At 69.9% G+C, this 56,381-nt stretch carries 43 protein-coding genes, 2 tRNA genes and 1 pseudogene; 8 read left to right on the top strand and 38 right to left on the bottom strand.

The features are described 5' to 3' along the window. Positions 1–198 precede the first annotated feature (198 nt). Both CLM62_RS04760 and CLM62_RS04765 read left to right on the top strand, forming a co-directional pair. Entirely contained in the window at positions 199–4,323 is a 4,125-nt protein-coding gene (locus CLM62_RS04760; RefSeq protein ID WP_179381941.1) for a HAMP domain-containing protein, read from the top strand. Then, positions 4,320–4,853, top strand: a complete 534-nt coding sequence (locus tag CLM62_RS04765) for a two-component system response regulator (protein WP_095748606.1) — start codon at positions 4,320–4,322, stop codon at positions 4,851–4,853. The genes CLM62_RS04760 and CLM62_RS04765 overlap by 4 nt, the downstream gene beginning before the upstream one ends. Positions 4,854–4,876: 23 nt before the next feature. Here CLM62_RS04765 and CLM62_RS04770 read toward each other — a convergent pair whose 3' ends face one another. Both CLM62_RS04770 and lepA read right to left on the bottom strand, forming a co-directional pair. Then, positions 4,877–6,751 carry a long-chain fatty acid--CoA ligase gene (locus tag CLM62_RS04770; RefSeq protein WP_095748607.1) on the bottom strand — a complete coding sequence of 625 codons (1,875 nt, stop codon included), beginning with the start codon at positions 6,749–6,751 and terminating at the stop codon, positions 4,877–4,879. 293 nt (positions 6,752–7,044) lie between these two features. Further along, entirely contained in the window at positions 7,045–8,913 is a 1,869-nt protein-coding gene (lepA, locus tag CLM62_RS04775) for a translation elongation factor 4 (RefSeq protein WP_095748608.1), read from the bottom strand. Between the two features lie 230 nt (positions 8,914–9,143). Here lepA and rpsT point away from each other — a divergent pair, with 230 nt between their 5' ends. Then, positions 9,144–9,410 carry a 30S ribosomal protein S20 gene (rpsT, locus tag CLM62_RS04785; RefSeq protein WP_095748610.1) on the top strand — a complete coding sequence of 89 codons (267 nt, stop codon included), beginning with the start codon at positions 9,144–9,146 and terminating at the stop codon, positions 9,408–9,410. A gap of 192 nt (positions 9,411–9,602) precedes the next feature. Here rpsT and CLM62_RS04790 read toward each other — a convergent pair whose 3' ends face one another. From CLM62_RS04790 to leuS, 8 genes are all read right to left on the bottom strand, one after another. Further along, positions 9,603–9,998 carry a nuclear transport factor 2 family protein gene (locus CLM62_RS04790; protein WP_095748611.1) on the bottom strand — a complete coding sequence of 132 codons (396 nt, stop codon included), beginning with the start codon at positions 9,996–9,998 and terminating at the stop codon, positions 9,603–9,605. Between the two features lie 100 nt (positions 9,999–10,098). Further along, positions 10,099–11,088 carry a DNA polymerase III subunit delta gene (holA, locus tag CLM62_RS04795; protein WP_179381942.1) on the bottom strand — a complete coding sequence of 330 codons (990 nt, stop codon included), beginning with the start codon at positions 11,086–11,088 and terminating at the stop codon, positions 10,099–10,101. A 625-nt stretch (positions 11,089–11,713) separates the two neighbouring features. Continuing rightward, positions 11,714–12,562: an arylamine N-acetyltransferase gene (locus CLM62_RS04805; RefSeq protein ID WP_095748613.1), complete on the bottom strand. Its 849-nt coding sequence runs from the start codon at positions 12,560–12,562 to the stop codon at positions 11,714–11,716. A gap of 4 nt (positions 12,563–12,566) precedes the next feature. After that, positions 12,567–15,272 (bottom strand): ComEC/Rec2 family competence protein, encoded by a 2,706-nt coding sequence (locus tag CLM62_RS04810; RefSeq protein WP_095748614.1) that lies wholly within the window; start codon positions 15,270–15,272, stop codon positions 12,567–12,569. Beyond that, complete coding sequence (locus tag CLM62_RS04815) at positions 15,269–16,099, bottom strand: ComEA family DNA-binding protein (protein ID WP_095748642.1); 831 nt, start codon at positions 16,097–16,099, stop codon at positions 15,269–15,271. The genes CLM62_RS04810 and CLM62_RS04815 overlap by 4 nt, the downstream gene beginning before the upstream one ends. A 664-nt stretch (positions 16,100–16,763) precedes the next feature. Continuing rightward, positions 16,764–17,609, bottom strand: coding sequence for a DegV family protein (locus CLM62_RS04825; protein ID WP_095748615.1), 846 nt, complete (start codon positions 17,607–17,609; stop codon positions 16,764–16,766). A gap of 71 nt (positions 17,610–17,680) precedes the next feature. Next, positions 17,681–18,430 carry a hypothetical protein gene (locus CLM62_RS04830; protein ID WP_179381943.1) on the bottom strand — a complete coding sequence of 250 codons (750 nt, stop codon included), beginning with the start codon at positions 18,428–18,430 and terminating at the stop codon, positions 17,681–17,683. A 120-nt stretch (positions 18,431–18,550) separates the two neighbouring features. Next, positions 18,551–21,433, bottom strand: coding sequence for a leucine--tRNA ligase (gene leuS, locus CLM62_RS04835; RefSeq protein ID WP_095748617.1), 2,883 nt, complete (start codon positions 21,431–21,433; stop codon positions 18,551–18,553). Positions 21,434–21,881: 448 nt separating this feature from the next. On the opposite strand from leuS, the gene CLM62_RS04840 reads away from it, so the two are divergent. Both CLM62_RS04840 and CLM62_RS04845 read left to right on the top strand, forming a co-directional pair. Further along, entirely contained in the window at positions 21,882–23,201 is a 1,320-nt protein-coding gene (locus CLM62_RS04840; protein WP_179381944.1) for a cytochrome b/b6 domain-containing protein, read from the top strand. Next, positions 23,198–24,811 (top strand): NADH-quinone oxidoreductase subunit NuoF family protein, encoded by a 1,614-nt coding sequence (locus tag CLM62_RS04845; protein WP_179381945.1) that lies wholly within the window; start codon positions 23,198–23,200, stop codon positions 24,809–24,811. Before CLM62_RS04840 ends, CLM62_RS04845 begins: the two co-directional genes overlap by 4 nt. A 63-nt stretch (positions 24,812–24,874) precedes the next feature. Here the strand turns inward: CLM62_RS04845 and CLM62_RS04850 are convergent. From CLM62_RS04850 to CLM62_RS49765, 10 genes are all read right to left on the bottom strand, one after another. Continuing rightward, positions 24,875–24,947, bottom strand: a tRNA-Ala gene (locus tag CLM62_RS04850). A 126-nt stretch (positions 24,948–25,073) separates the two neighbouring features. Beyond that, a complete protein-coding gene (locus CLM62_RS04855; RefSeq protein WP_003976229.1) occupies positions 25,074–25,307 on the bottom strand; it encodes a hypothetical protein in 234 nt (77 codons plus the stop codon). 3 nt (positions 25,308–25,310) lie between these two features. Further along, positions 25,311–25,484 (bottom strand): hypothetical protein, encoded by a 174-nt coding sequence (locus tag CLM62_RS48540; protein ID WP_107483759.1) that lies wholly within the window; start codon positions 25,482–25,484, stop codon positions 25,311–25,313. Between the two features lie 244 nt (positions 25,485–25,728). Beyond that, positions 25,729–25,801, bottom strand: a tRNA-Ala gene (locus tag CLM62_RS04860). 97 nt (positions 25,802–25,898) lie between these two features. Beyond that, positions 25,899–26,573 carry a histidine phosphatase family protein gene (locus CLM62_RS04865; protein ID WP_095748619.1) on the bottom strand — a complete coding sequence of 225 codons (675 nt, stop codon included), beginning with the start codon at positions 26,571–26,573 and terminating at the stop codon, positions 25,899–25,901. Beyond that, positions 26,570–27,013 carry a ribosome silencing factor gene (gene rsfS / locus CLM62_RS04870; RefSeq protein WP_095748620.1) on the bottom strand — a complete coding sequence of 148 codons (444 nt, stop codon included), beginning with the start codon at positions 27,011–27,013 and terminating at the stop codon, positions 26,570–26,572. The genes CLM62_RS04865 and rsfS overlap by 4 nt, the downstream gene beginning before the upstream one ends. Before the next feature lie 110 nt (positions 27,014–27,123). After that, positions 27,124–28,857: an LCP family protein gene (locus CLM62_RS04875; protein ID WP_095748621.1), complete on the bottom strand. Its 1,734-nt coding sequence runs from the start codon at positions 28,855–28,857 to the stop codon at positions 27,124–27,126. Positions 28,858–28,873: 16 nt separating this feature from the next. Further along, a complete protein-coding gene (nadD, locus tag CLM62_RS04880; RefSeq protein WP_095748622.1) occupies positions 28,874–29,536 on the bottom strand; it encodes a nicotinate-nucleotide adenylyltransferase in 663 nt (220 codons plus the stop codon). Positions 29,537–29,627: 91 nt separating this feature from the next. Continuing rightward, positions 29,628–29,792, bottom strand: coding sequence for a hypothetical protein (locus tag CLM62_RS49760; RefSeq protein ID WP_095748623.1), 165 nt, complete (start codon positions 29,790–29,792; stop codon positions 29,628–29,630). 122 nt (positions 29,793–29,914) lie between these two features. After that, the gene (locus tag CLM62_RS49765) at positions 29,915–30,076 is read right to left on the bottom strand and encodes a hypothetical protein (protein WP_095748624.1); all 162 of its coding nucleotides are present in this window, start codon (positions 30,074–30,076) and stop codon (positions 29,915–29,917) included. Between the two features lie 113 nt (positions 30,077–30,189). Here CLM62_RS49765 and CLM62_RS04895 point away from each other — a divergent pair, with 113 nt between their 5' ends. Beyond that, positions 30,190–31,296 (top strand): M48 family metallopeptidase, encoded by a 1,107-nt coding sequence (locus tag CLM62_RS04895; RefSeq protein WP_373559107.1) that lies wholly within the window; start codon positions 30,190–30,192, stop codon positions 31,294–31,296. A 79-nt stretch (positions 31,297–31,375) separates the two neighbouring features. Here the strand turns inward: CLM62_RS04895 and CLM62_RS04900 are convergent, their stop codons facing one another. The 5 genes from CLM62_RS04900 to proB all read right to left on the bottom strand — a co-directional run bounded on the left by CLM62_RS04900 (position 31,376) and on the right by proB (position 36,387). Further along, on the bottom strand, positions 31,376–32,446 hold the full coding sequence (locus CLM62_RS04900) for a hypothetical protein (protein ID WP_095748625.1): 1,071 nt from the start codon (positions 32,444–32,446) through the stop codon (positions 31,376–31,378). 120 nt (positions 32,447–32,566) lie between these two features. Beyond that, complete coding sequence (locus CLM62_RS04905) at positions 32,567–33,133, bottom strand: hypothetical protein (protein ID WP_095748626.1); 567 nt, start codon at positions 33,131–33,133, stop codon at positions 32,567–32,569. Positions 33,134–33,267: 134 nt separating this feature from the next. Next, positions 33,268–34,554: a glutamate-5-semialdehyde dehydrogenase gene (locus tag CLM62_RS04910; RefSeq protein ID WP_095748627.1), complete on the bottom strand. Its 1,287-nt coding sequence runs from the start codon at positions 34,552–34,554 to the stop codon at positions 33,268–33,270. A gap of 61 nt (positions 34,555–34,615) precedes the next feature. Next, on the bottom strand, positions 34,616–35,074 hold the full coding sequence (locus CLM62_RS04915) for a hypothetical protein (protein ID WP_095748628.1): 459 nt from the start codon (positions 35,072–35,074) through the stop codon (positions 34,616–34,618). A gap of 206 nt (positions 35,075–35,280) precedes the next feature. Continuing rightward, the gene (gene proB, locus CLM62_RS04920; protein WP_095748629.1) at positions 35,281–36,387 is read right to left on the bottom strand and encodes a glutamate 5-kinase; all 1,107 of its coding nucleotides are present in this window, start codon (positions 36,385–36,387) and stop codon (positions 35,281–35,283) included. A gap of 212 nt (positions 36,388–36,599) precedes the next feature. On the opposite strand from proB, the gene CLM62_RS04925 reads away from it, so the two are divergent. Continuing rightward, complete coding sequence (locus CLM62_RS04925; RefSeq protein ID WP_095748630.1) at positions 36,600–38,009, top strand: polysaccharide pyruvyl transferase family protein; 1,410 nt, start codon at positions 36,600–36,602, stop codon at positions 38,007–38,009. 241 nt (positions 38,010–38,250) lie between these two features. Further along, positions 38,251–40,218 (top strand): hypothetical protein, encoded by a 1,968-nt coding sequence (locus CLM62_RS04930; protein WP_373559108.1) that lies wholly within the window; start codon positions 38,251–38,253, stop codon positions 40,216–40,218. A 5-nt stretch (positions 40,219–40,223) separates the two neighbouring features. On the opposite strand, the gene CLM62_RS04935 is transcribed toward CLM62_RS04930, so the two are convergent. The 13 genes and pseudogenes from CLM62_RS04935 to CLM62_RS49770 all read right to left on the bottom strand — a co-directional run. After that, positions 40,224–41,432 (bottom strand): glycosyltransferase family 2 protein, encoded by a 1,209-nt coding sequence (locus tag CLM62_RS04935; protein ID WP_095748632.1) that lies wholly within the window; start codon positions 41,430–41,432, stop codon positions 40,224–40,226. 234 nt (positions 41,433–41,666) lie between these two features. Further along, a complete protein-coding gene (locus CLM62_RS04940; RefSeq protein ID WP_095748633.1) occupies positions 41,667–43,781 on the bottom strand; it encodes a hypothetical protein in 2,115 nt (704 codons plus the stop codon). A 188-nt stretch (positions 43,782–43,969) separates the two neighbouring features. Further along, positions 43,970–45,469 (bottom strand): bifunctional cytidylyltransferase/SDR family oxidoreductase, encoded by a 1,500-nt coding sequence (locus tag CLM62_RS04945; protein ID WP_095748634.1) that lies wholly within the window; start codon positions 45,467–45,469, stop codon positions 43,970–43,972. 364 nt (positions 45,470–45,833) lie between these two features. Beyond that, positions 45,834–47,384 carry an alkaline phosphatase gene (locus CLM62_RS04950; RefSeq protein WP_095748635.1) on the bottom strand — a complete coding sequence of 517 codons (1,551 nt, stop codon included), beginning with the start codon at positions 47,382–47,384 and terminating at the stop codon, positions 45,834–45,836. 236 nt (positions 47,385–47,620) lie between these two features. Next, the gene (gene obgE, locus CLM62_RS04955) at positions 47,621–49,057 is read right to left on the bottom strand and encodes a GTPase ObgE (RefSeq protein WP_095748636.1); all 1,437 of its coding nucleotides are present in this window, start codon (positions 49,055–49,057) and stop codon (positions 47,621–47,623) included. A 112-nt stretch (positions 49,058–49,169) separates the two neighbouring features. Continuing rightward, positions 49,170–49,424 (bottom strand): 50S ribosomal protein L27, encoded by a 255-nt coding sequence (gene rpmA / locus CLM62_RS04960; RefSeq protein ID WP_030051735.1) that lies wholly within the window; start codon positions 49,422–49,424, stop codon positions 49,170–49,172. A 14-nt stretch (positions 49,425–49,438) separates the two neighbouring features. Next, complete coding sequence (rplU, locus tag CLM62_RS04965; protein ID WP_007449531.1) at positions 49,439–49,759, bottom strand: 50S ribosomal protein L21; 321 nt, start codon at positions 49,757–49,759, stop codon at positions 49,439–49,441. 202 nt (positions 49,760–49,961) lie between these two features. Next, positions 49,962–50,555 (bottom strand): dTDP-4-dehydrorhamnose 3,5-epimerase, encoded by a 594-nt coding sequence (rfbC, locus tag CLM62_RS04970; protein ID WP_095748637.1) that lies wholly within the window; start codon positions 50,553–50,555, stop codon positions 49,962–49,964. Positions 50,556–50,565: 10 nt separating this feature from the next. After that, entirely contained in the window at positions 50,566–52,560 is a 1,995-nt protein-coding gene (locus CLM62_RS04975; RefSeq protein WP_095748638.1) for a glycosyltransferase, read from the bottom strand. After that, positions 52,557–53,480 carry a dTDP-4-dehydrorhamnose reductase gene (gene rfbD, locus CLM62_RS04980; protein WP_095748639.1) on the bottom strand — a complete coding sequence of 308 codons (924 nt, stop codon included), beginning with the start codon at positions 53,478–53,480 and terminating at the stop codon, positions 52,557–52,559. The genes CLM62_RS04975 and rfbD overlap by 4 nt, the downstream gene beginning before the upstream one ends. A gap of 143 nt (positions 53,481–53,623) precedes the next feature. Beyond that, positions 53,624–54,637, bottom strand: coding sequence for a dTDP-glucose 4,6-dehydratase (gene rfbB / locus CLM62_RS04985; RefSeq protein WP_095748640.1), 1,014 nt, complete (start codon positions 54,635–54,637; stop codon positions 53,624–53,626). Next, complete coding sequence (locus tag CLM62_RS04990; protein WP_095748641.1) at positions 54,634–55,701, bottom strand: glucose-1-phosphate thymidylyltransferase; 1,068 nt, start codon at positions 55,699–55,701, stop codon at positions 54,634–54,636. The genes rfbB and CLM62_RS04990 overlap by 4 nt, the downstream gene beginning before the upstream one ends. Positions 55,702–55,946: 245 nt before the next feature. Beyond that, positions 55,947–56,381 (bottom strand): annotated as a pseudogene (locus tag CLM62_RS49770) (ribonuclease E/G); the annotation flags it as partial.

The raw sequence follows: 56,381 nt of genomic DNA on the forward strand, positions 1-56,381 counted from the left end.
CTCTTGCTGCGCCTCGGCGGGCGGGCGCGCGCCCCCGGGCCCAGGCGCATCAGAGGCACGGGAAACGGTCTCCCGTTGCGTCGGAATGGGCCCCATGGACAGCTCCCCGAGCGGTTCGTACGAATACGCCTCAGTCGATGCCGACAGAGTGACAGACTGGCCACGCCCATAAGCGCCGAGTTACCGAAGTGGGCCGCCATGAGTGAGAACAGTGCTACGCGTGTGCTCGAAGACGGACAAAAAGACGGTCAGATTCGAGCATCCGATCTGCGTCCCCTGCTCGCCGCGATGACCGCCGCCCGGGACGGTGACTTCTCGAAGGTGCCGGAGACGGGTCACGGCATGGTGGCCGAACTGACCGCCGTCTTCAACCAGATCATGGACCGCAGCACCCACTTCAACACCGAGGTACAGCGCGTCAAACGGGAGTTGGTACGGCACGGCCGCCTCGACGAACGGCTCTCGGCGAGCCCGGGCCAGGGCGCGTGGACGTCCCGCGTCAACGATGTGAACCAGGTGCTCGACGCCCTGGTGGCCCCGGCGGCCAACGCGACCCGCGTGCTGGACGCGGTGGCCGGCGGCGATCTGACCCAGCGGGTCGATCTGCACGACGGCAGCAGGCAGTTACGCGGCGACCTGCGGCGTCTCGGCCGGGCCGTGAACAAGATGGTGGACCAGCTGTCCCTGTTCACGGGCGAGGTGACGCGGGTCGCCCGCGAGGTCGGCACCGAGGGACGGCTCGGCGGTCGGGCCAAGGTGCAGGGCCTGTCGGGCAGCTGGCGGGACGTGACCGAGGCGGTCAACACGATGGCGTCCCGGCTCACGGCCCAGGTACGCGACATCGCCCTGGTGACCACGGCGGTGGCCCGCGGCGACCTGACCCGCACGGTCACGGTCGAGGCGACCGGCGAGCTGCTGGAACTGAAGCTGACGGTCAACACGATGGTGGACCAGCTGTCCGCCTTCGCCGACGAGGTCACCCGGGTGGCCCGCGAGGTCGGTACGGAGGGCCAGTTGGGCGGGCGGGCCCAGGTGAGAGGCGTCTCCGGCGTCTGGAAGGACCTCACCGACAACGTCAACTTCATGGCCTCGAACCTGACCTCGCAGGTCCGCAACATCGCCCAGGTGACGACGGCCGTCGCCAACGGCGACCTGAGCCAGAAGATCACGGTCGACGCCCAGGGCGAGATCCTGGAGCTGAAGTCCACCATCAACACCATGGTCGACCAGCTCTCCGCGTTCGCCGACGAGGTCACCCGCGTCGCCCGCGAAGTCGGCACCGAAGGCAACCTCGGCGGCCGGGCCCAGGTGCGGGGTGTGTCAGGTGTCTGGAAGGACCTCACCGACAACGTCAACTTCATGGCGGACAACCTGACCTCGCAGGTCCGCAACATCGCCCTCGTCTCCACCGCCGTCGCCCAGGGCGACCTCGGCAAGAAGATCACGGTGGAGGCGAAGGGAGAGATCCTGGAGCTGAAGTCGACGATCAACACCATGGTCGACCAGCTCTCCGCCTTCGCCGACGAGGTCACCCGCGTCGCCCGCGAAGTCGGCACCGAAGGCAACCTCGGCGGTCAGGCGCAGGTGCGCGGCGTCTCCGGCGTCTGGAAGGACTTGACCGACAACGTCAACTTCATGGCGCTGAACCTCACTTCTCAGGTACGGAACATCGCTCAGGTGACGACCGCCGTCGCCAACGGCGATTTGTCCAAGAAGATCACGGTTGACGCCCGTGGCGAGATCCTCGAACTCAAGGACACCGTCAACACGATGGTCGAGCAACTGCGCGCCTTCGCCGACGAGGTGACACGCGTGGCCCGCGAGGTCGGCACCGACGGCCGGCTCGGTGGCCGGGCCCAGGTGCTGGGGGTCTCCGGCGTCTGGAAAGACCTCACCGACAACGTCAACTCCATGGCCGACAACCTGACCTCACAGGTGCGGAACATCGCCCAGGTCACCACGGCCGTTGCCAACGGCGACCTCTCGAAGAAGATCGACGTGGACGCCCGCGGCGAGATCCTGGAGCTGAAGACCGCCATCAACACGATGGTGGACACGCTCTCGTCGTTCTCCTCCGAGGTCACCCGGGTGGCCCGCGAGGTGGGCTCCGAGGGCCGGCTCGGCGGCCAGGCACGGGTCGAGGGCGTGTACGGCACCTGGAAGCGCCTGACGACCAACGTGAACGAGCTCGCCTCCAACCTCACCACCCAGGTCCGCGCGATCGCCGAGGTCGCCTCCGCGGTGGCCCAGGGCGACATGTCCCGCTCCATCACGGTGGAGACGCAGGGCGAGGTCGCCGAGCTGAAGGACAACATCAACCTGATGGTGGCCAACCTCCGCGAGACGACCCGCGCGAAGGACTGGCTGGAGTCGAACCTCGCCCGTCTGGCCGCCCTGATGCAGGGCCACCGCGACCTCATGGAGGTCGCCGACCTGATCCTGCGCGAGCTGACGCCCCTGGTGAACGCCCAGTACGGCGCGTTCTTCCTGGCCGACCCGGACGAGGACGGCGCGGCCCTGCACACCCCCGCTCCCGCGAAGGGACTCGCGTTCATCGCGGGCTACGGCTCCGCGCAGGGCGCGACCGTGGAGACCGGCGGCCTCCCGGTGCACGGCCTGGTCCGCCAGGCGGCCCGCGAGAAGAAGCGGATTCTCGTCGAGGAGGCCCCGCCGGACTACATCAAGATCAACAGCGGTCTGGGTGAGGCGGCGCCCACCAGCGTGGTCATCATCCCGATCCTCTTCGAGGACAAGCTCCTCGGCGTGATCGAGCTGGCGTCCTTCTCCCGCTTCTCCGACGTCCACCTGGCCTTCTTCGACCAGTTCGTGAACACCATCGGCGTCGCCATCAACACCATCATCGCCAACTCCCGTACGGAGTCCCTGCTCGGCGAGTCCCAGCGCCTGGCCATGCAGCTCCAGGAACGCTCGGACGAACTCCAGAAGCAGCAGGCGGAGCTGCAGCGCTCGAACGCGGAACTGGAGGAGAAGGCGGCGCTCCTCGCGACGTCGTCGCAGTACAAGTCGGAGTTCCTGGCGAACATGTCGCACGAGCTGCGTACGCCTTTGAATTCCCTGCTGATCCTGGCGAGGCTGCTCTCGGACAACCCGGACGGCCGCCTCTCCGACCAGGAAGTCCAGTTCGCGACGACGATCCACCGCTCGGGCTCGGACCTCCTCCAGCTGATCAACGACATCCTCGACCTGTCGAAGATCGAGGCGGGCCGGATGGACGTACGCCCGAAGAGGCTGCCGTTGATCAAGTTGCTGGACTACGTCCACGCCACCTTCCGCCCGCTCACCCTCGACCGGGGGCTCGCCTTCGAGGTCGCGGTCGGCGAGGACGTACCGCGTGAGATGTACTCCGACGAGCAGCGCCTCCAGCAGATCCTGCGCAACCTCCTGTCCAACGCGATCAAGTTCACCGCGACGGGCCGGGTCGAACTGCGCGTGAACCGCGTGAAGGACCCCGAGCACCACTACGTCCAGGGCAGCGACGAGGTGATCGCCTTCGCGGTCTCCGACACCGGCATCGGCATCGCCCCCGAGAAACTCCCGGTGATCTTCGAGGCGTTCCAGCAGGCCGACGGCACGACGAACCGCAAGTACGGCGGCACAGGGCTGGGACTGTCCATCAGCCGCGAGATCGCGGGCCTGCTGGGCGGCCGTATCGTCGCCGAGAGCGAGCCCGGCAAGGGCTCCACGTTCACGCTGTACGTCCCTGTCGTCAGCCCCGGCCACACAGCGACCGGCCCGGCCCCCGAGGAACGCCCCCTGCCGGTGCCGGACGTCCTGTCGGCCGAGCCCTTCCCGACCAGCCACGACAGCTACGACAGCCACGACACCCATGACACGGACGACACCTGGCCGGCGCCGACGAAGCTGGAGGCGTGGAAGGCGGGCCGGGCGGGCCAGGTCCTCCCCGGGCGCCGGGTGCTGATCGTGGACGACGACATCCGCAACGTCTTCGCCCTCACCCATGTCCTGGGGCGCGTCGGCATGCCCGTCCTCTACGCGGAGAACGGCCGCGAGGGCATCGAGACGCTGGAACGCAACCCGGACGTCGAACTCGTCCTGATGGACATCATGATGCCGGAGATGGACGGCTACGAGACCATCGCCGCCATCCGCCGCACCCCGCGCTGGACGGGCCTGCCCATCGTCGCGCTGACCGCGAAGGCGATGCCGGGAGACCGCGAGAAGTCCATCGCGCGGGGCGCCAACGACTACGTACCGAAGCCGGTGGACGTCGACCGGCTCCTGACGGTCGTGTGCGACCTGCTGGACCCGGAGGACACCGCGGAAGAGGCGCAGCAGTCATGAGCACTGAGGGCATACCCGACGAACGCGCCGCCATCCTCCTGGTCGACGACATGGAGGACAACCTGATCGCCCTCGAGGCCGTCCTGGGTTCCCTCAACGAACGGCTCGTCCGCGCACGTTCGGGCGAGGAAGCGATGAAGGCACTGCTGCGGCAGCAGTTCGCCCTCGTCCTGCTCGACGTGCGCATGCCGGGCATGGACGGTTTCGAGACCGCGGCGAACATCAAACGGCTCGACCAGACCAAGGACGTCCCGATCATCTTCCTGACCGGAGCGGACGACGACTCCGGCTACGCGTTCCGGGGCTACGCGACGGGGGCGGCCGACTACCTGACGAAGCCGTTCGATCCGTGGGTGCTGAGGGCGAAGGTGAGCGTGTTCCTGGACCTGCACCGCAAGAGCCGGCAACTGGAGCGGCTGCTGGCATTTCTCGAGGACCAGCTGACCGGGGACGCCCCTCCTGACATACCGGCCCTGCGCACACGGGTCAGGGAGATACGTCAGCTGGTGAACAGGGGGCGAGGTGTCTAAGCCCCCCGCCACCCCCAACCCCCCTACGCCTCGCGCGAACCGGCGTACATCTCATCAATCAGATGCTTGTACTCCCGCTCCACAACCGGCCGCTTCAACTTCAGACTCGGCGTGATCTCCCCGTGCTCCACATCGAGATCCCGAGGAAGCAGCCGGAACTTCTTGATCGTCTGCCACCGCTGCAAGCCCTCGTTGAGCTGCTTCACATACCCGTCGACCATCTCGACCGTGGCCGGCGCGGCCACGATCTCGGCGTACGACTTCCCCTCGAGCCCGTTCTCCTTCGCCCAGGCCTGGATCGACGCCTCGTCGAGGGCGATCAGCGCCGTACAGAAGTTCCGGTCGGCCCCGTGCACAAGAATGTTGGACACATACGGGCACACCGCCTTGAACTGCCCCTCGACCTCGGCCGGCGCGATGTACTTGCCGCCCGACGTCTTGATGAGGTCCTTCTTCCGGTCGGTGATCCGCAGATACCCGTCGGGCGACAGCTCCCCGATGTCCCCGGTGTGGAACCAGCCGTCCGGCTCCAGAACCTCGGCCGTCTTCTCGGGCAGCTTGTGGTACCCCTCCATGATCCCGGGCCCACGCAGCAGGATCTCCCCGTCGTCCGCGATGCGGACCTCCGTACCGGGCAGCGGCTTGCCGACCGTCCCGGTCCGGTACGCCTCACCGGGGTTCACGAACGAAGCCGCCGACGACTCGGTCAGCCCGTACCCCTCCAGGATGTGAATCCCGGCGCCGGAGAAGAAGTACCCGATCTCAGGCGCGAGCGCGGCCGAGCCCGAGACACAGGCCCGCAGATTCCCGCCGAACGCCTCCCGGATCTTCGCGTACACCAGCGCATCGGCGACCTTGTGCTTCGCCCCCAGCCCGAAGGGAACCGACGCCGTCCCGGTCCGCCGGAAGTTGTCCTGCGCGACCTTGGCGTACTCGCGGGCGACCTCAGCGGCCCACTGGAAGATCTTGTACTTGGCGCCGCCGCCCGCACGGGCCTTCGCGGCGACCCCGTTGTAGACCTTCTCGAAGATGCGCGGCACGGCCGCCATGTACGTCGGCTGTACGACCGGCAGATTCTCGATGATCTTGTCGACGCGGCCGTCGACGGCCGTGACGTGCCCCACCTCGATCTGCCCGGAGGTGAGCACCTTGCCGAAGACGTGCGCGAGCGGCAGCCACAGGTACTGCACGTCCTCGCCGCTGATCAGGCCGGTCGCGGCGATCGCCTTGGCCATGTACGCCCAGTTGTCGTGCGGGAGCCGCACACCCTTGGGCCGACCGGTCGTGCCGGAGGTGTAGATCAGCGTCGCGAGCTGGTCCTTGGTGATCGCACCGACCCGCTCCTTGATCAGGTCGGGGTCCTTCTCCAGCCGGGCGGCGCCGCGGGCCTCCAGCTCGGCGAGGGTGAGGACCCAGTCACCGGTCTCCACGCCGGCCGGGTCGATCACCACGACATGGGTGAGGTCGGGCAGCTCGGCACGCTTCTCCCGCGCCTTGGCCAGCTGCTCGGCGTTCTCCGCGATGAGCACCTTGCTCTCGGAGTCCGACAGGATGAACGCGGACTCGTCCGCTTTGGTCTGCGGGTAGACCGTGGTCGTGGCGGCACCGGCGCACAGGATGCCCAGGTCGGCGAGGATCCATTCGACCCGGGTGGAGGAGGACAGGGCGACCCGCTGCTCGGACTGTACGCCGAGCTCGATCAGGCCGGCCGCGATGGCGTAGACCCGCTCGGCGGCCTGCGCCCAGCTCAGCGACTTCCAGTCGTCCGGCCCCTGGCCGGCGGCCGGGGGTACGGGATAGCGGTATGCCTCGGCGTCCGGTGTGGCCGCCACGCGCTCCAGGAAGAGGGCCGCCACAGTGGGCGGACGGTTCTCGATCAGTGTCTGTGTGTCGCTCACGACATCCTCCGGGGCCCGCGACGACGCGGCTGGCTCAGTGCGGCTGGTTTCACTCACGCGCTATATCACTCGCACGCTGTATCACTCACGCGCTGTTGTTTAACTCGCGAGTAACTATCGAGCAGGGATCAGAGTAAGGCGCGACCGCCTGCGGCGTAAGGGCCCGCGCCCTGTCATTTCCAAACAGAGAGCGACCTTACGCATGCGTAGGGGCCCGCCGCGGTTTTGTACGACGGACCCCTGTTGTACCCGGTTTGCCGGGGTAACCCGCGGTAGCACGCGGCCGCGAGCCGCTACTTCTTGCTCTTGCCCGACCCCGTGCTGTCATCACTGCTCAGAACGGCGATGAAGGCTTCCTGCGGAACCTCCACGGAACCCACCATCTTCATCCGCTTCTTGCCTTCCTTCTGCTTCTCCAGCAGCTTCCGCTTACGGGAGATGTCACCGCCGTAGCACTTGGCGAGGACGTCCTTGCGGATGGCGCGGATGGTCTCGCGGGCGATGACCCGGGAGCCGATGGCGGCCTGGATGGGCACCTCGAAGGCCTGCCGCGGGATGAGCTCGCGCAGCTTGGCGACGAGCCGCACACCGTACGCGTACGCCGCGTCCTTGTGCGTGATCGCCGAGAAGGCGTCCACCTTGTCGCCGTGCAGCAGGATGTCGACCTTGACCAGGCTGGAGGTCTGCTCGCCGGTGGGCTCGTAGTCCAAAGACGCGTACCCACGCGTCTTCGACTTCAGCTGGTCGAAGAAGTCGAAGACGATCTCCGCGAGCGGGAGGGTGTAGCGGATCTCGACCCGGTCCTCGGAGAGGTAGTCCATGCCGAGCAGGACACCGCGCCGGGTCTGGCACAGCTCCATGATCGAACCGATGAACTCGCTCGGCGCCAGGATGGTGGCGCGCACGACCGGCTCGTAGACCTCCGAGATCTTCCCCTCGGGGAACTCGCTCGGGTTGGTGACGGTGTGCTCGGTGCCGTCCTCCATGAGAACGCGGTAGACCACGTTCGGCGCGGTGGCGATGAGGTCGAGCCCGAACTCGCGCTCCAGCCGCTCGCGGATCACGTCGAGGTGGAGGAGTCCGAGGAAGCCGACACGGAACCCGAAGCCGAGGGCGGCGGAGGTCTCCGGCTCGTAGACCAGCGCGGCGTCGTTGAGCTGGAGCTTGTCGAGGGCGTCGCGCAGCTCGGGGTAGTCGGAGCCGTCCAGTGGATACAGACCCGAGAAGACCATCGGCTTCGGGTCCTTGTAGCCGCCGAGCGCCTCGGTCGCCCCCTTGTGCAGGCTGGTGATGGTGTCACCGACCTTGGACTGGCGGACGTCCTTCACGCCGGTGATGAGGTAGCCCACCTCACCGACGCCGAGGCCGTCGGCGGGCAGCATCTCCGGCGAGTTGGTCCCGATCTCCAGCAGCTCGTGCGTGGCGTTGGTGGACATCATCCGGATGCGCTCGCGCCTGTTGAGCTGCCCGTCGATGACCCGGACGTACGTCACGACACCGCGGTAGGAGTCGTAGACCGAGTCGAAGATCATGGCCCGCGCGGGCGCGTCGGCCACACCGACCGGCGCCGGGACCTCCCGGACCACCTTGTCGAGCAGCGCGTCGACACCGACGCCGGTCTTCGCGGAGACCCGCAGCACGTCGTCGGGGTCGCACCCGACGAGGTTGGCGAGCTCCTCGGCGAACTTCTCCGGCTGCGCGGCCGGCAGGTCGATCTTGTTGAGTACGGGGATGATCGCGAGGTCGTTCTCCATCGCCAGGTACAGGTTGGCGAGGGTCTGGGCCTCGATGCCCTGGGCGGCGTCGACGAGGAGGATGGTCCCCTCGCAGGCGGCGAGCGACCGCGAGACCTCGTACGTGAAGTCGACGTGCCCCGGGGTGTCGATCATGTTGAGGATGTGCGTGTTGCCCGGGTCCTCGGTGGGCGCCCAGGGCAGACGCACGGCCTGAGACTTGATCGTGATGCCGCGCTCACGCTCGATGTCCATGCGGTCGAGGTACTGAGCGCGCATCTGCCGCTGCTCGACCACTCCGGTCAGCTGGAGCATCCGGTCGGCGAGCGTGGACTTGCCGTGGTCGATGTGCGCGATGATGCAGAAGTTGCGGATCAGAGCCGGGTCGGTACGGCTCGGCTCGGGCACATGGCTAGGGATCGCGGGCACGCAGGGTCCTGATTCTTGAGGCGTCCGCAGTGTCTGCGGTCTCGGGTCGGATCGATACGTAGCCTCCATGGTCCCACGGGCGGGGCCGTGCGACCGGTTTGGGCCGGTAGGACGATGACTGGTAGCCTGAGTGGCTGTGCCTCATGCCCTCTCAGCAGAAGGCACGTCTTCAAGAAATCATCGGCACGGGACCCATGCGGCCCCGTGCCTGAACCTGTAGAGGCTCATTCGTGGCGAACATCAAGTCCCAGATCAAGCGGATCAAGACCAACGAGAAGGCTCGGCTGCGCAACAAGGCCGTCAAGTCCTCCCTGAAGACCGCGATCCGCAAGGCCCGTGAGGCCGCTGCCGCGGGTGACGTCGAGAAGGCCACCGAGTACCAGCGCGCTGCCGCGCGTCAGCTCGACAAGGCCGTCTCCAAGGGCGTCATCCACAAGAACCAGGCCGCCAACAAGAAGTCGGCGCTCGCTTCGAAGGTCGTGTCCCTCAAGGGCTGAACTCCTTCTTTGATCTGATCGCCGGAAGGACCCAGGGCGGGCCCTCTCTCATCCGCCCCCAACCGGCACCCCGAGTTCGTCCGCGGCCTGCGTTCGCCACGCGGGGACGGGCTCGCCTGCTTGAACCGAAGGCCCCGGCACCTTCCCTTCCCCAGGGATGGCGGCGGGGCCTTCGTCATGCTGCGGCTGTGTCTAGGACCAGAAGTCGTTCAGCTTGTCGATGTCGTTCACGCACTCGTCGAGGTCACTGACCTTGTCTCCGACGATCCGGAAGACGATGCCGCCGTCCAGGTCCAGGCGCTTGCCCTGACGCTCGGCCGTGGAGTGGTGCACGGACATCACATGGCCGCGGCCGTCGACGAAGAGCTGACGCAGCTCGACGTTCAATGTGCCGCCCGACTCCTCGAAGAGCCGCTGGTACAACTCGACACACGCGTCCTGACCCTTGTAGTCGCCCGCCAGCGGATGATCGCCCGGGAAGTGATGCGTGGCGTCCCCCGTCATCAGGGTGCGCAGGGCGTCCATGTCACGGCGTGAGAAGGCCTCGTAGCCCTTGCGGACGAGTGTTGCGTGCGGGTGTTCAGCCACGGCGATCGCCGCCTCTCCATCATCTAGGCGATGTACGGCTGCTACACACGATTCTCCTCGCCAGTGCTGCGGGGGCTACTGGATCATCCGAGTGGCCTGCTCACGACCGGCCCTTGGAGCGCGCCGCCCGGGCGATGGTCACCACGGCCTTCTCCAGCGCGTACTCGGGGTCGTCCCCGCCCCCCTTGACCCCCGCGTCCGCCTCGGCCACGGCCCGCAACGCGACGGCCACCCCATCCGGCGTCCACCCCCGCATCTGCTGCCGCACCCGGTCGATCTTCCACGGCGGCATCCCGAGCTCCCGCGCGAGATCGGCCGGCCGCCCGCCCCGCGCCGACGACAGCTTCCCGATGGCCCGCACGCCCTGGGCGAGGGCGCTGGTGATCAGCACGGGCGCCACGCCGGTGGCCAGCGACCACCGCAGCGCCTCCAGCGCCTCGGCGGCCCGTCCCTCCACGGCCCGGTCGGCCACGGTGAAGCTGGACGCCTCGGCGCGCCCGGTGTAGTACCGCCCGACGACGGCCTCGTCGATGGTCCCCTCGACATCGGCGACCAGCTGGGACACGGCCGACGCCAGCTCCCGCAGATCGCTGCCGATGGCGTCCACGAGCGCCTGGCAGGCCTCGGGGGTGGCGGACCTGCCCACCGCCCGGAACTCCCCCCGCACGAACGCCAGCCGGTCCGCCGGCTTCGTCATCTTCGGGCACGCCATCTCCCGCGCCCCCGCCTTGCGCGCCGCGTCGAGCAGGCCCTTTCCCTTGGCCCCGCCCGCATGCAGCAGCACGAGCGTGATCTCCTCGGCGGGCGCCCCGAGATACGCTTTCACGTCCTTGATCGTGTCGGCCGACAGATCCTGCGCATTGCGTACGACGACGACCTTCCGCTCCGCGAAGAGCGACGGACTCGTCAGCTCGGCGAGCGTCCCCGGCTGCAGCTGGTCCGGGGTCAGATCACGCACGTCCGTGTCGGCGTCGGCGGCCCGGGCGGCGGCCACCACCTCCTGCACGGCACGATCGAGCAGAAGCTCCTCCTGGCCCACGGCAACGGTCACCGGGGCGAGAGGCTCGTCATTCGCAGTCTTCCTGGCCATCGCGTAAAGCATCCCATGGGCCACTGACAACGGGGCCCGGCCGCGGTCGGCGTAGCCGCGGTCGGCCGATCCGCCGCAGCCACTGCCCGGCCGCCGCTGCGGCCAGCCGCATGCCGCCGCCGCTGCGGGCAGTCGTGCCGCTGGGGCGGCTCCCGACCCAAAGAGAGCGGCACCCCGTAGCGCCGGGCCGCGCGACCCACCCCCGCCCAGCCCCACGCCGGGCACGCCGCGAGCTGATCACCGTAGCGCCCCACCCTGGAGGTCTACGGCTCCTCCCGCCACCGTTCCTGAAGACTGAGCAGGGGTGAGCCCGCTCAGCCGCACGCCCCGAACGGTCTTGGGCGCACTGGTCCTCGGCGTACTCAGCCCCGGAGCGGCGACACGCATCCTGTGCGTGGTCCGATCCCGGGAGGCCCCCGCGGCCGGAGGCCGCTGATGGACACAGACCTACGCGACCTGGCCAGATGGGTACGGCCAGTGGCGACGAGGAGGCCCCGAACCATCCTCTGGTGGAGCGGGGGCCCCGCACGCTGGCACCGTACCCGGCGTCCCAGATCGCACGATCACGTTAACCCGGTCGGCCCAACATGCCGCAAGCCCGCGAGCCGACCATCACACGATCGAGCTAATCGGCCTCATGCGTGAGGCCCACCCTTCGCACCGTCGGCACCACGTCGAGTTCGATCCCGAACCGATCCCGATACACCCCCAGCACCTCCTCGTCCGTCGCCAGCTCACGCTCCTCCCGCGTCCCGTCGGCCGCCGTCACCTTGAAGTTCCGCCCGCTGAGCGTGATCCTCCCTCCGTCCTCCGTGACCCGTGAGCACACCAGCGACCGAGTGAAGTGCGACTGCGGCGAGGTGCTGTGCCACCAGGCCCCGGCCACGAAGTCACCGAGCACCCGCGGCCGCACCTCCACCCGGTACTGAGCCCTGCCGTCCACGAACACGTCCAGGTCCGCCGCCCGAACCCCACCGTGCCCGCCCCGCACCCCCGCCGCGTCCGGCCCCGCCTCGACGATCCGGAACGTGCCGCCGGGATCCTCCTGCTCACCCCGCGCCTCGAACGCCAGCGGATAGTGACTGTGCGCCCCGAACCCGACGTCGGCCAGCCACTCACCGCCGTCCACCGTCCGCACCCGCAGCACGAGATGGTCGTACGGAATCCCGAGCAGTCCCTCCGGCCCGTACACCCGCGCCGCGAGCAGCGAGACGTCGAACCCCAGCGCGGCGAGCAACGCCCCGAACACGCCGTTCAGTTCGTAACAGAACCCGCCTCGCCGGGCGCCCACCAGCTTGTCCAGCAGCCGCTTCTCCTCCAGCACGATCTCCTGGCCGAGGTGGACCGACAGGTTCTCGAAGGGCACGGTCTGCAAGTGCCGCAGATGCAGATCGCGCAGGACGTCGAGGGTGGGCCACGCCGGGTGCTCGGCTCCGATGCGGTGGAGGTAGGCATCGACCTGTGCGGAATCCATGGCCTCAGTCTCGCCCCACCCACAGCTCTCCGCCGCCCGGACCGCCACCCGTACCGGCGACCGCGAGCGCCCCGTCCCGGTCGGTCCGCAGCACCGCCGCACCCCAGGCCCGCAGTGCCGCGACCGTGCTGGGGGCGGGATGACCGTACATATTGTCCGCACCACAAGAGATCAACGCCAGCCGCGGGGCCACCCGGCGTATGAGCTCCGGGTCCTGATAGGCCGAGCCATGATGGGCGACTTTGAGCACATCCATCCCGCCCAGCCGCACCCCCGCCGGTGATCTCAACAGCGCCTGCTGCGCCGGGGGTTCGAGGTCCCCGAGCAGCAGGAACCGCAGCCCGGCCGACCGCACGAGCAGCGCGACACTGGCGTCGTTCGGCCCCTCGGGCTCCGGTCCCGGTGTCGGCGGCGGCCACAGCACCTCCCAGGACAGCGCCCCGGTACGCCGCTGCTCCCCGGCGACGGCACGCGTCACCGGAATCCGCCGGGCCGCCGCCTCCCTCCGTACGAACCCGGCTTGGTCCGCGGGCTCTTCGTAGCCCGTGGTCTCGATCGCGCCCACCGAACGCCCCCGCAGCACTCCGGGCAGCCCCGCCACATGGTCCGCGTGGAAGTGGGTCAGCACGACCAGCGGGATCCTGGTGATGCCGAGCGTGCGCAGGCAGTGGTCGACGAGCGTCGGATCGGGTCCCGCGTCCACGACCACGCCCGTGCCCTCGCCCGCCGCGAGCACCGTCGCGTCGCCCTGCCCCACGTCGCACATCGCCATCCGCCAGCCCGGCGGCGGCCAGCCCGTGATCACCCTGGTCAGCGGCGGCGGCTGCACCACCGCCAGCAGGACCAGCAGCCCGCAGGCACCGCACAGCCAGGGGTGTCGCAGCAGCCGTCGGCCGACGAGCAGGACGACCACCGTGACCAGGCAGAGCAGTGCCGCCCCGGCCCAGCTGTCCGGCCAGTCCACTCCCGCACCGGGCAACGCCGCACCGGTACGGGCGATCCCGGCGATCCACTCCGCGGGCCAAGCCGCGCACCAGGCCAGCGCCTTGGCCACCGGCATCGCCACCGGCGCCGTCGCCAGTGCCGCGAAGCCCAGCACCGTGGCCGGAGCGACCGCGAACTCCGCGAGAATGTTGCACGGCACCGCCACCAGGCTCACCCGCGCCGACAGCACGGCGACGACCGGCGCGCACAGGGCCTGCGCGGCAGCGGCGGCGGCCAGCGCCTCGGCCAGTCGCGGCGGCACCCGGCGCCGTCGCAGCGCGATACTCCAGCGGGGCGCGAGCGTGAGCAGGGCGCCGGTGGCCAGAACGGACAGCACAAAGCCGTAGCTCCGGGCCAGCCACGGGTCGTAGAGCACCAGCAGCAGTACGGCCGTCGCCAGCGCCGGGATCAGCGATCTGCGGCGTCCGGTCGCGAGCGCGAGCAGCGTGACGGCTCCGCAGGCCGCGGCGCGCAGCACGCTCGGATCCGGTCTGCACACGACCACGAAGGCGAGCGTGAGTCCGCCGCCGAACAGCGCGGTCGCCCGGAGCGAGATACCGAGGCGCGGCGCGAGTCCGCGGCGCTCGGCCAGCTGGGCCAGGCCGGGCGGTCCGATGAGCAGGGCGAGGATGATCGTGAGGTTGCTCCCGGAGACGGCGAGGGTGTGCGCGAGGTCGGTCTCCTTGAAGGCCTCGTCCAGCTCCGGAGTGATCCGTGCGGTGTCCCCCACGACCAGGCCCGGCAGCAGCGCCCGGGCGTCCTCCGACAGCCCGTCCGTGGCCTCCCGCAGCCCGGCGCGCAGCCGACCCGCCAACCGCTGCGATGCCGACGGCTCCGCCACGACCTCCGGCGCCGCCCGGCCCCGTACACGCAGCACGGCCGCGAACCGGTCGCCGCCCGTCATCGCGGGCGCCGACCGCGCGGTCACGCGCAGCCGTGTGGACGGCAGCAGCCCCAGCCACGGCGAACGACCCGGCCCTTCGGCGACGGTCCGCGAGCCACCCGAGGCCCCTCCACCCGGCGCCCGTCCACCCGACGCGCCTTCACGCGGCACACCGCCGCCGATCGCCCCGCCACCAGAAGCCCTGTCGACCGGTAGCGCGGCTGCGGACCCCACGTCGACGATCAGCAGCACCGGCGCCCGTGTCGCCATCGCCGTCCCGTTCGCCGCCTCGACGCGGCGCACGTCTGCGTTGATCAGCACGGAGGTCGGGGCCACATGATTCCCGCTGATCCGAGGCCGGGTGAGCCGGGGATCGGAGGTCACTTCGACCTCTGCGGTCACGGTGGCGTACTGCCGTGCCAGCTCCGGTAGCGGCCCGCGCCGCAGATCGGCCCCGTGGAGCCCGGCGGACGCAGCGGCCGCCGCGACACAGAGCAGCACGGCGGCGATCGAGGCTCGCGCCCAGGTGGTCCGCAGCGGAGCACGCGCCCAAAGGCCCCGCATCGGTCGGGCGCGCGACCGCAAGGCCATAAGGAGGACACCGGCCGCGGCAAGGCACACGGCCGCGATGCCGGTGACCCACTCCGGCGGGGCGTCCAGCGTCAGAGCGGCCGTCGCCCAGGCCGCGAGGGCGGGTGGTACGAGTCGTAGATCCGTCGGTCCTTCCTGTCGGGGGTGGGAGGCCCCAAGCCGTTTACCGGAGGCGGCGTGGACGGCGGGGCGCGGGTGCGGGCGCGGGCGGGCGGCGTCGTGCTCGGGCGGCACGTCGGGGCTGTGCCTCATGGCCGTACGAGGTTCCGCAGGTCCGCGAAGCGGCGGTCGCCGATGCCGTTGACCTCACGCAGCTCGTCCACCGAGCGGAAACCGCCGTGCTGTGTGCGGTAGTCGATGATGTGCTGGGCCAGCACGGGGCCGACGCCCGGCAGCGTGTCGAGCTGGTCCACGGTGGCCGTGTTGAGGGAGACGGGTCCGGCCGGTGCCACCCCCACCGCCGCGCCGGCGGGACTGCCGACGACCGTGCCGCTGCCCGAACCGGGCCCCGGAGCGGCGGCGGCCGGAGCACCGACGATCACCTGTTCCCCGTCCACGAGGAAACGGGCCCGGTTCAGACCGTCGGTGTCCGTACCGGGACGCACTCCGCCGGCCGCGCGCAACGCGTCCGCGACACGCGAACCGGCCGGAAGCCGGTGGATGCCGGGGTCGCGGACCTTGCCGCCGACATCCACGACGATCTCGGCCCCTGCTGTGCCCACGGCGTTCGGCGCACCGGCCGAGGGAGTCGGCTCCGTCTGCTCGCTCTGCTGTCCCTCCGTGTAGGGAGCGGCCGCGTGCACCACCTCGGGCGCTCGGACGGACTCGGTCCGCCCGGCCCAGAAGTGCTGCACGGCGAAAGCCGCGGCGACGACGAGCAGCACGGTGAGCGCGAGCACGCTCCGCCGCTCCAGACCACACCTGGCCTGCAGCCACACGGGCATCCGCTCCCGCAGAGCAAGCCCGACCCGCACCCGCCTACCGCCTCCCCCGGACCCGGCCCCGACGTCCGCGTCCTCGGAGCCTGCGAAGCCTCCTCCAGCCACGGGGTCAAGTGGATCCGCCAACCGCAGGCCCATGGGGTCATGCGGATCTGCCGGCCCTTCAGCTACGCGGTCGGGAGAAGCCGTCACCCCCACAGCCGTGCCGGCCGACCGGACCTCCCGACCACCCCGGTCAACGGCGAGACCGTGCGAAGCCTCCTGCCCCACGGCGATATCGGCGTGCGAAGCATCCCGGCCCACGGCGACATCAACCTGCGGACCCTCCAGCCCCACGGCGACATCAACCTGCGGACCCTCCAGCCCCACGGCCACATCAACCTGCGGACCCTCCAGCCCCACGGCCAAGTCAGCGCGCCGATCCTCCGACCCTGCGGCTACCTCGGTCGGCGGCCCCGCCCCCGACTCCCGCCACTCCCTGGCACGTTCGGCGAAAAGCGCCTCTGCCCGACGGCGTAATTCGGCCGCCGAAGCGTGCCGGTGTCGCGTCCGGCCACGGAGGGGCGGGCGGCGATGACGGGCACGGCCGTCTGAGGCAGGGGCGCGTCCCGGGCCGCTGGTTGCGTTCGCTGTGCGTGAGCGTGATCGAAGTGCCATGCGCCGAGGATCCGGCACGTCGGCCCATCCGCGATGATCTTGGTCAATTCCCGGGGATTACCGCCCGGTTGTGGAAAACTCCGTCACCCACACGGGTGGTCAAACCGAAGCCCCTGAGCCCACCGCATCCACCGCACCACCCACCTCAACGCGCCGAGACCACGACCCCCAGCAACCCGGGTCCCGTGTGCGCCCCGATCACCGCCCCGACCTCGCTCACATGCAGGTCGGCCAGCCCCGGCACCCGCGTCCGCAGGCGCTCCGCCAGGGCCGACGCCCGGTCGGGCGCGGCGAGATGGTGGACGGCGATGTCGACCTGCGCGCTGCCGGCCCGATCGACCGCGATCTCCTCGAGCCGGGCGATGGCCTTGGACGCCGTGCGCACCTTCTCCAGCGGTTCGATACGGCCGCCTTCGAGCTGGAGCAACGGCTTCACCGCGAGCGCGGAGCCGAAGAGGGCCTGCGCGGCGCCGATCCGGCCTCCGCGGCGCAGATAGTCGAGGGTGTCGACGTAGAAGTAGGCGGACGTGCCCGCGGCACGCTTCTCCGCGGCCGTGACGGCCTCGTCCACCGTGCCGCCCGTCTCCGCCGCCTCGGCCGCGGCGAGCGCGCAGAAGCCGAGGGCCATCGCGATCATCCCGGTGTCCACCACCCGCACCGGCACCGGCGCCTCGCGCGCCGCCAGCACCGCCGCGTCGTGTGTGCCGGAGAGTTCGGCGGACAGGTGCAGGGAGACGATGCCGGTGGCGCCGGACTCGGCGACCCTGTGGTAGGTCTCCGCGAACACCTGGGGGCTGGGGCGCGAGGTGGTGACGGAGCGTCGCTTCTGCAACGCCTGGGCCAGGGAACGCGTGGAGATCTCGGTGCCCTCGTCCAGCGCCCGGTCGCCGAGGACCACGGTCAGCGGCACCGCTGTGATGCCGTGGCGCTCCATCGTCCGCCTCGGCAGGTAGGCCGTTGAATCGGTGACGATCGCGACATGGCGGGACATGAGCTGGAGGTTACCTGGCGTAGCGCCTGTAGGGCAGCCCGGCCCCTCTCATCTGAGCGCCCGTGTCCGGATCAAGTGGTGCTCTCGGGACGGGTCTTCTTCTGCCAGGGATAGACGGGACGTCGGCTCGGCGGGGTGATGGCGGGCCGCGCCGGCTCCTTGGCCGAGTGGGCCCGAGGTGTCTCCGGCCAGGCCTGCTGTGAGGTCGCGCCCTCGGCCACGGGGGCCTCCGGCCACGGCGGCGGCGTGGCGGAGGTCGGCTCCGGCATCGGCTCCGACGTCGTCCAGTGCCGCAGCGCACCGGCCTCCACGTCGATCTGCGCGCTCAGCGAGTCCAGGTCGTCGTCGGCGAAACGGCGGGCCCGGTCGCGGGCCGCCCAGCGCAGCGAGTCGGCCGACTGAGTGATGCGCTCGGTGCGCTCGCGCAGCGCGGGCAGCCGCTCGGCGAGCGTGGTCCGGTCGGGCTCGGACTCCAGGCGCCTGAGTTCGGCGTCCAGTTCGTGTCCGTGCGCGCTGAGGCGCTCGAAGAGACCGAGGGACTCCTTGAGGGACTCGTCCTCGGCCACGCCCGCGTGCAGCGCGTCCTGGGTGGCGCGCATCGACGTGCGCAGCTTCAGCCGCAGCTGGGCGATCTCGCCCGCCGGGCCCAGCTGGGCGAAGGACTTGGCGCGCAACGTGTGGTCCTCGACGGTGCGGCGGGCCTGGGTGATGGTGCGGTCCACACCGCGCTTCGCGGCGCCGACCGCCTTCACCGTGGCGTAGGCACCGAGCACCACGAAGAGCACGAAAAGCAGGGCGAATACTGCGGTCACTGCTTCCACCAGCTCCTCCTCCGACGGTCGCGGCACGCACCGCGTCACTCTTCAACGGTAAACGCAACGGGCAGGTCCGGAGTTCCAGAAAAACCCCGAACCTGCCCGTAGGGGACTCCCCCGAGGCACCTACGCCGGAACGATGTTCACCAGCTTCGGCGCCCGCACGATCACCTTGCGGACGCCCGCGCCGTCCAGCGCGGCCACGACCTTCTCGTCGGCCAGCGCGACCTTCTCCAGCTCGTCCTCGGAGATGGCCGGAGAGACCTCCAGGCGGGCCTTGACCTTGCCCTTGACCTGGACCACGCAGGTGACGGTCTCGTCCACGACGTACGCCGGATCGGCCACGGGGAAGTCCTGGTGGACCACCGAGCCGGTGTGCCCCAGCTTGCGCCACAGCTCCTCGGCGATGTGCGGGGCCAGCGGCGCGACCAGCAGCACCAGCGACTCCGCGACGGACCGCGCCACCGGGCCGCCCGCCTTGGTCAGGTGGTTGTTCAGCTCGGTGACCTTGGCGATGGCGGTGTTGAACCGCAGGCCCTCCAGGTCCTGGCGCACACCGTCGATCGCCTTGTGCAGGGCGCGCAGCGTGTCCACGTCGATGTCGGCGTCCTCCGTGTCGACCACGGTGACCTCACCGGTCGCCTCGTCCACGACGTTGCGCCACAGCCGCTGCAGCAGCCGGAACTGGCCCACCACCGCGCGCGTGTCCCACGGCCGCGACACGTCCAGCGGACCCATCGCCATCTCGTACAGGCGCAGCGTGTCCGCCCCGTACTCGTCACAGATCTCATCCGGAGTGACCGCGTTCTTCAGGGACTTGCCCATCTTGCCCAGCAGCCGGGAGACCTTCTCACCCTGGTAGTAGTACCCGCCGTCGCGCTCCTCCACCTCGGCGGCCGGCACCGCGATGCCCCGGCTGTCGCGGTAGACGTAGGCTTGGATCATGCCCTGGTTGAACAGCTTGTGGAACGGCTCGGCCGAGGAGACGTGCCCCAGGTCGTACAGCACCTTGGACCAGAAGCGCGCGTACAGCAGGTGCAGTACGGCGTGTTCGGCGCCGCCGACGTACAGGTCGACGCCGCCGTGCGGCATGCCCTCGCGCGGACCCATCCAGTACCGCTCGACTTCCGGGTCGACCAGCTTCTCGGAGTTGTGCGGGTCCAGATAACGCAGCTCGTACCAGCAGGAACCGGCCCAGTTGGGCATGGTGTTGGTCTCGCGGCGGTACTGGCGCGGGCCCCTGCCGTCGCCCAGGTCCAGCGTGACGTTGACCCACTCCTCGTTGCGCGACAGCGGGGTCTCGGGCTGGGTGTCGGCGTCGTCCGGGTCGAAGGTGCGCGGCGAGTAGTCCTCGACCTCGGGCAGCTCCAGCGGCAGCATCGACTCGGGCAGGGCGTGGGCGGTGCCGTCCTCGTCGTAGACGATCGGGAAGGGCTCGCCCCAGTAGCGCTGGCGGCTGAACAGCCAGTCGCGCAGCCGGAAGTTGACGGTGCCCTCGCCGATGCCCTTGCGCTCCAGCCATTCGGTGATGCGCGCCTTGGCGTCGGCGACGCCCAGGCCGTCCAGGGAGACACCCTCACCGGCGGAGTTGACGATCTTCGCGTCGTACGACACGAAGGCCTCGTCCCACGTCGACGTGTCCGTGCCCCGGCCATCGGTCGGCTCGACCACGCAGTTGATCGGCAGCTCGAAGGCGCGCGCGAAGGCGAAGTCGCGCGTGTCGTGGGCCGGGACGGCCATGATCGCGCCGGTGCCGTAGCCCATCAGGACGTAGTCGGCGATGAAGACCGGGATCTTCTCGCCGTTGACGGGATTGGTGGCGTAGGCGCCGATGAAGACACCGGTCTTGTCCTTGGCCTCGGCCTGGCGCTCGACGTCGGACTTCGATGCGGCCTGCGCGCGGTACGCGGAGACGGCCTCGGCCGGGGTCGCGTGGCCGCCGGTCCACGCCTCGTGTGTGCCCTCGGGCCAGGCGGCCGGGGTGAACTTCTCGACCAGCGGGTGCTCGGGCGCCAGCACCATGTAGGTCGCGCCGAACAGGGTGTCCGGGCGCGTGGTGAAGACCGTGATGCGCTCGCCGTCGATCGGGAAGTCGACGCGCGCGCCCTCGGAGCGGCCGATCCAGTTGCGCTGCTGCAGCTTGATGGCCTCGGGCCAGTCCAGCGCCTCCAGGTCGTCCAGCAGCCGGTCGGCATAAGAAGTAATCCGCATGTTCCACTGGCGCAGCTTGGCCTTGAAGACCGGGAAGTTGCCGCGCTCGGAGCGGCCGTCGGCGGTGACCTCCTCGTTGGCCAGCACGGTGCCCAGGCCGGGGCACCAGTTGACCGGCGCGTCGGAGGCGTAGGCCAGGCGGTACTCGCCCAGGACGTCGGCGCGCTCGGCGGCGCTCAGCGCGCTCCAGGTACGCCCGCCGGGCACCGCGCGCTCACCGGACTCGAACTGAGCGATCAGCTCGGAGATCGGGCGGGCCTTCTTCGCCTCGTCGTCGTACCAGGAGTTGAAGATCTGCAGGAAGATCCACTGGGTCCACTTGTAGTAGTCCGGGTCGATCGTGGCGAACGACCGGCGCTTGTCGTGGCCCAGGCCCAGCCGGCGCAGCTGGACCTTCATGTTCTCGATGTTGGCCTCGGTAGACACGCGCGGGTGCGTGCCGGTCTGCACGGCGTACTGCTCGGCGGGCAGGCCGAAGGCGTCGAAGCCCAGGGTGTGCAGGACGTTGTGGCCGGTCATGCGCTGGAACCGGGCGAAGACATCGGTGGCGATGTAGCCCAGGGGGTGGCCGACGTGCAGGCCCGCACCCGAGGGATACGGGAACATGTCCATGATGAACTTCTTGGGCCGGGCGGCCAGCTCGGCATCGCCGGCCAGGTCACCCTTCGGGTTCGGCGCCGCGTAGGTGCCCTCGGCGTCCCAGAAGTCCTGCCAGCGTGCCTCGATGTCGGCTGCCATGGCGGCCGTGTAGCGGTGCGGCGCGGCCACCTCGGTGGCAGCGGGGTTCGTCTCGCTCATGATCCTCAAAGCTCCATCGATCGTCTCTGCCTGCGGCTGTGACGTTGCGGGAAACGAAAAATCCCCTCGCACAGGAGGGGACGCCGCGCCGATGCCGACCACGGTCTCAGCGGTGGTCGGGACTGATCAGCGCGGCCCGCTAAGCAGAAGGCGTACGGCACGCATGGCGTTAGGGTACCGCAGCCGTTGAGCACGATGCGACGCGCTTACGTATGCCTTATGGGCACCGGGTGCCGCCCTCACCGACCCGCCCGAGCGCACGACCGCACCCGACAAAAGCTGAACCAAGGTCAAATGTTACTTCGCGTAACAGCTACTAAGGGACATCACAACGGCCCGATCGTCGTTTGATAACAACGCAATAACTCAAACCTCGTACCCATCGGTATGGAGCCACTTAGAGTGCGGCAGCGGGACCGCTTTCCCGAAACTGCTCGGAGTTGCCCCCATGAACCCTCGTCGTAGTAACAACTCGCTCCCCCAACCGGGCCGGTCGGCCTATGGGGTGGCGTCGGCTGTCTTCCTGCTCCTCATACCCGTGATCGTGCTGGTCGGAGGTGACGCGTTCCGTGAGTTCCTGAACTTCGGCGCCGGCGTGCTGTCCCTCGTCTCGCTCAGCTGCTCGGTGATCTGGGGTCTGGTCGCCCAGGACCGGATCTTCCTGAACACCCGCCAGCGGATCATCGGGCAGGCGGTGCACCGGACGACCGCCGTCGCCTCGATCGCGTTTCTGCTGCTGCACATCACCACCAAGATCGCGCTCGACCACGTGTCACTGCTCGGCGCGCTGATCCCCTTCTCGCTCGGCGTCACCGGACTCGAGGGCCTGATCGGTCTGGGCTCCCTGGCCGGCCTGCTCATGATCTTCGTGGGCGTCACCGGCGCTCTGCGCAGCAAGTTCGCCTCCCCCGCCCCGGTGGCGGCCCGCTGGCGGGCCATGCACATGCTGGCCTACCCGGCCTGGTGCGCCGCGCTGCTGCACGGCCTGTACGCGGGCCGCGCGGCGAAGCCGGTCTTCGTGATCCTTTACGGCCTGTCCGTGCTCGGCGTCACCGCGGCCCTGGCCCTGCGCGCCGCGCCGCGCCCGGTCAAGCGCCAGGTCGCCGACCGGATCGCCGCGTTCCTGGGCACCGAGGAGCGACTGGGCCGCGAGGAGCTGGACGCGAGCCGGGCCAGGGTGGCGGCGGAGTCCACGGGCGCGCTGCCGGGCTACGAGAACCAGCGGGGGACGCCGTCCCGGACGCGCATGACGCCCCCGTACGAGGCGCCCGCGGCCCCGGAGCCCGCGAACGGCTTCGCGGCCGCCTACCGGGCCGTCTCGACGCCCTCGCGCGCGCGTCAGCAGCAGTCTTATGAGCAAGCCGCTTTCGATCAGTCTTTCGCGGCCGACCAGACCGCCCGCATGGACCTGCCGCTGGACATGCAGCCCACGGAGGCCATGCCGCGCGTCGACAGCGGCGGCAGCACCTCGGGCAGCTGGCCGATCCCGTCGCCGCCACCGGTCGGTGAGGCGCCCCCGTCGGCGTACGACCCGCTCAACGACACCGGATACAACATCCCGGCCTATGGCAATTCGGGCGCCTCCGGCTATGGCTCGAGTGATGTGTACGACACCGGTGAGATGAACGCCGTCTACGAGACGTACTACCCGAACGACACGTACAACAACAGCGGTCCCGCCACTGAAACACTCCCCGGTGCCTCCTACGACTTCGACGCACCGGGTTCGGGCGAACCTTGGAACACGCCTTCCGGAGGCTTTAAGTGAACGAGGCCCTGCCCGACGTACCAGAAGTCCGCGTGGTCGGCCTTCCCCAGCTCACGTCGGGCTTCGACCTTGTGGAAAGACTCGACCTGCCCATGCACCTGAAGGTGCACGGGCCGCTCGAACCGATGGGCGGAGAGCAGCTCGCGCAGCTCTCGGAGCGCATCAATCTGAAGGGCCGCGGCGGCGCGGGCTTCCCCTTCCACAAGAAGCTGCGCTCGGTCGCCGAATCGGCGATCAAACGCGGCGTACGGCCGGTCGTGGTCGTCAACGGCAGCGAGGACGAGCCGGCCTGCCGCAAGGACACGGTGCTGATCAACCGTGCCCCGCATCTCATCCTGGACGGCGCGCTGCTGTGCGCCGAGGCCCTGGGTGCCCGCACGCTCGTGGTGGGGGTCACCCGGGAGTCCACACAGCGCTCCATGGAGGCCGCGCTCGCCGAACGAGGGCTCAGCAACGGCCGGCGATCGGCGCTACGCGCGCGCGTGCAGCGCAATCCGGTCCGCATGGTCACCGGCGCCGCCGCCTCGCTGATCCGCTCCATCGACGGCGGCCCGGCGATCCCGCCCGGCCGCAAGGTCAGCGCCTCGCAGAACGGCGTCGGCGGCGCGCCCACCCTGCTGTCGAACGCCGAGACCTTCGCCCAGCTGGCGATCGCCGCCCGCATCGGCCCCGAGCGCTACGGCAACACCGGTCTGTACGACGAGCCGGGCACCGTCATGCTCACGGTCTCCGGCGCGGTCGCCCGCCCCATGGTGATCGAGGTCCCCACGGGCGTGCCGCTGCGCTACGTCCTGCAGCTGGCCGGCGCCCCGCCGGTCCCGCAGGGCGTGCTGACCGGCGGTTACCACGGCAAGTGGATCGACGCGGCGAGGGTCAACGAGGCGATCGTCTCGCGCAACTCCCTGGACGCGGTGGGCGGTTCACTGGGCGCGGGCGCGATCCTGCCGATCAGTCAGGAGACCTGTCCGCTCGGTGAATCCCTGCGTGTGGCGCAGTGGTTGGCCGAGGAGAGCGCGGGACAGTGCGGTCCCTGCTACCTCGGTCTGCCGGCCGCCGCGCGCGGCATGGAGGACATCCTCAACGGCGGCGGCCCGGCCGCCCTGGAGGCGCTCAAGCAGGTCGCCAAGAACGTGAAGCGGCGCGGGGCGTGCTCGCACCCGGACGGCTCCGCGATGTTCCTGGAGTCGACCATCAAGGCGTTCACGGACGACCTGGCCGCGCATGTCCTCGGAACCGGCTGCGGACGGCCCGTGGAGGGCGTTCTGCCGCTCTTCGAGGGCGGCCAGATGCCGACGGGCATCCCGGGCGGCGGCGAGTCCGAGGAGAACGGCCCCAGCCGCCAGAAGATCTACGTGGACTGGACGCTGTGCCGGGGCCACGGTCTGTGCGCGGACATCCTCCCGGAGGTCTTCGAGCTGGGCGCCGACGGTTTCCCGACCGTCGCCCAGGCCCAGGTGCCGCGCTACGCGGAGGCCAAGGCTCTGCGCGCGGTGCGCCGCTGCCCGGCGCTCGCCCTGCGCATCGAGGAGGACACCCGGTCGCAGGGGTCCACCCGCAACAACCTGCCGGTCCTCTCCCAGGGCCGCGGCCGCCGCGCCCTGGGGCGCTGAACACACGCTGACACACACGACGAAGGCGGGTCATCCGAGAGGATGACCCGCCTTCACTTTCTGTGGAGCTAAGGAGAATTGAACTCCTGACCTCCTGCATGCCATGCAGGCGCTCTACCAACTGAGCTATAGCCCCTTGCAATGTTCCGCCGGGTTTCCCCGGCGGCGACGCCAACTTTACCGGCCCACCGGGTGGAGCACCAAATCGTTTCCCTTCTGTCCGGATACGGCAGCCGATGTCGGCTTACGCGGCCTCACGGCCTCACGCCGTGACGAACGAGTAGAAGCGTTTGAGCGTGCAGTGTTCCTCGAGGAGGCGGCCGTAGATCGGCTCACCCTCCAGTTCGCGGTACGTCTCGATCGGGTCGCCCTTTATGATCAGCGCCCGCGCGCACTCCTCGCACCAGTACTGGTAGTCGGGGTTGACCGGCTCCATGTCACGGACGATCGGCGTCCCGCTGCCGCACCAGTCGCACTTTCGCCTGTGTGCACCCATCGATCAGCTCCAGATGTGGCCGCAGGCCGTGCACACGTAGGAGATTCCGCCGTTGTCACCGAGGACTTGGGCGACGTGGACGGAACCGCAGGAAGGGCAGCTGAGGCGGACGACCGTGTCCCGTGTCGACGCTGCTTCGCGGAGGTGGCCGACCTCCACGAGGATGCTCGCAGGCATCACTGCTCCCTCCCGTCGGGCCGCGCCCCCTTCCGGCCGTTTGATTCTGCCACGGCCGGACCAATACGGTCAGCGACGCCTTAGTACCAGTCCGGACACGGCACCCGCCGAGACCGCACCGGGCAGCGCGAACGTGCACGCCACAGCGCCTCCAGAGAGATATACGCCCCGCAGGTCCAAGTGACTCAAGCCGGGACGGCAACAAAAAGATCCCGTCCCTCAGGGGACGGGATCTTCCGTGCCGTGGAGCTAAGGAGAATTGAACTCCTGACCTCCTGCATGCCATGCAGGCGCTCTACCAACTGAGCTATAGCCCCTTGCGCCACGCGGCGGAGCCGCATGGTGTTTCGCCCAGCTCGGTGGGGCGAACAAGAAGAACTTTAGCCTGCGACCTGCCGGAAAGTGAAATCCAGGTCAGTCGTCGTCACCGAGCACCGGCTCCGGGAGGGTGCCGGCGTTGTGCTCGAGGAGGCGCCAGCCCCTGACGCTCTCACCGAGGACGGACCAGCAGCAGTTGGAGAGGCCGCCGAGGCTCTCCCAGTGCTGGGCCTCAAGGCCGAGGAGGCGCCCGATGGTCGTACGGATCGTGCCGCCGTGGCTGACCACGACGAGCGTGCCGTCGTCGGGCAGCTTCTCGGCGTGCCGGAGCACGACGGGGGCGGCGCGCTCGGCGACCTCGGTCTCCAGCTCGCCACCGCCGCGGCGGACCGGCTCACCGCGCTTCCACGCGGCGTACTCGTCGCCGTGGCGGGCGATGATCTCCTCGTGCGTCAGCCCCTGCCAGACGCCCGCGTACGTCTCCCGCAGGCCCTCGTCGTGGGCGACGTCCAGGCCGGTGAGCGCGGCGAGCTCGGCGGCCGTGCGGGCGGCCCGCTGGAGGTCGGAGGCGACGATCGCGGCGGGCTGCAGGGAGGCCAGCAGCCGGGCGGCGCGGCGGGCCTGGGTGACGCCGGTCTCGGTGAGGGCGACGTCCGTGGTGCCCTGGAAGCGGCGCTCCACGTTCCACGCGGTCTGGCCGTGCCGCCAGAGGATGACGCGGCGGCCGCGGCCCGGCTTCCCGCCGGCGTTGGCTCCCGCGGGGGCGCTCACCGCGGCTCCCCGAACTCGGCAGCTTCCTCCTCGGCCCGCAGCTTGGCGTGCTCCGCGGCCTTGCCGCGGGTCGCCTTGGCGTCGGCGGGCAGCTCGAGCTCGGGGCAGTCCTTCCACAGCCGCTCCAGGGCGTAGAAGACGCGCTCCTCGCTGTGCTGGACGTGGACGACGATGTCGACGTAGTCGAGCAGGACCCAGCGGGCCTCGCGGTCGCCCTCGCGCCGCACCGGCTTGGCGCCGAGCTCCTTCTGCAGGCGCTCCTCGATCTCGTCGACGATCGACTTGACCTGGCGGTCATTGGGCGCGGAGGCCAGCAGGAAGGCATCGGTGATCGACAGGACGTCGCTGACGTCGTAGGCGATGACATCGTGGGCGAGCTTGTCGGCGGCCGCCTGGGCGGCGGTGCTGACGAGCTCGAGAGAGCGGTCGGTAACGGTCACTACAAGGCTTTCGGTCGGCGGTCACTTGCCACCAAGGGTCTCACGGACCGCCGAGGGAACCCCACGCGATTAGTGGATCACGTGGGGTGCCGCCCCGGCAGGACTCCCGGCTAGGACTCCGAAGGCTTGTAGTCCCGGCCCAGGACCACGGACACGTCCGCGTTCGCGGAGACCGTGCCCTTGGTCACAGCGCTGTCGGGCAGGCCCAGGGTCTTGGCGACCTCGGTGGCGTTCTCCTTGTCCGCGGCATCGCCGTAGAGGACCTTCGACGCGGACTGCGCGGCGGAGGCCGTGCCGCCCTCCTGGAACGTGAAGCCGCCGTTGAGGAGCACCACGCGGGCCGCTTCGGTGTTGTCCCTGACGCCGCTGGCGTTCTGGACGGACACGCTGACGGCCGCGTCCTTGTCGGGGCTCTTCGCCGTGCCGCCCAGCACGTCCTTGACCACACCGGCGCTGGCCTCGGCGTTCAGCGTGCCGTCGGCCTGGACGGGCAGCAGCGCGGTCTTGTAGTCGCCGCCCTTGGCGAGATCGGCGAGCTTGGCGAGGAAGGTGCCGAGGTCCTTGTCGGTCAGCGGCGGCTCGATGATCTGCCCCAGCGTCTGCACGGTGACGGTCGCGCCCTGCGCGTCGGAGGACAGCTTGCGCATCACGCCCTGCATGACCTGCCCGAACCGCTCCAGCTGGGCGTTCTGGGCCTCGCCGGAGCCGCGGTAGGTGGCGTAGGCGACGGCCATCTTGCCGCTGAGCGTCTGGTCCTTGCCCTTGCTGACCAGGGGTGCCTCGCCCTTCTTCTTGGCCTTCGGGTCGGGCACGTCGGCGTTGGTGTCGACCTCGATGTTGCCGACGAGATCGACCAGGTTCTGCAGGTAGGGGGTGTCCAGGCGCCAGGTGCCCTCGATGTCGGTGCCGAGGACGGTGTCGATGGCGTCGCGCGTACCGGAGGAGCCGTCGTCGTCGACCGACTTGGCGAGGGTGGTCGTGTTGCCGTCGTCGTCCGTCAGGACGAGGGAGTTGGGCAGCAGGACGGTGGTGCCCTGCTTGGTGGTGGTGTTGTCGACGAGCAGCGCCGTGGAGGTGCCACCCTGCGCGGTGTTGTGCAGGTGGACGACGATCACGTCGCGCTTCTGGGCGCCCGCCGCGGTCGCGGCTGAGGTCTTCGCGTCGGACGAGGACAGGCCCGGCAGCTTCCCGGCGTACCAGAGGTAGCCGACGCCGCCGACCGCGACCAACGCCAGGACCACGGTGAGGGCGATGAGGCGGCTACGGGCGCGCCGCTTGGCCTCCTCACGGCGCTCGGTGCGGTTCTCCGTGAAGTTCAGCCAGTCGATGACGTCCTCGGAGTCGCCGTCGGGCTCCTCCACGAAGGCGAACTGCTCGGTGTGGTAGTCCCGTCGAGGCTCGGCGCGGTCGTCCGCGACAGGAGCGCCCGTCTCCCGCGGCTGCTCCGCCGGTCCGGCCTGCTGCGGGATGTAGGCGGTCTGCTCGGCGACGCGGGGCTGGTGACCACTGGTGGCGCTCTGGCCGTAGGGGTCGTACGACGGTGCCGGCCCGCCGGACTGCTGCGCACCGGCGCCGTACGGGTCGTAGGGCGGCACGGGGGCCTGCTGACCGGTGCCGTAGGGGTCGTACGACGGTTGCTGCTGCTGCCCGCCGGAGGCGTACGGGTCGTACCCGTAGCCCTGCTGCTGCGCGTACGGGTCGTACGGCTGCTGCGGCTGCGGCTGCGGTGCCTGCTGTGGCGGCGCGGCCTGCCGGTACACGGGCCGGCCGTACTCGTCGTAGCCGACGAGCTCGTACTGGTCGTCGTGGTTGCCGCCGTATCCCGCGTCGTATCGGTCGTTCACCGGTGCCCCTCTCGGCTCACTCGCCGCGGTACAGCTCGCGCTTGTCGATGTAGCGCACGACTCCGTCCGGCACCAGATACCAGACGGGTTCGCCCTTGGCGACTCTCGCACGGCAGTCGGTGGAGGAGATGGCGAGGGCGGGGACCTCGACGAGCGAGACGCCGCCCTCCGGGAGGCCGGGGTCGGACAGGACGTGGCCCGGCCGGGTGACCCCGATGAAGTGCGCGAGGGAGAACAGCTCCTCCGTGTCCCGCCAGGTGAGGATCTGGCCGAGGGCGTCGGCGCCGGTGATGAAGAACAGGTCGGTGTCGGGGTTGAGCGCCTTCAGGTCGCGCAAGGTGTCCGTGGTGTAGGTCGGGCCGCCGCGGTCGATGTCGATGCGGCTCACCGAGAACTGCGGGTTCTCGGCGGTCGCGATGACCGTCATCAGGTAGCGGTCCTCGGCCGGGGAGACCTTGCGGTGGGTCTTCTGCCACGGCTGGCCGGTGGGGACGAACACCACCTCGTCCAGGTGGAACTGCGCGGCGACCTCGCTGGCCGCCACGAGGTGCCCGTGGTGGATCGGGTCGAAGGTCCCGCCCATGACGCCGAGACGGCGCTTGCCGGGGTTCGACGGGCCGTTGCCCGGGCTGCTCGGCGTGTCGTTCGCCGGACCGGTAGGCATGTCCTGCTCTCCCATGCGGCAGACCCTACCGGCCCGGCCTGAGGACCCCGGCCGACAGATCCCCGGACGGCCCGGCCCGCGGCCCCTGCCGGACGGCCGGAGCGGCTCAGCGGTCGCGGTTGAAACGGGTGGTGATCCACAGCAGAAGCATCAGGGCGAGGAAGGCGCCGCCGCCGGTCAGCAAGGGGTTGAGGCTCTCGTGGTTGCCGCCGTGCTCCTCGCCCTCGGCGGCAAGGGTGACCAACTGGGCTGCGGTGCTGTGGAAGCTCATCTTCGGCAGGACCTATCCGGTGTGGGCGGGATAAAGACGTCGGCCCATCGTAAGCGGGTGCCACAAGAGCGATCACGCCGACTCCACCGTTGGGCAACCGCCGGGGGAACCTTCCCGCGTCCTCAGTCGTCTTTCCGCCTGTACCCCCGCAGCAGGAACCACGCGGTCAGCACACAGCCCACAACCATCACGATCAGGACGACCCGGAGCAGATTCCCCGGCCCTTGCTGCTCGACGGCGCTCGCGGCCTCGGTGAGCCAGGTCGATGCGGGGTTGTGCTCCATGGCGCGGAACTCCTTCGCTGTAGTGCCCGTCCACGGTATCTCCGCCTAGGCTGGGCACTGCTTCGGGGGCGCAAAGGACCGCACAAGGGTCCGCAAAGGGCCACACAACGCACATGGGGGAAGACATGTCCGACGGCCACGAGCAGAACGGGCACGAGAACGTGCCGAGCAGGCAGCGCAGGCGCTTCCCGGGGATCTCCTCGCGTGCGTACGAGCATCCGGCCGACCGCTCCGCCCTGGTGGCGCTGCGCAAGCTGAGCGGCTTCGACACGGTCTTCAAGGCGCTCAGCGGTCTGCTTCCCGAGCGCAGTCTCCGGCTGCTGTTCCTGTCCGACTCGGTGCGCGTCTCCGACCAGCAGTTCACGCACCTCAACGACATGCTGCGGGATGCCTGTTACATCCTGGACCTGGAGAAGGTCCCGCCGATGTACGTCAACCAGGACCCGCAGCCGAACGCGATGTGCATCGGCCTGGACGAGCCGATCATCGTGGTCACCACCGGCCTGGTCGAGCTGCTCGACGAGGAGGAGATGCGGGCGGTCGTCGGGCACGAGGTGGGGCACGCTCTGTCCGGCCACTCGGTGTACCGCACGATCCTGCTGTTCCTCACCAGCCTCGCCCTCAGGGTGGCCTGGATCCCGCTGGGCAACATCGCGATCATGGCGATCGTGACCGCGCTGCGCGAGTGGTTCCGCAAGTCGGAGCTGTCCGCGGACCGCGCGGGCCTGCTGGTCGGCCAGGACCTGAAGGCCTCGATGCGTGGCCTGATGAAGCTGGCGGGCGGCAACCACCTGCACGAGATGAACGTGGACGCGTTCCTTAAGCAGGCCGAGGAGTACGAGGCCGGCGGCGACCTGCGCGACTCCGTGTTGAAGATCATGAACGTGCTGCCGCGCTCCCACCCCTTCGCCACCATCCGGGCGGCCGAGCTGAAGAAGTGGTCCGAGTCCCGGGAGTACCAGCGGATCATGGACGGCCACTACCCGCGGCGCACCGAGGACAAGGAAACCTCGGTCACGGACTCCTTCCGGGAGTCGGCGTCGCACTACGCCACGCACGTCAAGGGCTCCAAGGACCCGCTGATGAAGCTGGTCAGCGACATCGCCGGCGGGGCCGGGGACCTGGGCGGCCGGGTGCGGCGCGGGTTCGGTGGCTTCACCCAGTCGGCTCCGCCCAAGGACCAGCCGCCGACGGACACGCCGCCGCGGGGCGACGACTGACGTCACAGAAGTCACAGAAGTCACAGGACACAAGGCACAGAAGCCACAGAAGCCACAGAAGCCACAGACTCCCTGAGCGTCACGCTTTCGGCTGCGCGCTCGTCGCCAGCGACCCGCACAGCGCCGTCGCGCCGCCCGTCGCGTAAGGGTCCGTGCCGGCCGGGCCGCCCGCCTTCGCGGTCTGGCCGGCGAGCAGGGGCCGTAGCCGGTTGGTGGAGTCCTCGGCGCAGGACAGGGGCCCGGCCTGGACGTAGGAGACGACGAGCTGGGCCGTGTTCAGGCGCAGGTCGTCGCGGTCGAAGCGGAAGTGCAGCTCGCGCCGGACGGTGAACAGGGAGGCCTTGGCCTTGTCGTCGGAGTCGGCCGGCCGCAGCGCGTACACGAAGGTGTGGTCCGCGGTGACCTCCAGCGTGGACGCGTCGGTCTCGGCGGCCTGGAGGGTGCCCTGGACCCGGATCCTGCGGTCGGCCAGCTCCGCCTCGGCCGGGTCGAAGCGAACCAGCCATCCGGTCGGGGCGTGCCGGCCGTCGGCGGCCGGATGGTCGAAGCTCTGGTCGAACTGGTCGAGTTGGTCCGTGTCGAGCAGGACCCGCACAGGACGGACCTGCTCGCCGGTGAGGACCTCCGGGTAGAGCGAGGACCGGACGATGTAGTCCTTGGCGGTGCTCAGGGCGGCCACGACCTGGCTGTCCGAGAAGTGCGCGGTGCGCCGGGAGGCGGGCAGCGGAATGCCCTCGGCGCCGATGCGGAACTGCGCGGCGGGGCTGTGCGCGTACAGGTACTCGGGGTCGGTGTACCCGGGCACCTTTCCCTGCGGGGCGAGCGGGATCACGGTCATCCGCAGCGGCTCGACGGGCTGCCGGGCGGCGGGCTCCTGGTAGGGGTGCCGTACGCCCATGTAGATCGCGGTGCCGAAGGCGACGGCGATCAGCAGGACCAGCACCAGCGCCTGCCGGGACAGCCCGCGGCGCAGCGGCGGACGGCGGCGGACGGCGGGCGCGTGGTCGGCGATACGCTCCTCGGCGGAGTACTCCTGGAGGCGGGCAGCGCGGACGAACGACTCGTCGAAGACGACGGATCGGTACTCGTCCTCGCCACCTCCGGGGCCGCCCTCGGGTGTCCCCTCAGGTGGGTCTCCAGGCCCTCCCATATCTTCAGAGTAGGTCGCGGGGGGCTCAGGTAAACGCCCTGGTACACGACAAGTTCTGACAGGTTCTCAACAGGATCGGCAACCAGCCACCGGGCGGTGCCAGGGCGTGCGGGCCAGCGTTCACGGCGTGCGCGGGACCGCCGACACGGCCGGCTGGGAGTAGTCGGCCGAGGCGGAGGGCGCCGCCGACGTGCCCTGTTCGACGCCGGTCGAGGCGGGCGGCGGAGCCGGGGCGCGGCCACCGGAGGAGGCACTCCGGTACACCGCCGCGAAGGCCAGCGCGACCATGCCGATTCCCATCACGAGGGCGAGCATCCAGGCGACGGGGCGGTGCCAGCGGACCTGCTTGCCGTACGTCCCGGGGGCGCCGTAGCGGCCTTCGAGGATGTCGGCGTCGTCCAGGTCGTCGAGTTCGGGATCATGGCCGAAACCGCTGGGGTCGTACCCGTCGTCGTAGCGCTCGCCCCTGCCGCGGGCGCGGCGGGCCTCGGCCTCGGAGGCCTCCGCTCTCGCCTGGGCCGCGGCCAGGAGGCGTTCGACGGCGGTCGGCTCGTGCACAACGGCCGCCCGTACGAAGGCCTCGTCGAAGACCACGGAGGCGAACTCTTCGTCCGACACCCCGCGGTCGTGGTCGTCGTCGGGCTCCCAGCCGTCAGGGAACGGCGTGCCCCCCACGTCCTCCGGCACGGATCCAGAGTAGACCTGGGGGGTCAATTTGGGCAGACGGTATGGAAATTCATCCGTGGTTGAGACGCGGACGACATATGGACGACACGTCGCACGAGCCCGCCGTACGACTCCGTACGACCGCTTCGCACGCCTCAGCGCCGTACGTGCCCGTCGCCGGTGACGATGTACTTCGTGCTGGTCAGCTCGGGCAGGCCCATCGGGCCGCGGGCGTGCAGCTTCTGCGTGGAGATGCCGATTTCCGCGCCGAAGCCGAACTGGCCGCCGTCCGTGAACCGGGTGGAGGCGTTCACGGCGACCGTCGTGGAATCCACCAGCTGGGTGAAGCGGCGGGCGGCCTGCTGCGAGGTCGTCACGATGGCCTCGGTGTGGCCGGAGGTCCACAGGCGGATGTGTTCGACGGCCTTGTCGAGGGAGTCGACGACCGCGGCGGCGATGTCGTAGGAGAGGTACTCGGTCTCCCAGTCCTCCGGCGTGGCCTCGACGACGGTGGCCTTGGAGTCCTTGGCGTACGCCAGCACCCGCTCGTCGGCGTGCACGGTCACGCCGGCCTCCGCGAGGGCGTCCAGGGCGCGGGGCAGGAAGACGGGGGCGATGTCCTGGTGGACGAGGAGCGTCTCGGCGGCGTTGCACACGCTCGGCCGCTGCGCCTTGGAGTTGATCAGGATGTCGAGGGCCATGTCGAGGTCGGCGTGGGCGTCGACGTAGACGTGGCAGTTGCCGGTGCCGGTCTCGATGACCGGGACGGTGGACTCGGCGACGACGGTCTGGATCAGGGAGGCGCCGCCGCGCGGGATGAGCACGTCGACCAGGCCGCGGGCCCGCATCAGCTCACGCACGCTCTCGCGGCTCTCGCCGGGCACGAGCTGCACGGCGTCGGCGGGCAGCCCGGCCCCGCCGACGGCGTCGCGGAGCACCCGGACAAGGGCGGTGTTCGACTCGTACGCCGAGGCCGAGCCGCGCAGCAGCACGGCGTTGCCGGCCTTCAGGCACAGGGCGGCGGCGTCGACGGTGACGTTCGGGCGGGCCTCGTAGATGATCCCGACGACGCCGAGCGGGACGCGGACCTGGCGCAGGTCGATGCCGTTCGGGAGGGTGGAGCCGCGGACGACCTCGCCGACCGGGTCGGGCAGCGCGATGACGTCCCGGACGTCGGAGGCGATGGCCCGGACCCGCTCCGGGGTCAGGGTCAGCCGGTCGATGATGGCCTCGCTGGTGCCGGCCTCGCGGGCCTTGGCGATGTCCTTGGCGTTGGCCTCGACGATTTCGCTCGTCCGGACCTCCAGCGCGTCCGCGATGGCTTGCAGCGCGTCGTCCTTCTCGGCCCTGGGCAGCGGGGCGAGGTCGGCGGCGGCGGCCTTGGCGCGGTAGGCGGCCCGGGTGACCGGGGACATGGAGTCGTACGGCGAAAGCGTGGTCATGTAGGGAAGCGTAGTGCTCCGGACGGATGCGTCCACCGGGCGTTCCACACCCCGAGATGGGTCAAAATGGATGAACCCCGACCGGCGTGGCAGGCGCGGGCCCGTACCCCTCCGAGATGCGCTGGTGGTAGGTCTGGCGGTCGATGACCTCCAGGCCGACGATCTCCCACGGTGGGAGCCCCGCACTCTGGCGGTGCTCGCCCCACAGGCGCAGGGCGACGGCGGCCGCGTCGTGCAGGTCGCGGGCCTCCTCCCAGTACCGGATCTCGGCGTGGTCGTTCGCGTATCTGCTGGTCAGGAGGAAGGGGTGGTCGTGGGCGAGCTGTTCCAGGGCGCGCCGGACCTCCTTGAGCGGGGCCTCGTCGCCGGAGACGCTCAGGGTGACGTGCCACAGGCGCGGCAGGTCCTCGGGTTCCCCGCCCTCGTAGCGGTCACCGGCCGCGACGCTGGTCAGGGCACGCTCCTCGCCGGGTGTGCGGGAGGCGGTACCACCGCGGGACGCCGCCGCCCCAGGGCGCACTCGTCTCACGACGGCCTCCTTTACGCACAGGTCGAGTGGTGCTCGTAGGGAACGTCTCCCTGAGACAAAGTTGAGCAGGCCGCAAGGGCTCGCGTGGCGGTTTTGCGGAACGTCCACCTCAGGGCGACGCCTGTATCGGGGCGTTCACCCCGTTTTCGGGTGTCCCGGAGTGGGCGGCGGGCCTTCAGAGCCTGTGACACAGGCTCTCAGGGGTGCAGGAGCACCAGATCGTCGCGGTGCACGACCTCGCGTTCGTACGCCGGGCCCAGCTCGCGGGCCAGTTCCCGGGTCGAGCGGCCGATCAGCCGCGGAATCTCCTTGGCGTCGAAATTGACCAGCCCGCGGGCCACCGCGTGCCCTTCGCCGTCGCGCAGTTCGACGGGGTCGCCCGCGACGAACTCGCCCTCGACGGAGGCGATTCCGGCCGGCAGCAGCGACTTGCGGCGCTGCACGACCGCCTGCACCGCGCCGTCGTCCAGCGTCAGCGAGCCCTGCGGGGTGGACGCGTGCTGGAGCCACAGCAGCCGGTCGGCGGACCGCTTGTCGGCGGGGTGGAAGTAGGTGCCGGTGTCCTTGCCGGACAGCGCGTCGGCCGCGTGGACGGCGCTGGTCAGCACCACGGGGATGCCGGCGGCGGCCGCGATCCGGGCCGCCTCGACCTTGGTGACCATGCCGCCGGTGCCGACGCCGGCCTTCCCGGCGCTGCCGATGTCCACACCGGCGAGGTCGGCCGGCTCCCGCACCTGAGCGATCCGCGAGGTGCCCGGCTTGCTGGGGTCGCCGTCGTACACGCCGTCCACGTCGGACAGCAGTACGAGCAGGTCGGCGTGGACGAGGTGGGCGACGAGGGCGGCGAGGCGGTCGTTGTCGCCGAAGCGGATCTCGTCGGTGGCGACGGTGTCGTTCTCGTTGACGATCGGGCAGGCACCCATCGCCAGCAGCTTGTCGAGGGTGCGGGAGGCGTTGCGGTGGTGGGCGCGGCGGCTCATGTCGTCGGAGGTCAGCAGCACCTGGCCGACCCGGACACCGTAGCGCGCGAAGGATGCGGTGTAGCGGGCCACGAGCAGGCCCTGGCCGACGCTGGCGGCGGCCTGCTGGCGGGCGAGGTCCCTGGGGCGGCGGCGCAGGCCCAGCGGTGCGAGGCCGGCCGCGATGGCGCCGGAGGAGACCAGCACGATCTCCTTCTCTCCCCCGCTGCGGCTCTTGGCGAGGACGTCGACGAGCGCGTCGACACGGTCGGCGTCCAGGCCGCCCGAGGCGGTCGTCAGCGACGAGGAACCCACTTTGACGACGATCCTGCGGGCCTCGCGCACGGCCTGCCTTGCCCCTGCCACTTTTCCGTCCCCTCGCACCTCGACTGCTTGCGCAATCTACGCGAAGGGGGTCTGGCGGCGCGCGTCGGTTTCAGTCCCCGGACACCCGCGAGGTGACTCGTTGCTCACGGTGCTCACGCATCGCATACGGCAAAAAGGTTGTACTGGTTGCTTATAGAAATCAAAGTCTGGCAAAACTTAAGTTGAAGTCTGTGTCACAGAATGTTCACCGCGCGAAGCGGATCCTCCTCAGATCGGGGAAGAGCCCCTACGACGTCGTCCCCGTCGAGGAAGCCCTCCACCGGGATGTCATCGCCACCAACTCCGGCAACCTGATCTTCAGTGACGCCGCGCACAAGATCCTCGAGACGCCTGGCACGGAGGTGGTCTCGAACGGCATCCGGACCGACGTGGCCGCGGCGGGGCGGATCAACGAGCAGTACGACGCCTTCGTGGTGCCGCTGGCCAACGCCTTCCGGCCGTCGTTCGAGCAGCAGTTGCAGCGGCTGACACGGCTGATCGGCAAGCTGCGGATCCCGGTCGTGGTGCTCGGGGTCGGCGCACAGGCCGGGCTGGACTACAACCCGGCGCGGCTGAAGCCCATGGAGCCGACCGTGCGCGAGTTCGTCTCCGCGGTGCTCGACCACAGCGCCTCGATCGGAGTGCGGGGCGAGTTCACCGAGAGGTACCTGAAGGACATGGGCTTCAGGGACGTCGAGGTGATCGGCTGCCCGTCCCTGTTCCTGTACGGCAAGGAACTCGCCGTGCACAAGCGGGCGCCGGAGCTGACCGCCGCGTCCCGGATCGCGGTCAACGGCTCGCACAACGCGGTGCGGAGGCAGGGCCTCGACCGGATCATCCGGCGTACCCACGAGCGCTATCCGCACCTGCGCTTCATCGGCCAGAACCTCAGTGACGCACGCCAGTTGCACTGGCGGGACCTGTCGGACCCGAACGGCCGGGTGACGGCGATGCCGACGCACCCCGACCACCCGATGTACCAGGAGGGCAAGGCCCGGGTCTACATCGACCCCGTCACCTGGATCGACGACCTGCGCGGCTTCGACTTCTCCTTCGGCTCGCGCATCCACGGCAACATCGCGGCGCTGCTGGCGGGCACGCCCGCGACCGTGCTGTGCGGCGACTCGCGGACGCTGGAGCTGTGCCGTTACTTCGAGATACCGCACCGCCTGATCAAAGGGCTGCCGGACGATGTCGATCCGGCGCGGCTGTACGAGGAGGCAGACTTCACGGGGCTGGTCAGCGGCCACCACGAGCGCTTCGAGCGGTTCACCGCGTTCCTGGACAGGAACGGCCTGCAGAACACCTTCACGCACGGCGACGGCGGCGCCGCCTTCGAAAAGCGCCTGGGGTCGCTGGACTTCCCGGCCGGCATCCGCCCCTGGAACGACACCGACATCGCCTCGCTCACCACGCGGTTCGGCTGGCTGTACAGCCGTGTCGACGAACTGTCCAAGGACAACACGAATTTGAAGCGGGAGCTGGCGCGGGCGAAGTCCGGCGCCACCGCGACGGCGGCGCCGTCGGCGTCCGTGTACCGGCGGGCGCGGCGGATCGTGGGACGGCCGATCCGGAGGGTGATCCAGTCGGGGCGGGGGTAGCGCCCGGCAGCCCCCATCAACACCCGCAGTCACCAACACCCGAGGTCACCAACACCCGCGGTCACTCCAAACTCCCTGGACACGTGCGTGTCGTCCAGTGGTCGGCGTGCGTTAACCCGGACGCACCACGTCCTGCGCCGACCTTGGAGTGACCGCAGTGCCTGTTCCCCTCCCCCTCCGGCAGACCTTGGTCAGGGCGCTCGTCGCGGCCGTCCTCGCGGCCGCGTTCGCCGTCCAGGCCATGGCGGCCCTTCGCCCGCACGTCCCGTTGCTGCTGGCCGCGACGGTCGCCTCGCTGGCCGTAGAGGGTGTCCTGTACCGGTGGCAGCGCCGCATGGTGTCGCTGTTCGCCAAGTCGCACGCCGATCTCAGCGTGCGGCACGTGCTGCGCGACCTGCTGCTGGTCGTGGGCCTGCTGCGACTGGGCGGGCAGGACCGGGAGACGGCGTACGCCCCGCTCGTTGTCGGGCTGCTCGTCTTCTACGCGCTGCACTGCGCGATCCAGGCGGTCTCGGTCCTGGTGCGCCGCACCCGCACCCTGCCGGTCGTCACCCGGAACATCGACGCGTCCGCGCTGCGCCTGTCCCCCGCCCCGCCCCTCCTGCTACGCCGCCCCGGCCACCGCCTGCTGGTCTTCGGCCTGCCCGCCACGGCAGGACTGCTGGCCGCGGCGGCCACCGACGAGCCCGGCTATGCCGCCTTCGGGATCGCCGTGTCCCTCGGCCTGGCGCTGAAGGGCCTGTACGACCTTCTCGTACGGCTGCTGCCGAGCCGTCGTCCGGCGGGCGAGCAGGAGGTACTGGACTGGCTCGACGCCTGGCTCGACGCGTACCGGCCCACCGTCGGCCTGTACTTCTCCGGCGGCGCGTCGTCGGCGTACCAGGCGAACATGTGGCTGGAGCCGCTCGCGAAGGTGGACGGCCGGCCGCTGATCGTGCTGCGCGAACGGTTCATGGTGCAGAAGATCGCGGCGACCGACATCCCCGTCCTGTGCCTGCCGAAGGTCTCCACCCTGATGCGTCTGGAGCACTCCACGCTCCAGGTCCTCATCCACCCCTCGAACTCCGGCAAGACCTCCCAGGTGCTGCGCATCCCCACGATCAAGCACACCTTCGTCAACCACGGCGAGAGCGACAAGCTGTCGTCCTGCAACCCGTACGCGAAGGCGTACGACGAGGTGTGGGTGGCGGGGCCCGCGGCGCGCGAGCGGTACGCGGCGGCCGAGGTCGGCGTCGAGGACAAGGAGGTGGTGGAGATCGGCCGCCCGCAGCTGGACGCCGTACGGCCGTACGCGGGCCCGCCGACGGGTACGTACACCACGGTCCTGTACGCGCCGACCTGGGAGGGCTGGGACGGCAACCCCGGCAACACCTCGGTGATCGAGGCCGGCGAGAACCTCGTACGGGCGCTGCTGGCGGACCCGGGCGTACGGCTGCTGTACAAGCCGCATCCGCTGACGGGTTCCGTCGATCCCCGGGCGGGGGCGGCTGACCTCAGGATCCGGGAGCTGGTCCGGGCGGCGAACCGGGAGCGGACCGGTGAGCGACCCGTCCCTGACGGCGAACTCGTCCTTCGCACACGTGAGTTGGATCAGCTCACCACGACCGACTGCCGGGCCGGTGCCGACCAGGTCGAGCGGATGCTGTCGCAGTCGGCGCCCGAGCCGGGGCGGGCCGATGCGGTAGCGCGGGCCACGGCCGCCTGGGAGGAGGCGTACTGGGCCTCGCTGCCTCAGTGGGAGCACCAGGTGGTCACCGACGTCCGGCCCGCGCTGTACACCTGCTTCAACCGGGCCGATCTGCTGATCAGCGATGTGTCGAGCGTCATCAGCGACTTCCTGGCGAGCGGCAAGCCCTACGCGGTGGCCAACACCAGCGGGCTGACCGAGGAGACGTTCCGCGAGACCTTCCCGACGGTGCGCGCGGCGACCGTACTGACGCCGGACGCGGCGGGAGTACCCCGGCTGCTGGACGCCGTACGGCACCCGGAGCGCGACGAACTGGCCGAGGAGCGGGCCGAGTTGAAGCGGCACCTGCTGGGACCGGACGAACCTGCGTCGCAGGAGCGCTTCAACGAGGCCGTACGGGCGCTGTGTTCGGCGGCGCGGGAGCACCGGGCGCGGATGGCGGAGCGGCTCGCGGCGGAGCTCCCCGGGCAGCGGGGGCCGGTGGAGGAAGCGCCTGAGCCGGCCCCCACCGCGGAGACCTGATCCGGTCAGGCCGCCGCGCGTATGTCGCGTGACGGCAGGATGCGGCGGGCCTTGCGCACCGCCCGCTGCACGAACGAGTCGAGCGGGTCCTCGCGGTAGCCCGGGAAGACGCGGGCCTCGCGTGCGTCGGCGAGGTAGACGGAGTCCGGTATGCCCGCCTCGCGGTTACGGAAGTGGGGGTAGACGAGGTAGAGGCGGCGGCCCTTCTTCTCCATGAGGGCCGGGGCCTGCTTCTTCGCCTTGACGAACTTCACCACGTCGAGGAGGAGGTCGGGCCGCTCGGCGGCCACCAGGTGCAGCCGCAGGCGCTCGTGGACCCTGAGGCGGCGGGCGACGTCCTCGTTCCAGTACGCCTCCATCAGCGGCTTCGCCAGTTCGAACTTGTGCCGCCGGATCTCTTCGCTGTCCGTGGCGTACTTGGGGCCGAACTGCGGGAGCAGCGTGACGAGGAACGGGCGGACCATGAGCACGTCCCGCTTGGGGCCGGCCGGGAGCATGTCCGCGATCAGGTTCATCAGGGCGCGCGCGGAGTCGAAGCGCAGGGTGTAGCTGCCGCTCTTGGTCACGTGCTTGCCGTCCTCGCGGCCCACCAGGTAGTAGCAGGTGTGGTCGGCGACCACGGAGACGCCGTCGGCCCGCAGGTAGGCCTCCATCGTGAACAGCGCGTCCTCGCCGGTGAACAGGGACTCGTCGAAGCGCATGCCGTGCCGGTCGAGGAGCTCGCGGCGGAACAGCTTCTGCGCGCTGAGCGTGAACTTGATGTTGGAGGAGAAGACGTCGGTGCGCCCCACGGTCTGGCCCCACATCGACTTCGGCGCGCTGCGGTTGACGCCCTCGACCTTGCCGAGGACGACGTCCGTGCCGTGCTCGTCGGCCATGGCGACCATGCGCCGCAGGGCCTCGGGGCCGAGCCGGTCGTCGGCGTCGAGGAAGAAGACGTAACGCCCCGCGGCCTTGCCGAGGCCGACGTTGCGCGGGCCGCTGGGGCCGCCGGAGTTCTCCTGCCGGATCACCGTCACCGGCATGGGCGCGCGGGCCGCGAACTCCTCCAGGTACTCCCCTGTCCCATCCGTCGAACCGTCGTCGACGGCGATGACCTCGATGCGCGTCGGGTCGATGGTCTGTGCCTCCACGGATGCCAGGCACTCGACCAGATACGGCATCGCTTCGTACGCCCCGATGATCACAGTCACATCAGGCTGCGCAATGGTCACCCTTGTCCCCTTGTCACGGAAATTTTCCCCCGTATCGCCTCATTGGCAACCTCCTAGACGGATGACCAGGGAAATCGGTTGCTCTCGCCACATGGATTAGTGACTCAGTTCACATGGCGAACGGACAGGAACGGACAGCAACAGGACAGGACAGCGACGGGCAACAAGGCATACGCAAAGGGGCCCGGTATTCGAGGATCACCCCTCGAATACCGGGCCCTGTGGCCGGAGCCGTCAGCCCGCGGTCACGCCGTCCGCCTCACCGGCCGTCGACACCCGCTGCCCCGGCACCGCGTTCGCCAGTTCCGCCTCCGCCTCGGCCTCCGCCGTGCCGGCCGCGGCCCGTGACGCCTGGCCGACGTTGCGCCTCTCGGCCTTGATCGCCAGGTTCGCCACCGCGGTGTTGAACTGCTCGATGGACGTCGGCTCGTCCGGACCCAGCAGATACCGCTTGAGCTCGCCGCGGTCCTCGGCCAGCGGGTCGGACGCGGGATCGCGTACGGCGTCCAGCAGATCGCCCAGCTCGGCCGCGCTGTTGGACAGGATCACCGCGGCCCGCACGGCGGTGTTCTGCCGCTTGAACTCCTCCACGCCGAGCTCGGCGGAGTCGGTGACGGCGTAGGGCTTGCCGCTCGCGATGAAGTCGGAGACCACGCTGGAGATGTCGGAGACCATCGCGTCGGAGACGTTGAAGCAGTCGTACAGGCGCGGCTCGGCGCCCGTGATGACGCGGTGCTCGTAGGAGGGGAAGGAACGCCAGTAGGCGTCGTTCCACTCGGCGCGCAGCCGGGCGATCTCCTGGTGCTTCTCGACGTCGACCAGTCCGTCGCGGGTGGCCTCGGCCTCGTCGCCCTTCTCGGTGCCGCCACCGGACAGCTCGGCGAGACGGGCCTCGATGCGGGCCAGCTCCGCCTTGGCGCGGTCCAGGGCCGCCGTATCCGCCGTGAACCGGGAGTCGGCGGCGCGCTCGGTGGCGGCCTTCCGCACCAGGGCGGTGATGCGCTGGTGGGCGGCCTTGGCCTGCGGGCTGCGGGTGCCGGTGAAGGGGTGCGGCTTGTACAGGACACGGACCGGCGGGTCGGCCTTGACCAGCTTCTTCACGATGTTCTCGCCGGCCAGCAGGATCGAGGTGTTGCCGGGGTTGTCGTCCCAGCCCTCCCAGGTGGGGGCGTACAGGACCGTCGGGCAGTATCCATCAGCGGCTCCGCCGCGGGGGCCGTCCGGCGCCCCCTGCCAGGCCTGGATCGGCGCCAGCTGCGGGCGGCCGACCTCGACGATGTCGTCGTCACGGACGCCGACGTCGGCGATGGCGTAACGGTCGCGGCCCGCGCGGCCGGCGGTCCACACCTCGTCGTAGACCTTGCTGAACGGGTTGACGCTGGCCAGCTTGTCGCTGTCGCCGTGGCCGATGAAGACGTGCTTCATGGTGGGCACGCGCAGCATGTGGATGTTCTTGCCGACGTTCGCCGCGTACAGCGTGACGCGCACGGTCGACAGGTCCATGTTCATCAGGTGCACCCCTCCGGGCACGCAGATGACGGGGACCGTGGTGGGCGCCAGGTTCGCCAGGATGACCCGCTCGCGCAGGATGATCAGCGGCCTGGAGTCCAGCTGCTCCATGGTCTCCAGCCACATGTTGACCTGGTACGCGGAGTCCTTGGAGCCGGAGAAGTACAGCACCGTCTCCGGCTTGTACTCGCGCAGCCACGCGTCGGCCGCGGCCAGCACCTTCTCGGCGTTCGGCGGGGTCTTGCGACCGCGCACGTACGGCATCAGCGCGGCGACGTACAGGCAGCCCAGCCCCAGGGTGACGCCGATGCCGATGAAACCGGCGAGGGCCGATTTCACGGCGGCGGAGACCAGGATGCCGGCCACGGCCGCGAGGTCGAGGTGGAGCATCTTCTCGGCGGAGCGGTGCAGCAGCCCCTTCGGCGGGGCGTCCGGGATGCGGATGCGCGAGGCCAGGTCGATGTTGCGGGTGGCGACCGGCATACGGCGGCGGTTGCGGATCAGGGTGACCAGCGCGCCGTGCGGGGCCTGGAGCCCGTAGAAGGCGATGAAGCAGGCGACGGCGCCGTAGTAGATCAGGTTGTCCGCGAAGGAGAGGCGGGCCAGCAGCAGTATCAGCAGCAGCTGCCGGATCAGGAAGCGGATCGAAAGACCTGCCCGCACCTTGCTGAGGCGGTTGATCAGATAGCTGCCTTTGTGGTGCAGATAGTGGTCCGCCAGGTACGTCACGGCGGCCGCGGCGGCGAAGGCGGGAACGCTCGGGACGAGCGCGGCCAGCATGAGTGCCGGGAAGCCCAGCATCATGAGGGCCGCCGCGGCCAGCTCGGCCGCGCTGCCCACCCGGGCGACGCGAATAGCGGTGGATATCACGGAGAACCTGCTCTGGGAGGGGTGCCGGTGGTAAATGCCGAGAACGTCCGGAAAGCGAATGGTGAAGGCTCCGGGGAAGTACGGATTCAGGCCCCTGCGAACACTCCCTGAACAGGAAGCCACAGAGGCCTGAATGGCAGACGACTATTTGCTGTTGATTATGCCACGCCGTCCTGGCGGTCCAGGACGGAGGCCAGCGCCTGCTCGAAGCCGGAGGCCTTCCCGGCGGCCGCCGTCGGGTCCTGCTGGCGGACGTCGATGACGTGCCCGGTCAGTTCGGACAGCAGCACGTCGAGCGAGGTGCGGGCCACGGCCTCGGAGGAGAGCAGGCTGCCCGCGGGCTCCTGGCCGAAGGCCTTGGTGCGCATCGGGGTTGCGGTGCGCTCCGGGTTGATGCAGTTGACGCGGATGCCGTCGCCCGCCCACTCGTCGGACAGGGCCTGGGTGAGGTTCACCATGGCGGCCTTGGTCGAGGAGTAGAGGCTGTACTCGGCGCGGCCGCGGGTGTAGCTGCTGGACGTGTACAGCAGCAACTGTCCGTTGGTCTCGGCCAGGTACTTGTAGGAGGAGCGCGCGATCTGCACCGGGGCCAGATAGTTGACCTTCAGCGCTTCCTCGATGGTCGCGTTGTCGGTCTCGGCCAGCTTGCCGATGCGCAGCACGCCGGCGGTGTTGACGACGTAGTCGATGCGCCCGGTCTCGGCGTACGCCTTGGACAGCGCGTCGTCGACCTCCTCCGGGTTCTCGACGTGGGTGCCGGTGGTGGAGCGGCCCAGCGCGTACACGTGGGCGCCGTAGGACTCGGCGAGTTCACAGATGTCCTTGCCGATGCCGTAACTGCCGCCGAAGACGACGACCGTCTTGCCGGTCAGCAGCTCGCGGTAGGCCTCCTCGGAGACCTGCTCGGGCGCGGCGGTCGAGGCCAGCTGGAACAGCTTGTCGGCGATGAAGACGTCGACGGGCTGGGTGACCTTCATGTTGTACTCGTCGCCCGCGACGACGTGGATCGGCACGTCCGGCAGGTACTTGAGTACGACGGAGCAGTCGTCCGTGGCCTGGAAGTTGGGGTCGCCGGCGGCGACCTCGTAGGCCCGCTTGATCGTGGACAGCTTGAAGGCCTGCGGGGTCTGACCGCGGCGCAGCCGGGAGCGGTCCGGGATCTCGGTGATGAACTCGCCGTCCTCGCCGTGCGTGCGCGTGACGATGATGGTGTCCGCGGACGGGATGGCGACGTCGACGGCCTGGTAGCGCTCCAGCGCGGCGACGCAGTCGTCGATGACGCGCTGCGCCAGCAGGGGGCGTACGGCGTCGTGGAAGAGGACGTTGACGTCCTCGCCCTCGGCCAGCCCCTCGCCCAGGGCCTCGATGGCGCGCTCGGTCGTCTCGTTCCGGGTGGAGCCACCCTCGATGATCTTCTTGACCTTCTGGAACCCGGCCTTGGCGACGATCTTCTCAATGTCGGGCACGTAGCCCGGCGCCATCAGCACGATGATGTCGTCGATCGAGTCGGCCTTCTCGAAGGTGGTCAGGGTGTGCTCGATGACTGCCTTGCCGGCGATCTTCAGCAGCTGCTTGGGGATCGACAGACCCACCCGCTGGCCGGTGCCACCGGCCAGGATCACTGCGGTGGTACGGGGCTTGGCTATGTGCTGTGACACAGGTGACCTACCTTGGGACGACAGGGAACTTGGAAATGGTCCCACTTCGGGTAACCGCAGTGCAAGGTGAGCGATGGCCGCCGCATATGTGCGCGCAACCTGGCATTCACCTTGGACTGCTGGAGCTTGGCGAACCGTTCCGTCGGCGGTGTCGCCGCCCCGTGGAAATGCTGTGAATAAGTCCACAGCTCAGCTCCACATCAAGATTCCGCGGCATTTGGGTCTCGGGGAGAGCAAGGGGACAGCCCGTCTCCATGGTCACGGGACGAGAGAGGCCCGGGACACGGGTGTGTCCCAGGCCTCAGGAGTTGATATCAACTGATGTCAGGTGACATCAGTTGATATCAGTCGTTGTCAGTTGACGTCAGACGAGCCGGACACCCGGCCGGCCCGCGTCCATCCGCAGCTTGGCCAGCGTGCTCGGCGTCGACTTCGGCTGGCGGACCGTGTCGACCACCCGCACCTGCGCGTCGATGCCGTCGCGGCGGATGTCGAGGAGGTGGTAGCCGCGGTGTGCGTCGAGCAGCTTCCAGTGCGGGTTGTCCGCCATCCGCGGGTCCCACTCCTTGCGGAAGGCCGCCTGGTCCTGGTCGCCGTTGCTGGAGATGGAGGTGCCGACGAACTCGGCTCCGACCACGGCGGAGTTCGGGTTGGCGAAGTCCTCCTTCAGGTCGCTGATCATCGTCAGGTGCCGGTCGCCGGTGAGCACGACCGGGTTGCTGACGCGCTTGAACTCCTTCAGGAACTGGTTGCGTTCGACCTGGTAGCCGTCCCAGGCGTCGTAGAACCAGAGCTTGCCCTCGCCGACCTGCAGATCGGTCTCGGCCATCATGATCTGCGAGGCGATCAGGTTCCAGCGGGCGGGCGAGTCGCGCAGCCCGTTCAGCAGCCACTTCTTCTGGTCGGCGCCGAGCATCGTCAGCTTCGGGTCCTGCGCGCCGGCCTGGCTGGTCGCCTGGTCGCTGCGGAACTGCCGGGTGTCCAGCACGTTCAGCCGGGCCAGGCGGCCGAACTCCAGGCGGCGGTACATCCGGATGTGCGGTCCGTTCGGTACGGCCGTCGCGCGCACCGGCATGTGCTCGTAGTACGCCTGGTAGGCCGCGGTCAGCCGGGCGACGAACGCGTCGTGCGTCTGCTTGTCCGGGTCCTGCGGGATCTCGCCGGCGAAGTCGTTGTCCACCTCGTGGTCGTCGAAGGTGACCACGAAGGGCGCGTTGGCGTGCATGGTGGCGAGGTCGGGGTCGGTGCGGTACTGGGCGTACCGGTTGCGGTACTGGGTCAGGCTGAACGGCTCCCCGGTGCCCTCGTGCCGCCGTACGCCCGTCGCCGACGGCGTCGACTCGTAGATGTAGTCGCCGACGAACAGCACGATGTCGGGGTCCTGGGCCAGCATGTCGGCGTATGGCGTGAAGTAGCCGTGCTGCCAGTTCTGGCAGGAGGCGAGCGCGACCCTCAGGTTGCCGGCGGAGCTGGACCAGGCGGGGGCGGTGCGGGTGCGGCCGACGCGGGAGAGCTGGCCGCCGGCGCGGAAGCGGTACCAGTACGGCCGACCCGGGCGCAGGCCCCGTACATCCACGTGAACGCTGTGCCCGTACTCGGGCCGGGCCTGGGCGGTGCCCCGGCGGACGACCCTTCTGAACTTGGCGTCCTCGGCGAGCTCCCACTGCACCGCGACCGCGCGGTCGGGCATGCCGCCGCCGTTCAGCGGGTCCGGCGCGAGCCGCGTCCACAGCACGATGCCGTCCGGCAGCGGGTCACCGGACGCGACACCGAGCTTGAACACGCCGTCGGGCAGCGGGGGTTCGGCTGCTCGGGCGGTGTTCGGCAGCCACAGCTGGGCGGAGGCCGTGGCGCCGAGCACGGCGGCTCCGGCGGTCAGAAAACGGCGTCGGTCGGGCGATACTGCTCCCGTCATCGGGCGAACTCCCTTGCCTCGCTGGCCTCTTGGACACTACGAAGCTCATCCGCCGGGCGGTCCGTCCGCTGAACACACGTATGCGTGCGCATGACAGGTAGGCAGACAACAGAAGACCCGTTGCGACGCGGGAACCTCACGGTGAACGGAGGTTTGTCGCAACGGGTCTTACGGGGTGTCAGTTGACAGAGATGGGGGTGCTGTAACGATCAGAGCGGCCAGAAGGGCCGCAACGGTCAGAACGGCTCGAAGTCGTCGAACTCCTGCGTCGCCTCGTCCCGCTCCGCCTGCCGGTCCCGGCGGCGCTGGGCCGCGGGCCGCGGCGCCTCGAAGCGGTGGTCCTCGCCACGGCGGCCCAGCATCTCGGCACCGGACATCATCGACGGCTCCCAGTCGAAGACGACCGCGTTCTCCTCGGGTCCGATGGCGACGCCGTCGCCCGACCGGGCGCCCGCCTTCATCAACTCCTCTTCCACACCGAGGCGGTTGAGACGGTCGGCCAGGTAACCCACGGCCTCGTCGTTGTTGAAGTCGGTCTGCCGCACCCAGCGTTCGGGCTTCTCGCCGCGGACCCGGAACAGCCCGTCTTCCTCGAGCGTGACGGTGAAGCCCGCGTCGTCGACGGCCTTCGGCCGGATGACGATCCGCGTGGCCTCCTCCTTCGGCTTGGCGGCCCGCGCCTTGGCGACCAGGTCGGCGAGCGCGAAGGACAGCTCCTTGAGCCCGGTGTGCGCGACGGCGGACACCGCGAAGACCCGGTACCCGCGAGACTCCAGATCCGGCCGGACCATCTCCGCCAGATCCTTGCCATCCGGTACGTCGATCTTGTTGAGGACGACGATCCGGGGACGGTTGTCGAGGCCGCCGTACTCCCGCAGCTCGGCCTCGATCACGTCGAGGTCGGAGACGGGGTCGCGGTCGGACTCCAGGGTGGCGGTGTCGAGGACGTGCACGAGCACGCTGCACCGCTCCACGTGGCGCAGGAACTCCAAGCCGAGGCCCTTGCCCTGGCTGGCACCGGGGATGAGTCCGGGTACGTCGGCGATGGTGTAGACGGTGGACCCGGCGGTCACGACACCCAGGTTCGGGACGAGGGTGGTGAACGGGTAGTCCGCGATCTTCGGCTTGGCGGCGCTCAGCACAGAAATGAGGGACGACTTGCCGGCGCTCGGGTAGCCGACCAGCGCCACGTCGGCGACGGTCTTCAGCTCCAGGACGATGTCCTGCACGTCCCCCGGCTCGCCGAGCAGCGCGAACCCGGGCGCCTTGCGCCGCGCGGACGCCAGCGCCGCGTTGCCGAGGCCGCCCCTGCCGCCCTGCGCGGCGACGAACGAAGTGCCGTGCCCGACCAGGTCGGCGAGCACATGGCCCGCCCTGTCCAGCACGACCGTGCCGTCCGGCACCGGCAGGACCAGGTCCTGCCCGTCCTTGCCGGAGCGGTTGCCGCCCTCGCCGGGCTTGCCGTTGGTGGCCTTGCGGTGCGGGGAGTGGTGGTACTCGAGGAGGGTCGTGACGGACTGGTCGACGGTGAGGATCACATCGCCGCCGCGCCCGCCGTTGCCGCCGTCCGGGCCGCCGAGCGGCTTGAACTTCTCACGGTGGACGGAGGCACAGCCGTGACCTCCGTTACCCGCGGCGACGTGCAGCTCGACGCGGTCCACGAAGGTGGTCATGGGGTGTGCCTCCAGTTACGTACGGGAATGTCTTCTGATCAACTGATCAACACGCGAAAGGCGGACCCGCTTCCCGTGAGGGAAGTGAGGTCCGCCTCGCGAAAGCTTCCGATCAGGCGACCGGAACGATGTTCACGACCTTGCGGCCACGGCTGGTGCCGAACTCCACCGCACCGGCCTGCAGCGCGAACAGCGTGTCGTCGCCGCCACGGCCGACGCCCGCGCCCGGGTGGAAGTGGGTGCCGCGCTGGCGGACCAGGATCTCGCCCGCGTTGACGACCTGACCGCCGAAGCGCTTCACGCCGAGGCGCTGAGCGTTGGAGTCACGACCGTTACGGGTGGACGATGCGCCCTTCTTGTGTGCCATCTCTCCTCAGTCCCTTACTTCGCAGCCGCGGGGATCTCAGTGACCTTGATCGCCGTGTACTGCTGGCGGTGGCCCTGACGACGGCGGTAGCCGGTCTTGTTCTTGTAGCGCAGAATGTCGATCTTCTGGCCCTTGTGGTGGTCCACGACCTCGGCCTGGACCTTGATGCCGGCCAGCACCCACGGGTCGCTGGTCACAGCGTCGCCGTCGACAACGAGCAGGGTCGAGAGCTCGACCGTGTCGCCAACCTGGGCGGTGGAAATCTTGTCAACCTCAACGATGTCGCCGACAGCAACCTTGTGCTGGCGACCACCGCTGCGCACGATGGCGTACACGCGGATCTCACTCTCTCGCTCGGGACGGCACCCCCGCAGTCCAGCCGCCCGGCAAAGGACACGGACGGCCTCTCCCGACCACCGAGGTACCCGGGAGGAAGAGGTTTACGGGGATGTGGCGTGCCAGTCGACACGCCGACGGTCAAGGTTACGGGGCCCGGCTTGAGGGGTCAAACCGGGCCCCGCCGCAGAGCGGGGCGGTTCAGCCGCCAAGGCTCTCCCGATAGGCCACGCAGTCCTCGTAGGAGGGCAGCAGGCCCTGCTCGCGGGCCTGGGCCAGGGTGGGTGCCTGCTCGTCCTTGGCGGAGAGCAGCGGGGCGAGGTCCGCGGGCCAGTCGATGCCGAGGGCCGGGTCGAGCGGGTGGATGCCGTGCTCACGCTCGGGGGCGTAGCCCTCGGAGCAGAGGTAGACCACGGTGGCGTCCTCGGTGAGCGCCATGAAGCCGTGGCCGAGGCCCTCGGAGAGGTAGACCGCGTGGTGGTCGCGGTCGTCGAGGCGGACCGCCTCCCACTGGCCGAAGGTGGGCGAGCCGGTCCGGATGTCCACGATCACGTCGAGGACCGCGCCGCGCACGCACTTGACGTACTTGGCCTGGCCGGGAGGCACGTCCGCGAAGTGGATGCCGCGCAGGGTGCCCCGGCTGGAGACGGACATGTTCGCCTGGGCGAGGGTGAGCGGGTGGCCGGCCGCCTCGGTGAAGAGCGGTGCCTTGAACCACTCGTGGAAGCTGCCCCGGCCGTCGGGGAAGACCTTCGGCTCGTGCACCCAGGCGCCGGAAATGGAGAGGGGTCGCATGACAGGGTCCTCAGCTCGTCTTCTGCTTGGTCAGTGCGCGCTTGAGTCGCCCGGCAACCCGGCGCCACAGCGGACGCGGCGGACGCGGCGGTGCGGGCTTCTTCTTCGCGGCGGGCTTGGCCGGCGGGGTGTGCCGGTCGATCACCCGGGCGGTGCCGTCGGCGTCCACCACCACGTCGACCGGGAGCCGGGTCCAGCGCGCCTCGCCACGGGCGGCGGACGGCACGCCGATCCGGACCGCCCAGCGGCGACCGGTGAGCTGCTCCAGCGGCAGCGGGGCGCTCACGGTACGGCCGTCCACCACGGCGTCGGCGGGGAACTTGCCCACGTTCTTGCGCTCGAAGCGGAGCCGCACCGGCTCTGAGGAGTCCGCCGCGACGTGCAGCGGCAGCGGAAGCCGGACGGTGGAGCCGTCGACCACGCCCGCGGCCGGGTCCATCAGCGCCACCGCCTCGCGCTCCAGCTTGCCGGTGTGCTGGTCGACGTCGAGGGAGAGGTTGCCCGGCCCGTCGGTCCAGTACGGCAGGACCATCCGCCTCGGCTCACCGGTGAGCGCGGCCAGCCGCCCGGCCTCCACGTCCTCGCCGCGCACCGCGCCGAGCCGGGTCTCCTTGCTCCAGCCGCAGGACTTGATGCGCAGGTGCAGGTCCCAGATCCCCTTGGCCAGGGGCGCGCCCGCGGCCGCGGTCTCCGGGTCGAGCACGGCGCGTGCGGTGATCTGCTGGCGGAAGGAGCCCTCCCCGGCGGCCGGCCGGTGCCGCTCGCTGTCCAGCGGGAGGTAGTACTGGGTGGCGTCCTCGCGGTGCCGGACCACCAGATCCACGTCGCTCTTGTCGACCGGGGCGTCCAGGGTGATGCTCTGCCCGGCCAGGGCCTCGAGCGCCTTGTCGGAGAGCGGCAGGCCGAGCAGGTCGTGCTCGCCGTCCCGGCGGAAGGTCATCGGGGCGTCCTCGACCTGGTACTCGGCGGTGAAGCCGATGTTCAGGGCGCCCTTCTCCCAGGCCAGAGAGGTCAGGCTGCCGGTGGGCTTGATCCCTGCCTCCCAGCGGGCGAGTTCCCTGACGTCCTGGTAGAGGTCGGCGATGATCAGTCCGGCCACCACCCGCTGGGTGGGGGCGACACGGGCGAGAACGCCCGGTCCGAAGCGTTCGGTGACCACGCCGCGGATCTCACGGTAGAGCTCCTCGGCGTAGTCCTCGGGGAGCTTGAGGAGCCGGTTGCCGCGCAGCCGCTCGACCATCTCGTTGCGCAGCCAGCGGCTGAACAGCTTGTCGCGCAGCGGACCCGGCTCTGTGAGTTCCTCGACGACGTCGAGGGCCTCGCGGAGGTTCCCGAAGTAGCCGGCCGGGTCGAAGCGCTGGAAGCCGGCGTTGGAGCCGTCGTCCCGGGTGATGTGGTAGTAGCACAGGTAATCGCCGAGGACGGCGACGCTCTTCGCCCGGAGATACGCCTCGGCGACGAAGACGTGGTCCTCCAGCCGGCGGCGGCCCTCCTTGAAGCGCATGTTGTGCTCGTTCAGGAACTCCCGGCGGAACATCTTGTGCGGGGTGAGGCTGTCGATCAGCGGCGCGTTCTCCACCGTGGCACGCGGCCGGTTGACCCGGAACAGCTCCTGCGGGACCGGGCGGCCGATGCCCGCCATCTTGCCTACGACGACATCGGCGTCGTTCGCCTTGCCGTACTCGTACATCCGCTCCAGGGCCTCGTCGCCGAGCCAGTCGTCGTGGTCGACGAACATCACGTACTCGCCCTGGGCGGCCGCGATGCCGGTGTTGCGGGGGCGGCCGGACCAGCCGGAGGCCTCCTGGTGGATGACGTGCAGGTGGGGGTGCTCGGCCGCCAGCTGGTCCAGGCGGGCGGGCGTCTCGTCGGTGGAGCCGTCGTCGACGAAGAAGACCTCGAATTCGTCGGGGGTGAGGCTCTGCCGCAGCAGGGACGAGACGCAGTCCTCGACGTACTTGCCGGGGTTGTAGACCGCGATGACGACGCTGACTTTGACCGTCACGCCGGGTTCTCCTTCGTCTGGGCCCGGTGTATCTCCGGGAATGCCTCGGTGAGCGCCGCGCGCCAGTCGCGCAGCGGCTCGATGCCGGCCGCACGCAGGCGGTCGTGGCCGAGGACGCTGTAGGTCGGGCGGGGAGCGGGGCGGGTGAATGCCTCGCTGGTGGTCGGGCGGACCCGGTCCGGGTCGGTGCCGAGCAGGCGGAAGATCTCCCGGGTGAAGCCGTACCAGGTGGTCTCGCCGGTGCTGGTGCCGTGGTAGACCCCGGCCGGGGCGGTGCCGGCCAGGGCCGCACGCCCGAGGGCGAGCAGCAGGCCGGCCAGGTCGGCGCTCCAGGTGGGTTGGCCGCGCTGGTCGTCCACGACGTCCAGGGTCTTGCGCTCGCCCGCCAGACGGATCATGGTGCGGACGAAGTTGGGGCCGCCCGCGCCGTACAGCCAGGCCGTGCGGACCACGTAGCCGCGGTCCGGGAGGGTCTTCAGGACGGCCTGCTCGCCGGCGAGCTTGGTACGGCCGTAGGCGCTGCGCGGGGCGGTGGCGGCGTCCTCGGCGTACGGGGTGGTGGCGTCGCCGGCGAAGACGTAGTCGGTGGAGACGTGGAGCAGGAAGGCGCCGGTACGGGCGCAGGCGGCGGCGAGGTGGGCCGGGCCGTCGCCGTTGACGCGGTGCGCCTCGGTCTCGCGGGTCTCGGCGTCGTCCACGGCGGTCCAGGCCGCGCAGTTGACGACCACGGCGGGGCGGTGACGCTCCAGCGCCCCCTGTACGGCCTGGGGGTCGGTGAGGTCCAGCGCCGCACGGTCCAGCGCGACGGACTGCTCGCCCTCGGCGGCCAGCCTGGCCAGCACGTCCTGGCCGAGCATGCCGCCCGCTCCGGTGACCAGCCAGCCGGCCGGGGCGCTTGCCTGTTCCTGTATCGGATTCATGTCTCTTCTGTCGGATTCATGTCTCTTCTTGTCCTCTGTGCGGGATGGCGGGGGCCACCGCCGGTGTCCCGGGCGCGCGGAACGCGTGAACGGGCCCGGGACGGACCCGGGACGGACCCGGGCCCAAAGAGAGGGGTGGCGCGTCAGTTCAGGGCCGCGCGCTCCTTGAGCGGCTCCCACCAGGCGCGGTTGTCGCGGTACCACCGCACGGTCTCGGCGAGGCCCTCGCGGAAGTCCTTGCGCGGCGCGTACCCGAGCTCCTCGCGGATCTTGGTGCAGTCCACCGAGTAGCGGCGGTCGTGGCCCTTGCGGTCCTCGACGTACTCGACGCTGGTCTCCCAGTCGGCGCCGCACGCCTGAAGCAGCAGCCCGGTGAGCTCCTTGTTGGAGAGTTCGGTGCCGCCGCCGATGTTGTAGACCTCGCCCGGGCGGCCCTTGGTGCGGACCAGCTCGATGCCCTGGACGTGGTCGTCGATGTGCAGCCAGTCGCGGACGTTGCCGCCGTCGCCGTACAGCGGGACCTTCTTGCCGTCGAGGAGGTTGGTGACGAAGAGCGGGATGACCTTCTCGGGGAAGTGGTGGTGCCCGTAGTTGTTGGAGCAGCGGGTGACGCGGACGTCCAGGCCGTGGGTGCGGTGGTAGGACAGCGCGATCAGGTCGCTGGACGCCTTCGCCGAGGAGTAGGGCGAGTTGGGCTCCAGGGGGTGGGTCTCGGGCCAGGAACCCTCGTCGATCGAGCCGTAGACCTCGTCGGTGGAGATGTGCACGAAGGTCTTGATGCCGGCCCGGTGCGCCGCGTCGATGAGCGTGTGCGTGCCGACCACGTTCGTGCGGACGAACTCGGCGCCGCCGTCGATGGAACGGTCGACATGCGACTCGGCGGCGAAGTGCACGACCTCGTCGTGCTCGGCCATCAGCTTGCCGACCAGCTCGGGGTCGCAGATGTCGCCCTGCACGAAGGCGAACCGCGGGTGCGTGCGCACCTCGTCGAGGTTGGCCGGGTTGCCCGCGTACGTCAGCTTGTCCAGGACGGTGATCGCGACATCACCGGGGCCCTCGGGGCCGAGCAGCGTACGGACGTAGTGCGAGCCGATGAAACCGGCACCGCCGGTCACCAGAATCCGGGTCGGACGGGCGGGAGAGGTGGGGGCCGTCATGAAGAGATCTGAACCTTGCTGTGATCACCGAGCACGAGCCGGTGGGCCTTGGGGTTACGGGGAGCGGGCGTGACTTCGACGTCGCGCCCGATGAGCGAGGCCTCCACCCGGCGCACGCCGGTCACGGAGGAGCCGCGCAGCACGATGGAGTACTCGATTTCGCTGTCCTCGATCCGGCAGTCCTCGGATACGGAGGTGAAGGGGCCGATGTAAGCGTCGTTGACCACCGAGCCGGCACCGATGATCGCGGGTCCGACGATCCGGCTGCCGCTGACGCGAGCGCCCGCCTCGATGCGCACCCGGCCGATGATCTCGCTGTCCTCGTCCACCGTGCCCGCGTTCACCGGCCGCACGGTCTCCAGGACGGACCGGTTGACCTCCAGCATGTCGGTGACGTTGCCGGTGTCCTTCCAGTAGCCGGAGATCGTGGTGGAGCGGACGTCACGCTTCTCGTCGATCAGCCACTGGATGGCGTGCGTGATCTCCAACTCGCCGCGCCAGGAGGGCTCGATGGAGCGGACGGCCTCGTGTATGGCCGGAGTGAACAGATAGACGCCGACGAGCGCCAGATCGCTCTTGGGCTGCTTCGGCTTCTCCTCCAGGCCCACCACCCGGCCGTCGCCGTCGAGTTCCGCGACACCGAAGGAGGTGGGGTTGGAGACCTTGGTCAGCAGGATCTGCGCGTCGGGCCGCTCGGCCCGGAACTCCTCCACCAGGCCGGTGATGCCACCGACGATGAAGTTGTCGCCGAGGTACATGACGAAGTCGTCGTCGCCGAGGAAGTCCTGGGCGATGAGTACGGCATGGGCGAGTCCCAGCGGCGCTTCCTGCGGGATGTAGGTGACCTCGATCCCGAAGGGGGAGCCGTCGCCCACCGCCTCGCGGATCTCGTCCGCGGTGTCGCCGACGATGATTCCGACCTCGCTGATCCCGGCTTCGGCGATCGCTTCCAGACCGTAGAAGAGCACAGGCTTGTTGGCGACCGGCACCAACTGCTTGGCCGAGGTGTGGGTGATCGGGCGGAGGCGGGTGCCCGCTCCCCCGGAGAGCACGAGAGCCTTCACGTAATGCGCCCCAATACTAGGAACAAAGAGGAACTAAAATCCCAATTTGTCTGAATTTAGCGTCAATCTAGGTTCACATCATAGCCTTGCCGCCGGAGCGTCCATTCACCTTGCATTCACGCATTCGATCCCCGTGCGACGGCTCGCGGGTCCCGGAGAGCGCGGGTCCCGGAGAAACCCGTAGAAAAACGTGATCCGCCCCCGGTCGGACCGGGGGCGGATCACATGTCTCGTACGGCGGGGCGTCAGCCCTCGTCGGCGGTGGACGAGACGGACGGGAGCGACTGGTGCTCGGCCGCCGCCGTCTTCTTCGACGTCGCCTTGCCGGCGGTCGTCTTCTTCGCTGCCGCCTTCTTGGCGGTCGTCTTCTTCGCGGCGGTCTTCTTGGCCGTCGTCTTCTTGGCCGCCGTCTTCTTGGTGGCGGCCTTCTTCGCCGTCGCCTTCTTCGCCGTCTTACGGGCCGCCTTCTTGGCCGGAGCCGCTTCCTCAGCCTCGGTGACCTCCTCGGCGACGGCCGGTGCCTCCTCCGCGACGGCCGGTGCCTCCTCCGCGGCCGTAGGGACGACCACGACGGCCGCCTCCTCGGACGCGGTGGGTGCGGTGGCCTTGCGTACGGCGCGGCGCCTCGGGCGGGCCGGGGCGGCGCTCTCGGCGGGCGCCTCGGCCTGCTCGGCCTGCGG

Origin of the sequence: Streptomyces sp. SA15, from assembly GCF_002291145.1 — a bacterium.
Classification (GTDB): Bacteria; Actinomycetota; Actinomycetes; order Streptomycetales; family Streptomycetaceae; genus Streptomyces.

Excerpts from the sequence above, each read along its gene's own strand:
- CLM62_RS04900 (WP_095748625.1), bottom strand. The coding sequence starts at position 32,446 with ATGGGAGGGCCTGGAGACCCACCTGAGGGGACACCCGAGGGCGGCCCC.
- leuS (WP_095748617.1), bottom strand. The coding sequence starts at position 21,433 with ATGAGCGAGACGAACCCCGCTGCCACCGAGGTGGCCGCGCCGCACCGC.
- CLM62_RS04760 (WP_179381941.1), top strand. The coding sequence starts at position 199 with ATGAGTGAGAACAGTGCTACGCGTGTGCTCGAAGACGGACAAAAAGAC.
- CLM62_RS04825 (WP_095748615.1), bottom strand. The coding sequence starts at position 17,609 with ATGTCCCGCCATGTCGCGATCGTCACCGATTCAACGGCCTACCTGCCG.
- rpmA (WP_030051735.1), bottom strand. The coding sequence starts at position 49,424 with ATGGCACACAAGAAGGGCGCATCGTCCACCCGTAACGGTCGTGACTCC.
- CLM62_RS04895 (WP_373559107.1), top strand. The coding sequence starts at position 30,190 with ATGGGGGAAGACATGTCCGACGGCCACGAGCAGAACGGGCACGAGAAC.
- CLM62_RS04855 (WP_003976229.1), bottom strand. The coding sequence starts at position 25,307 with ATGGGTGCACACAGGCGAAAGTGCGACTGGTGCGGCAGCGGGACGCCG.
- CLM62_RS04840 (WP_179381944.1), top strand. The coding sequence starts at position 21,882 with ATGAACCCTCGTCGTAGTAACAACTCGCTCCCCCAACCGGGCCGGTCG.
- rfbD (WP_095748639.1), bottom strand. The coding sequence starts at position 53,480 with ATGAATCCGATACAGGAACAGGCAAGCGCCCCGGCCGGCTGGCTGGTC.
- CLM62_RS04805 (WP_095748613.1), bottom strand. The coding sequence starts at position 12,562 with ATGGATTCCGCACAGGTCGATGCCTACCTCCACCGCATCGGAGCCGAG.
- obgE (WP_095748636.1), bottom strand. The coding sequence starts at position 49,057 with ATGACCACCTTCGTGGACCGCGTCGAGCTGCACGTCGCCGCGGGTAAC.
- CLM62_RS48540 (WP_107483759.1), bottom strand. The coding sequence starts at position 25,484 with ATGCCTGCGAGCATCCTCGTGGAGGTCGGCCACCTCCGCGAAGCAGCG.
- CLM62_RS49760 (WP_095748623.1), bottom strand. The coding sequence starts at position 29,792 with ATGAGCTTCCACAGCACCGCAGCCCAGTTGGTCACCCTTGCCGCCGAG.
- CLM62_RS49765 (WP_095748624.1), bottom strand. The coding sequence starts at position 30,076 with ATGGAGCACAACCCCGCATCGACCTGGCTCACCGAGGCCGCGAGCGCC.
- CLM62_RS04950 (WP_095748635.1), bottom strand. The coding sequence starts at position 47,384 with ATGACGGGAGCAGTATCGCCCGACCGACGCCGTTTTCTGACCGCCGGA.
- nadD (WP_095748622.1), bottom strand. The coding sequence starts at position 29,536 with ATGGGAGAGCAGGACATGCCTACCGGTCCGGCGAACGACACGCCGAGC.
- rfbB (WP_095748640.1), bottom strand. The coding sequence starts at position 54,637 with ATGACGGCCCCCACCTCTCCCGCCCGTCCGACCCGGATTCTGGTGACC.
- CLM62_RS04930 (WP_373559108.1), top strand. The coding sequence starts at position 38,251 with ATGGCGGCCCTTCGCCCGCACGTCCCGTTGCTGCTGGCCGCGACGGTC.
- CLM62_RS04815 (WP_095748642.1), bottom strand. The coding sequence starts at position 16,099 with ATGGGCCTGCGGTTGGCGGATCCACTTGACCCCGTGGCTGGAGGAGGC.
- CLM62_RS04910 (WP_095748627.1), bottom strand. The coding sequence starts at position 34,554 with ATGACCACGCTTTCGCCGTACGACTCCATGTCCCCGGTCACCCGGGCC.
- holA (WP_179381942.1), bottom strand. The coding sequence starts at position 11,088 with ATGGCCAGGAAGACTGCGAATGACGAGCCTCTCGCCCCGGTGACCGTT.
- rfbC (WP_095748637.1), bottom strand. The coding sequence starts at position 50,555 with ATGCGACCCCTCTCCATTTCCGGCGCCTGGGTGCACGAGCCGAAGGTC.
- CLM62_RS04810 (WP_095748614.1), bottom strand. The coding sequence starts at position 15,272 with ATGAGGCACAGCCCCGACGTGCCGCCCGAGCACGACGCCGCCCGCCCG.
- CLM62_RS04765 (WP_095748606.1), top strand. The coding sequence starts at position 4,320 with ATGAGCACTGAGGGCATACCCGACGAACGCGCCGCCATCCTCCTGGTC.